The 56745-nt window shown below is 57.2% G+C and carries 57 protein-coding genes (1 of these 57 cut by a window edge); 52 read left to right on the top strand and 5 right to left on the bottom strand.

Going from position 1 to position 56745, the window contains the following annotated elements; all coding sequences use genetic code 11:
• The 42 genes from EE949_RS18865 to EE949_RS18655 all read left to right on the top strand — a co-directional run.
• On the top strand, positions 1-793 hold the final stretch of the coding sequence (locus EE949_RS18865; protein ID WP_122665678.1) for a TIGR00180 family glycosyltransferase. It extends 2096 nt beyond the left edge of the window; 793 of the gene's 2889 nt are visible here — the last part of the coding sequence; the start codon falls outside the window, past its left edge; it ends in the stop codon at positions 791-793.
• Positions 794-1102: 309 nt separating this feature from the next.
• Positions 1103-2029, top strand: coding sequence for a ketoacyl-ACP synthase III (locus tag EE949_RS18860; protein ID WP_122665677.1), 927 nt, complete (start codon positions 1103-1105; stop codon positions 2027-2029).
• A 409-nt stretch (positions 2030-2438) separates the two neighbouring features.
• Positions 2439-3287, top strand: coding sequence for a flagellin domain-containing protein (locus EE949_RS18855; protein WP_087273184.1), 849 nt, complete (start codon positions 2439-2441; stop codon positions 3285-3287).
• A gap of 71 nt (positions 3288-3358) precedes the next feature.
• A complete protein-coding gene (locus tag EE949_RS18850; RefSeq protein ID WP_122665676.1) occupies positions 3359-3736 on the top strand; it encodes a flagellar protein FlaG in 378 nt (125 codons plus the stop codon).
• Between the two features lie 81 nt (positions 3737-3817).
• Entirely contained in the window at positions 3818-5254 is a 1437-nt protein-coding gene (gene fliD / locus EE949_RS18845) for a flagellar filament capping protein FliD (protein WP_122665675.1), read from the top strand.
• Positions 5255-5370: 116 nt separating this feature from the next.
• Entirely contained in the window at positions 5371-5766 is a 396-nt protein-coding gene (gene fliS, locus EE949_RS18840; protein ID WP_122665674.1) for a flagellar export chaperone FliS, read from the top strand.
• A gap of 26 nt (positions 5767-5792) precedes the next feature.
• Complete coding sequence (locus tag EE949_RS18835) at positions 5793-6092, top strand: flagellar protein FliT (RefSeq protein WP_122665673.1); 300 nt, start codon at positions 5793-5795, stop codon at positions 6090-6092.
• Between the two features lie 162 nt (positions 6093-6254).
• The gene (gene fleQ, locus EE949_RS18830) at positions 6255-7733 is read left to right on the top strand and encodes a transcriptional regulator FleQ (protein WP_122665672.1); all 1479 of its coding nucleotides are present in this window, start codon (positions 6255-6257) and stop codon (positions 7731-7733) included.
• A gap of 125 nt (positions 7734-7858) precedes the next feature.
• Complete coding sequence (locus tag EE949_RS18825) at positions 7859-9076, top strand: ATP-binding protein (protein ID WP_122665671.1); 1218 nt, start codon at positions 7859-7861, stop codon at positions 9074-9076.
• Positions 9076-10497: a sigma-54-dependent transcriptional regulator gene (locus EE949_RS18820; protein ID WP_122665670.1), complete on the top strand. Its 1422-nt coding sequence runs from the start codon at positions 9076-9078 to the stop codon at positions 10495-10497. The genes EE949_RS18825 and EE949_RS18820 overlap by 1 nt, the downstream gene beginning before the upstream one ends.
• 253 nt (positions 10498-10750) lie before the next feature.
• Positions 10751-11077 (top strand): flagellar hook-basal body complex protein FliE, encoded by a 327-nt coding sequence (gene fliE / locus EE949_RS18815; RefSeq protein WP_027901002.1) that lies wholly within the window; start codon positions 10751-10753, stop codon positions 11075-11077.
• A 14-nt stretch (positions 11078-11091) separates the two neighbouring features.
• Positions 11092-12879, top strand: coding sequence for a flagellar basal-body MS-ring/collar protein FliF (fliF, locus tag EE949_RS18810; RefSeq protein ID WP_122665669.1), 1788 nt, complete (start codon positions 11092-11094; stop codon positions 12877-12879).
• Positions 12872-13888: a flagellar motor switch protein FliG gene (fliG, locus tag EE949_RS18805; protein WP_087273204.1), complete on the top strand. Its 1017-nt coding sequence runs from the start codon at positions 12872-12874 to the stop codon at positions 13886-13888. The genes fliF and fliG overlap by 8 nt, the downstream gene beginning before the upstream one ends.
• 123 nt (positions 13889-14011) lie before the next feature.
• A complete protein-coding gene (fliH, locus tag EE949_RS18800; RefSeq protein ID WP_122665668.1) occupies positions 14012-14827 on the top strand; it encodes a flagellar assembly protein FliH in 816 nt (271 codons plus the stop codon).
• Positions 14817-16175: a flagellar protein export ATPase FliI gene (gene fliI, locus EE949_RS18795; protein WP_122665667.1), complete on the top strand. Its 1359-nt coding sequence runs from the start codon at positions 14817-14819 to the stop codon at positions 16173-16175. Before fliH ends, fliI begins: the two co-directional genes overlap by 11 nt.
• A gap of 6 nt (positions 16176-16181) precedes the next feature.
• Complete coding sequence (fliJ, locus tag EE949_RS18790; RefSeq protein WP_122665666.1) at positions 16182-16631, top strand: flagellar export protein FliJ; 450 nt, start codon at positions 16182-16184, stop codon at positions 16629-16631.
• A gap of 129 nt (positions 16632-16760) precedes the next feature.
• Entirely contained in the window at positions 16761-17063 is a 303-nt protein-coding gene (locus EE949_RS18785; RefSeq protein ID WP_122665665.1) for an STAS domain-containing protein, read from the top strand.
• A gap of 8 nt (positions 17064-17071) precedes the next feature.
• A complete protein-coding gene (locus tag EE949_RS18780; protein ID WP_122665664.1) occupies positions 17072-18778 on the top strand; it encodes an ATP-binding SpoIIE family protein phosphatase in 1707 nt (568 codons plus the stop codon).
• Positions 18779-18862: 84 nt separating this feature from the next.
• Positions 18863-19177, top strand: coding sequence for an Hpt domain-containing protein (locus EE949_RS18775; RefSeq protein WP_122666114.1), 315 nt, complete (start codon positions 18863-18865; stop codon positions 19175-19177).
• An 83-nt stretch (positions 19178-19260) separates the two neighbouring features.
• Positions 19261-20637: a flagellar hook-length control protein FliK gene (locus tag EE949_RS18770; protein WP_122665663.1), complete on the top strand. Its 1377-nt coding sequence runs from the start codon at positions 19261-19263 to the stop codon at positions 20635-20637.
• A gap of 378 nt (positions 20638-21015) precedes the next feature.
• Positions 21016-21519, top strand: a complete 504-nt coding sequence (fliL, locus tag EE949_RS18765; protein ID WP_122665662.1) for a flagellar basal body-associated protein FliL — start codon at positions 21016-21018, stop codon at positions 21517-21519.
• 9 nt (positions 21520-21528) lie between these two features.
• Positions 21529-22497 carry a flagellar motor switch protein FliM gene (gene fliM, locus EE949_RS18760; RefSeq protein WP_122665661.1) on the top strand — a complete coding sequence of 323 codons (969 nt, stop codon included), beginning with the start codon at positions 21529-21531 and terminating at the stop codon, positions 22495-22497.
• A gap of 58 nt (positions 22498-22555) precedes the next feature.
• A complete protein-coding gene (gene fliN, locus EE949_RS18755) occupies positions 22556-23023 on the top strand; it encodes a flagellar motor switch protein FliN (protein ID WP_122665660.1) in 468 nt (155 codons plus the stop codon).
• An 8-nt stretch (positions 23024-23031) separates the two neighbouring features.
• A complete protein-coding gene (gene fliO / locus EE949_RS18750; protein ID WP_122666113.1) occupies positions 23032-23475 on the top strand; it encodes a flagellar biosynthetic protein FliO in 444 nt (147 codons plus the stop codon).
• The gene (fliP, locus tag EE949_RS18745; protein WP_122665659.1) at positions 23475-24221 is read left to right on the top strand and encodes a flagellar type III secretion system pore protein FliP; all 747 of its coding nucleotides are present in this window, start codon (positions 23475-23477) and stop codon (positions 24219-24221) included. The genes fliO and fliP overlap by 1 nt, the downstream gene beginning before the upstream one ends.
• Positions 24222-24246: 25 nt before the next feature.
• Positions 24247-24516 carry a flagellar biosynthetic protein FliQ gene (locus tag EE949_RS18740; protein WP_027897996.1) on the top strand — a complete coding sequence of 90 codons (270 nt, stop codon included), beginning with the start codon at positions 24247-24249 and terminating at the stop codon, positions 24514-24516.
• A gap of 13 nt (positions 24517-24529) precedes the next feature.
• A complete protein-coding gene (fliR, locus tag EE949_RS18735) occupies positions 24530-25306 on the top strand; it encodes a flagellar biosynthetic protein FliR (RefSeq protein ID WP_122665658.1) in 777 nt (258 codons plus the stop codon).
• 1 nt (position 25307) lies between these two features.
• A complete protein-coding gene (flhB, locus tag EE949_RS18730; RefSeq protein WP_122665657.1) occupies positions 25308-26444 on the top strand; it encodes a flagellar biosynthesis protein FlhB in 1137 nt (378 codons plus the stop codon).
• Between the two features lie 904 nt (positions 26445-27348).
• Positions 27349-29478, top strand: a complete 2130-nt coding sequence (flhA, locus tag EE949_RS18720) for a flagellar biosynthesis protein FlhA (RefSeq protein ID WP_122665656.1) — start codon at positions 27349-27351, stop codon at positions 29476-29478.
• 11 nt (positions 29479-29489) lie between these two features.
• On the top strand, positions 29490-30818 hold the full coding sequence (gene flhF / locus EE949_RS18715) for a flagellar biosynthesis protein FlhF (RefSeq protein ID WP_122665655.1): 1329 nt from the start codon (positions 29490-29492) through the stop codon (positions 30816-30818).
• A 115-nt stretch (positions 30819-30933) separates the two neighbouring features.
• A complete protein-coding gene (fleN, locus tag EE949_RS18710; RefSeq protein ID WP_087266807.1) occupies positions 30934-31767 on the top strand; it encodes a flagellar synthesis regulator FleN in 834 nt (277 codons plus the stop codon).
• Positions 31764-32504 carry an RNA polymerase sigma factor FliA gene (gene fliA, locus EE949_RS18705; RefSeq protein ID WP_027898771.1) on the top strand — a complete coding sequence of 247 codons (741 nt, stop codon included), beginning with the start codon at positions 31764-31766 and terminating at the stop codon, positions 32502-32504. The genes fleN and fliA overlap by 4 nt, the downstream gene beginning before the upstream one ends.
• 290 nt (positions 32505-32794) lie before the next feature.
• Positions 32795-33169, top strand: coding sequence for a chemotaxis response regulator CheY (locus tag EE949_RS18700; RefSeq protein ID WP_176469940.1), 375 nt, complete (start codon positions 32795-32797; stop codon positions 33167-33169).
• Positions 33170-33188: 19 nt separating this feature from the next.
• A complete protein-coding gene (locus EE949_RS18695; protein ID WP_122665654.1) occupies positions 33189-33977 on the top strand; it encodes a protein phosphatase CheZ in 789 nt (262 codons plus the stop codon).
• Positions 33978-34015: 38 nt separating this feature from the next.
• Positions 34016-36286 carry a chemotaxis protein CheA gene (locus tag EE949_RS18690; protein WP_122665653.1) on the top strand — a complete coding sequence of 757 codons (2271 nt, stop codon included), beginning with the start codon at positions 34016-34018 and terminating at the stop codon, positions 36284-36286.
• Positions 36287-36523: 237 nt separating this feature from the next.
• Positions 36524-37702 (top strand): protein-glutamate methylesterase/protein-glutamine glutaminase, encoded by a 1179-nt coding sequence (locus EE949_RS18685; RefSeq protein ID WP_122665652.1) that lies wholly within the window; start codon positions 36524-36526, stop codon positions 37700-37702.
• A complete protein-coding gene (locus EE949_RS18680) occupies positions 37702-38442 on the top strand; it encodes a flagellar motor protein (RefSeq protein WP_122665651.1) in 741 nt (246 codons plus the stop codon). The genes EE949_RS18685 and EE949_RS18680 overlap by 1 nt, the downstream gene beginning before the upstream one ends.
• Positions 38443-38448: 6 nt before the next feature.
• Complete coding sequence (motD, locus tag EE949_RS18675; RefSeq protein WP_122665650.1) at positions 38449-39336, top strand: flagellar motor protein MotD; 888 nt, start codon at positions 38449-38451, stop codon at positions 39334-39336.
• 44 nt (positions 39337-39380) lie between these two features.
• Positions 39381-40169: a ParA family protein gene (locus EE949_RS18670; protein WP_122665649.1), complete on the top strand. Its 789-nt coding sequence runs from the start codon at positions 39381-39383 to the stop codon at positions 40167-40169.
• Positions 40170-40283: 114 nt separating this feature from the next.
• Positions 40284-41174, top strand: coding sequence for a CheW domain-containing protein (locus tag EE949_RS18665; RefSeq protein ID WP_122665648.1), 891 nt, complete (start codon positions 40284-40286; stop codon positions 41172-41174).
• Positions 41175-41231: 57 nt separating this feature from the next.
• A complete protein-coding gene (locus EE949_RS18660; protein WP_087266835.1) occupies positions 41232-41711 on the top strand; it encodes a chemotaxis protein CheW in 480 nt (159 codons plus the stop codon).
• A complete protein-coding gene (locus EE949_RS18655) occupies positions 41712-42113 on the top strand; it encodes a DUF2802 domain-containing protein (RefSeq protein ID WP_122665647.1) in 402 nt (133 codons plus the stop codon).
• Between the two features lie 773 nt (positions 42114-42886).
• On the opposite strand, the gene EE949_RS18645 is transcribed toward EE949_RS18655, so the two are convergent.
• Both EE949_RS18645 and EE949_RS18640 read right to left on the bottom strand, forming a co-directional pair.
• Positions 42887-43210: an EscU/YscU/HrcU family type III secretion system export apparatus switch protein gene (locus EE949_RS18645; protein WP_122665645.1), complete on the bottom strand. Its 324-nt coding sequence runs from the start codon at positions 43208-43210 to the stop codon at positions 42887-42889.
• The gene (locus tag EE949_RS18640) at positions 43210-44874 is read right to left on the bottom strand and encodes a flagellar hook-length control protein FliK (RefSeq protein ID WP_122665644.1); all 1665 of its coding nucleotides are present in this window, start codon (positions 44872-44874) and stop codon (positions 43210-43212) included. The genes EE949_RS18645 and EE949_RS18640 overlap by 1 nt, the downstream gene beginning before the upstream one ends.
• A gap of 183 nt (positions 44875-45057) precedes the next feature.
• Between EE949_RS18640 and ccmA the strand changes: the two genes are divergently transcribed.
• The 10 genes from ccmA (at position 45058) to EE949_RS18590 (ending at position 52476) form a co-directional block, all read left to right on the top strand.
• Positions 45058-45699, top strand: coding sequence for a cytochrome c biogenesis heme-transporting ATPase CcmA (gene ccmA / locus EE949_RS18635; RefSeq protein WP_122665643.1), 642 nt, complete (start codon positions 45058-45060; stop codon positions 45697-45699).
• Positions 45696-46367: a heme exporter protein CcmB gene (gene ccmB / locus EE949_RS18630; protein WP_122666112.1), complete on the top strand. Its 672-nt coding sequence runs from the start codon at positions 45696-45698 to the stop codon at positions 46365-46367. Before ccmA ends, ccmB begins: the two co-directional genes overlap by 4 nt.
• Positions 46368-46449: 82 nt before the next feature.
• Entirely contained in the window at positions 46450-47247 is a 798-nt protein-coding gene (locus EE949_RS18625; RefSeq protein WP_122666111.1) for a heme ABC transporter permease, read from the top strand.
• Positions 47244-47420, top strand: a complete 177-nt coding sequence (ccmD, locus tag EE949_RS18620) for a heme exporter protein CcmD (protein WP_122665642.1) — start codon at positions 47244-47246, stop codon at positions 47418-47420. Before EE949_RS18625 ends, ccmD begins: the two co-directional genes overlap by 4 nt.
• Positions 47417-47881, top strand: a complete 465-nt coding sequence (gene ccmE, locus EE949_RS18615) for a cytochrome c maturation protein CcmE (protein WP_122665641.1) — start codon at positions 47417-47419, stop codon at positions 47879-47881. The genes ccmD and ccmE overlap by 4 nt, the downstream gene beginning before the upstream one ends.
• Before the next feature lie 3 nt (positions 47882-47884).
• Entirely contained in the window at positions 47885-49855 is a 1971-nt protein-coding gene (locus tag EE949_RS18610) for a heme lyase CcmF/NrfE family subunit (RefSeq protein WP_122665640.1), read from the top strand.
• A complete protein-coding gene (locus EE949_RS18605; protein ID WP_122665639.1) occupies positions 49852-50391 on the top strand; it encodes a DsbE family thiol:disulfide interchange protein in 540 nt (179 codons plus the stop codon). Before EE949_RS18610 ends, EE949_RS18605 begins: the two co-directional genes overlap by 4 nt.
• Positions 50388-50858, top strand: coding sequence for a cytochrome c-type biogenesis protein (locus tag EE949_RS18600; RefSeq protein ID WP_122665638.1), 471 nt, complete (start codon positions 50388-50390; stop codon positions 50856-50858). The genes EE949_RS18605 and EE949_RS18600 overlap by 4 nt, the downstream gene beginning before the upstream one ends.
• On the top strand, positions 50855-52060 hold the full coding sequence (gene ccmI, locus EE949_RS18595; RefSeq protein WP_122665637.1) for a c-type cytochrome biogenesis protein CcmI: 1206 nt from the start codon (positions 50855-50857) through the stop codon (positions 52058-52060). Before EE949_RS18600 ends, ccmI begins: the two co-directional genes overlap by 4 nt.
• Positions 52061-52071: 11 nt before the next feature.
• On the top strand, positions 52072-52476 hold the full coding sequence (locus EE949_RS18590) for a hypothetical protein (RefSeq protein ID WP_122665636.1): 405 nt from the start codon (positions 52072-52074) through the stop codon (positions 52474-52476).
• A gap of 364 nt (positions 52477-52840) precedes the next feature.
• On the opposite strand, the gene EE949_RS18585 is transcribed toward EE949_RS18590, so the two are convergent.
• The 3 genes from EE949_RS18585 to EE949_RS18575 all read right to left on the bottom strand — a co-directional run bounded on the left by EE949_RS18585 (position 52841) and on the right by EE949_RS18575 (position 56642).
• A complete protein-coding gene (locus EE949_RS18585; RefSeq protein WP_122665635.1) occupies positions 52841-53839 on the bottom strand; it encodes a sulfate ABC transporter substrate-binding protein in 999 nt (332 codons plus the stop codon).
• A 99-nt stretch (positions 53840-53938) separates the two neighbouring features.
• A complete protein-coding gene (locus tag EE949_RS18580; protein ID WP_122665634.1) occupies positions 53939-54772 on the bottom strand; it encodes an ion transporter in 834 nt (277 codons plus the stop codon).
• Between the two features lie 238 nt (positions 54773-55010).
• The gene (locus tag EE949_RS18575; protein WP_122665633.1) at positions 55011-56642 is read right to left on the bottom strand and encodes a methyl-accepting chemotaxis protein; all 1632 of its coding nucleotides are present in this window, start codon (positions 56640-56642) and stop codon (positions 55011-55013) included.
• Positions 56643-56745: the final 103 nt, after the last annotated feature.

Raw genomic sequence — 56745 nt, 5'->3', positions numbered from 1 at the left:
GGTCTCTATTCTGATCGAGAGCCGGGATAATCTGCCGGAACTGCAACGTTGCCTGCTGAGCATCTTGCAGCGCACCCGGTATCCACGTTATGAAGTGTTGATCTGCGATAACAACAGCAGCTCGGCACCGCTTTCGGCGTGGCTCGATCAGCAGGAGCAGGCATCCAGTCGCGTACGAGTGTTCCGCAGCGACGAGCGCGTCAGTTCTGCAGTCCTGAACAACCTGGTCAGTCAGCAGGCCGCGGGTGAGTACCTCGTTTTGCTGGATGCGCAAAGCCAGATCGTCAACGTGGGCTGGATTGAGTCACTGCTTAATCAGGCTCAGCGTCCGGAAGTCGGTGTGGTGGGGGGCAGGTTGATCGACCCTGCGGGCACCATCACTCAGGCGGGTTTGATTCTGGGGCTCAATGGCGGAGTCGCCTCGGCGTTTGTCGGCGAGCCGAAAAGCGCCAGGGGCTACATGCAGCGTCTGGTGGTCGAGCAAAATTACTCAGCGGTGTCTTCGGCTTGCCTGATGATCGGTAAAGAGCTCTACGATGCGTTAGGTGGCCTTGATGAGTCTGCATTCGCAGAGCATCTGAGCGATGTTGACCTGTGCCTAAAAGCAGGCCAGGCCGGCTATCTGACCGTCTGGACGCCACATGTCCAGGTGGTTCATGACGGAGCGCTGAACGCTACACGTGAAGCGCAAGAAGCTTTGAAAGACAAATGGTCGACGCAGTTCGCTCAGGACGAGGCGTACAACAGTCACCTGAGCCTGAGCGGTTCTGGCTTCGGTTTGAAAGCTTTCTAAGGCGCGTCCTCCTGCTGATCCGGTGCGCAGTGTGCCGGATCAGTGTCCGTTTCTCTCGTCGTTGCGTTGACTGATTCACGGTCAGGTCGATGATCCGACTTTCATCCCGCCACCACTCCTGCAGCCGCCTTTTCTAGTGACCTGCGGGTCATAAAGTGCATCTTCACTGTATCGTGTGACGGGGATTGCCATGCGGCCGACTTGCTTAACGTGCCCATCGCCCTGAAAATGCACACAAATAACCTCTTTTGGTAGTGCCCTGATTTCTGTGGGACGAATATTGACCTGTTTACTAATCGGGAAACCCTGATGATTGGCATAAAAAGCATAGCGAGTTATGTGCCCACCGCTGGCGTGGATAACTACGCTCAAGGTGCCAAGTTCGATAAGGATGAGGATTTCATTCTTGGCAAGATCGGCTCAACCTTCCTGCCACGTAAAGACGCGGCACAGGAAACTTCTGACCTGTGCGTCGAAGCGGTCAACAAGCTGCTGGCCAACAATCCGCAACTCAGCCGTGAAAGTATTGATGTCCTTATCGTCGTCACCCAGAACGGCGATGAGGAAGGTCTGCCGCACACCGCAGCCATCGTGCAGGACAAGCTGGGCTTGTCGACCAATGTCGCAGCTTTTGATATCTCCTTGGGTTGTTCGGGTTATGTCTACGGTATCTACGCGATCAAAGGCTTCATGGAGGCCGCTGGCCTGAAGAATGGCCTGTTGGTAACCGCCGACCCCTACTCGAAGATCGTTGACCCCGAGGATCGAAACACCACCATGTTGTTTGGCGATGCCGCCACGGCGACCTGGATGGGTGAAGATGCCATCTGGAAACTGGGCAAAGCCAAGTTCGGCACGGACGGTTCCGGCGCGCCGCATTTAAAGGTCAGCAACGGTGTGTTCTTTATGAACGGTCGCCAGGTTTTTAACTTTGCCCTGCTGAAAGTGCCCGCGCATTTGCACGAGTTGCTGTCGGAGTCCGGCTTGCAGCCTGATGACATCGATGCGTTCTGCATTCACCAAGGCAGTGCGGCCATTGTCGATGCGGTGGCTCGTCGCTTTGAAGACAAGCCTGAAAAGTTTCTCAAGGACATGGTCGAGACGGGCAATACTGTTTCCTCCAGCATTCCGCTGCTGCTTGAAAAGCATGTGCTGGATTCGACCTGGACCCGTGTTGCGTTGAGTGGTTTTGGTGTAGGCCTGTCCTGGGGCTCGGCGATTATTTATAAAGGCTGAGTCAGCCTGTAGAAGTAGCTCGCGAGTGCTGCGAGGTGATGAAGGCGCTTTACAGTCAGCCTGAACTGCGAGCGCTCATAGCGAGAGGGTTGTTTGAGCTTTGATAGTAGGGCGCTTATGGGGCAATCCCGTAGGCGCTTTTTTGATTAAAAGCTAAAGTCTTTTCTGTTGGTTGTTCTGATAAGCGGCTAAAGACGTCTGAAGCCGAACAAATTGTTGGCGTCATTTCCTTGTGTGTCTCGCGCTAAGCCCTTGTTTTACGAGGGGTGGCCGTCTGCTAGTAATTTTTTTCAAAAAAATCCTCAAGCAAGTTGCTACCGCGACGATAACTATTACGAAGGTTCTCTAGGCACACCCGGCGCTTGCAGGGGCCGGAAGCCCGCAGTACTCAACCAACGAGGAATTCATCATGGCTTTAACAGTAAACACCAACGTTGCATCCTTGAACGTTCAAAAGAACCTTGGCAAGGCATCCGACGCTCTTTCGGTTTCGATGACTCGTCTGTCCTCCGGCCTGAAAATCAACAGCGCTAAAGACGACGCCGCCGGCCTGCAGATCGCTACCCGTATCACTTCGCAGATCCGCGGTCAGACAATGGCGATCAAAAACGCCAACGACGGTATCTCGATCGCTCAGACTGCTGAAGGCGCTCTGCAAGAGTCGACCAACATTCTGCAGCGTATGCGTGAACTGGCTGTTCAGTCCCGTAACGACAGCAACAGCGCAGACGACCGTGACGCTCTGAACAAAGAATTCACTCAGATGAGTGAAGAGCTGACCCGTATCGCCAACAGCACCAACCTGAACGGCAAGAACCTGATTGACGGTACTGCCAGCACCATGACTTTCCAGGTTGGCTCTAACAGCGGCGACTCGAACCAGATCTCCCTGACTCTGAGCGCAAGCTTCGACGCCAGCACCCTGGGTGTCGGTTCGGCAATCACCATCGTCGGTTCCGACAGCGATACTGCAGAAACCAACTTCTCTGCTGCAATCGCTGCAATCGACTCGGCTCTGTCGACCATCAACGCCACTCGTGCTGACCTCGGTGCTGCACAAAACCGTCTGACCAGCACCATCTCCAACCTGCAGAACATCAACGAAAACGCCAGTGCTGCACTGGGTCGCGTACAAGATACCGACTTCGCTGCTGAAACTGCTCAGTTGACCAAGCAACAAACTCTGCAACAGGCTTCTACTTCGGTTCTGGCTCAGGCCAACCAGCTGCCTTCCGCTGTACTGAAACTGCTTCAGTAATATCGGCATGAGCTTTAGCGGGGGAGTGCGTTTCGTACTCTCTCGCTTTTTTACTTTCAGAGGTTTTGGTTATGGATATGAATGTAAAGCTGAACCTGTCTTATCCTGCCGCTCAACCGGCACCGCAGTCTGTGGTTGTGGATAAACCGGTAGAGAAAACTTCAGTTGCAGGTGTTTCTGCTTCGGCTGAAAGTAAAGGTTCGCAGCAACAGGGGCAAACGCCCGATGACGAGCGTGTCAAGGCTGCGGCGGAGGACATTCAAAAGTTCTTCCAGTCGGTCAAGCGCAATCTCGAATTCTCGGTTGACGAATCCTCTGGCAAGGTTGTTGTCAAAGTTATCGCAAGTACATCCGGTGAAGTGATTCGACAGATTCCCAATGAGGAAGTGTTGAAACTCGCGGACAGCCTGAGTGACGCAGGCAGTTTGTTGTTCCGCGCCGAAGTCTGATAACTGGCACGAAATTTGTTGCAGGTTTGTTGAGTCAATCATGGGTCAAAAGGCCGGCAACACTCTCGAAGGGAGATGCACATGGCAAGTCCAATTAGTTCAACGATCGGCGTGGGTTCAGGGCTGAACATTGGCGATATTGTCAAGGTTCTGGTCGATTCCGATAAGGCTGCCAAGCAAAATCAGATCGATAAGCAGACGGCTAAAACGACGGGTTCCTTGTCGGCAGTTGCCAAGATCAAATCCGCTTTGACTGCATTTCAGGACTCGATGAAGGCCCTGAATAGCACCACTGCACCCGCATTTCTGGGTTATGCCGCTACCTCGTCCGCTGAGACAGTGGTTAAAGCAACCGCGAACAACACAGCAGTCAACGGCACTTACACCATTGGTGTTTCCAAATTGGCAACGGCTTCCAAAGTCGCTACCGCTGCATTGACGGCCGCTCAGACCAGTGCCATTCCGAGTGGTGATATAACCATCAGTCAGAATGGCACTAATCATAAAGTGACTCTCGAAGCCGGCGGGACGTTGGAAGATGCCCGTAACGCGATCAACAAGCAGCTGCAGACTGCGGGCATCAGCGCCAACATCATTACCGACGGTGACGGTTCGCGTCTGGTATTCAGCTCAACGACCACCGGCAAGGGCAGTGATATTTCGGTTGTCGGCAGCGGCAACGTTGGCACGCTGCTGGATATCGATGGCACGAAAACCATGTCGGACACCGCCGTGGGCGGTGTCAAGGGTGCTGGGGCCATTTCTGCAGTGGCCGGAGATGCCGAATTTACAGTCGACGGTCTTGCGATCACCAGTAAAAGCAACACCGTTTCCGGCGCTATTTCCGGCTTGAGCTTTGATCTGTTGACTGCTGGTAGCAATGGCGCTCAGGTTTTTTCGACCATTACTGTTGCGACTAACACCGATGGTTTGAAGACTTCGCTCAATACCTTCATGACTTCGTACAACACGTTGGTCAACCTGGTAGGTACGCTGACTAAAGGCACCACTGACTCAGAAGGTTTGTTTGTACCCGCTGAGTTGACCGGTGATTCAACCGCAGCCGGCATGCTCTCCGCTATCCGCGATCAGATCGCTACCGCCACCACCAATAGCGGTCTTGGTTCGTTGGCGCAGCTGGGTATCACCACCCAGAGCAACGGTACCCTGTCCATGGACAGCGCCAAGTTCAATGCGGCGATGAACGACAAGAAGATGGCAGGCCAGGTGCAGTCGCTGTTCTCGGGCGATACCGGATTGTTGGCAAGGATTGGTAAAGCCATTGACCCCTACGCCGCGACCGGTGGGATTCTGGCAACCAAGACTACCCAGTTGACCAAAACCCAGAATGACCTGACCAATCAGCAGGAGGCACTGAATCGTCGAATCGCCTCGCTGACTGATTCGTTGACGAAAAAGTACAATGCCATGGACCTGGTTGTTGCTCAGCTCAAGGCAACTGCGTCGAGCATTACCTCGATCTTTGAGGCCATGAACGCTCAGAAAAACGCTTCGTAAGTAAATGAAGCATCAGAAACCCGACTTCGTGTCGGGTTTTTGCTTTAGGCTAAAGTTTTTTGACCGGGCGTCGATAGCTTGGTTATGTGCATCCCGGAGTTGCTACGAGGTTATCTATGAATCCCATGCTAGCGTTGCGTCAATACCAGAAGATCGGTTCTCAGGCACAGACCTCTGAAGCCAGTCCTCATCGCCTTGTGCAAATGTTGATGGAAGGCGGTCTTGACCGCATTGCCCAGGCTAAAGGCGCGATGGCGCGCAGGGATATTGCGAGCAAAGGCATCTTCATCAGTAAGGCCATCGGGATTGTCGGTGGTTTGCGCGAAGGTCTGGACCTGGATAAAGATCCAACTGACGCACTGAGGAATCAGGATAACCTCTACCACTTCATGATGAAGCGTCTGGCGGAAGCCAACGTCAAGAATGATCCGAAAATGCTCGACGAAGTCGCAGGCTTGCTGATTACGGTCAAAGAGGGCTGGGACGCAATTGCTGATCAACAAAATCAATAAGAAGCTGTTGTACTGAGGATATTCACATGAGTGCTGCACTCAAGCGTATCGAAGAGACTCGCGAAGCGCTGGTTGGTGCTTTGGCTGAGCGCGATTGGGAAACCATTGGCAAGCTGGACCTGGCGTGTCGTGCCTGTGTCGAAGATGTTATTAGCGAAGATATGCCGAATGAGCCAGAGTTGCGTAACAACCTGGAAGAGTTATTGACGGTGTATCGGCAGCTGATTGACACTGCAACGGGTGAACGTCAGGCAATTGTCGACGAAATGACGCAAATCAGCCAAGCCAAAAATGCAGCAAAGGTTTACCATCTGTTTGATTCGTGACCGGTTGGTCAAAATAAGCTTTACGCCATAAATTTGACTGTTTACGGTATTTTGACTTAACTAGCGATGTTTACTATTTTCTGGTTCTCGGTATAAGCAGTGGCCGGGATACCAAGCTGCCCCATGTATGGGCATTGAGTTGACTAGGGAAGTTGCTATTGCATGTGGCGTGAAATCAAGATTCTCCTGATCGATGACGACAGCCAGCGCCGCCGTGATTTGGCGGTAATTCTGAATTTTCTTGGCGAAGAAAATCTTTCCTGCTCAAGCCAGGATTGGCAGCAGGTTGTCGGTTCTCTAACGTCCACTCGCGAAGTACTTTGCGTGCTTGTCGGCACCGTGAGTGCGCCGGGCAGCCTTCAAGGACTGCTTAAGACCGTCGCAGCATGGGATGAGTTCCTTCCTGTTTTGCTTTTGGGAGAAAATTCTTCTTCCGCTGAGCTCCCTGAAGATTTGCGCCGCCGCGTGCTCTCCACGCTGGAGATGCCTCCTAGCTACAGCAAGCTGCTGGATTCACTGCACCGGGCTCAGGTTTACCGCGAAATGTATGATCAAGCGCGTGAGCGTGGTCGTCATCGCGAACCTAATCTGTTCCGTAGCCTGGTGGGCACCAGTCGCGCCATTCAGCATGTCCGGCAGATGATGCAGCAAGTTGCCGATACCGACGCCAGTGTGTTGATCCTTGGTGAGTCGGGGACAGGCAAGGAAGTGGTTGCGCGCAACCTGCACTATCACTCCAAGCGTCGCGATGCGCCGTTTGTACCGGTCAATTGCGGGGCGATACCGGCAGAGCTACTCGAAAGCGAACTGTTCGGTCACGAGAAGGGCGCCTTCACCGGGGCTATCACCAGCCGTGCCGGGCGTTTTGAGCTGGCTAATGGCGGTACGTTGTTCCTGGATGAGATCGGCGACATGCCTCTGCCCATGCAGGTCAAGTTGTTGCGGGTTCTTCAGGAGCGCACGTTTGAGCGCGTCGGCAGCAACAAGACGCAAAGCGTGGACGTCCGGATTATCGCTGCCACCCACAAAAATCTCGAAACCATGATCGAGATTGGCAGTTTTCGTGAAGACCTTTACTACCGCTTGAACGTCTTCCCGATCGAAATGGCCCCGTTGCGTGAGCGCGTCGAAGACATTCCGCTGCTGATGAATGAATTGATCTCGCGCATGGAGCACGAGAAGCGCGGTTCGATCCGTTTCAATTCTGCGGCCATCATGTCGCTGTGTCGTCACGGCTGGCCGGGTAACGTTCGTGAGCTGGCCAATCTGGTCGAGCGTATGGCGATCATGCATCCCTATGGTGTGATTGGTGTCGCTGAGCTGCCGAAGAAATTCCGCTACGTCGACGACGAAGACGAGCAGATGGTTGAAGGTATACGCAGCGATCTCGAAGAGCGTGTTGCAATCAACGGCCACACGCCTAACTTCGCCAATAGCGCTGTTCTGCCGCCAGAAGGCCTGGACCTGAAAGATTATCTGGGTGGATTGGAACAAGGTCTGATTCAGCAGGCGCTGGATGATGCAAGCGGTATCGTGGCTCGTGCAGCAGAACGCCTGAGGATCCGTCGTACAACACTCGTCGAGAAAATGCGCAAGTACGGCATGAGTCGCCGTGAGGGCGATGAACAGGCGGATGATTGACGCATACATCGCCTGAATAAAGCCAAGCCCCTGAATTATCAGGGGCTTTTTTTTCGGCACGAGGATTGCTAAGTCTCCTGGAACATACCGTTTTTACTGACGGTTCGCCACGCGAGAGATTATCCATGTCCCAGGCCGCTCAGCAGATGTCTTCCGACCTAGCACTCCAGGTGCCGCCGTCCCTCGAGCTGGAAAGTCGTCAAGGGCTTGAACAGGCGTTCCAGCTGTTCAACCAGATGTCGTCGCAGCTGACAGATTCCTACAGCTTGCTGGAAGCAAGGGTTACAGAGCTCAAAGGCGAGCTGGCGGTGGTCAGTGCGCAGCGTATGCAGGAGCTTGCAGAAAAGGAGCGACTGGCGTTCCGGTTGCAGAATCTGCTCGACCTGCTACCTGGCGGCGTGATCGTGATCGATGCCATGGGTGTCGTGCGTGAAGCCAACCCTGCCGCGGTGGATCTGCTTGGACAACCCTTGGTGGGCGAACTCTGGCGGCATGTCATCAGCCGCTGCTTTGCGCCGCGTGAAGACGACGGCCATGAAATATCTCTCAAGGATGGGCGTCGCCTGTCCATTTCTACGCGTTCGCTGGATGCAGAACCCGGTCAGCTGGTTCTGCTCAATGACCTGACCGAAACCCGTCGTTTGCAGGGGCAACTGGCGCGCCATGAGCGCCTGTCGTCGTTGGGCCGAATGGTTGCTTCATTGGCACATCAGATCCGCACGCCACTGTCTGCCGCGCTGATCTATGCCAGCCATTTGACGGAGCAGCAGTTGCCGGTGGAAACCCAGCAACGTTTTGCCGGGCGGCTCAAGGAGCGCCTGCATGAATTGGAGCATCAGGTTCGCGACATGCTGGTCTTTGCTCGTGGCGAGTTGCCGTTGACTGACCGCATCACTCCGACTGAGTTGTTCCAGGCGCTGCAGTCTGCGGCGCAAACGCATACTCAGGGGCTGTCGGTGCGTTGGCAGTGCGACGGTGTTGAGGGGCAGCTCTTGTGCAACCGCGACACGCTGGTCGGGGCATTGCTCAATCTGGTGGAGAATGGCGTGCAGGCCAGTACCGGGCGTACTCGTCTGAAAGTCCACGCCTACGCACGTGGTGATGTTTTGCGGATTTGCGTCAGCGATAACGGCAGTGGCATCGACGCTGCCGCTTTGGCTCGCATCGGTGAGCCTTTCTTTACCACCAAGACCACGGGCACCGGTCTGGGTCTGGCGGTGGTGACGGCGGTGACCCGTGCGCATCAGGGCGGTGTGCGCTATCAATCCCGCGTCGGGCGCGGTACCTGTGCAATTGTCACACTGCCACTGGTTCCCGCTGGCACTGCGAAGGGAACTTGCTGATGGGTATCAAGGTATTGCTGGTCGAGGATGACCGCTCATTGCGAGAGGCGCTGGGCGATACCCTTGAGTTGGCCGGGCATCTTTATCACGCCGTCGCTTGCGCCGAAGACGCGCTGCTGGCTGCTGCTGATGAGTCTTTCAGCCTGGTGATCAGCGACGTCAATATGCCGGGAATGGACGGGCACCAATTACTGGCACTGCTGCGCGAGCGTCATCCGCAGTTGCCGGTCCTGTTGATGACGGCTCATGGCGCAGTGGAGCGGGCGGTGGATGCCATGCGTCATGGCGCAGCCGATTATCTGGTCAAACCGTTTGAGCCCAGGGTTTTGCTGGGGCTGGTTGAGCGTCATGCGTTGGGGCGTTTGGGGCCTGCGGGAAATGAGGGCCCTGTTGCAGTCGAGCCGGCCAGCGCGCAGTTGCTCAATCTGGCCAGTCGTGTGGCAAAAAGCGATTCGACCGTGTTGATTTCCGGTGAGTCCGGGACGGGCAAAGAAGTGCTGGCGCGTTTTATCCATCAGCACTCGCCGCGCGCGGATAAGCCATTTATCGCAATCAACTGCGCTGCGATTCCAGACAATATGCTTGAAGCCACCTTGTTTGGTCACGAGAAGGGCTCTTTCACAGGCGCTATTGCGGCTCAGGCGGGCAAGTTTGAACAGGCAGACGGCGGGACTATTCTGCTCGATGAGATTTCCGAAATGCCGCTGGGGCTGCAGGCCAAACTGCTTCGTGTTCTGCAGGAGCGGGAAGTGGAGCGGGTCGGCGGCAAGAAGACCATTACTCTGGATATCCGGGTTGTAGCCACCACGAACCGTGATCTCGCCGGTGAAGTTGCGGCCGGTCGTTTCCGTGAGGATTTGTTTTACCGCCTCTCGGTGTTCCCGCTTGCGTGGCAACCTCTGCGTCAAAGGACTGCCGATATTTTGCCGCTTGCCGAGCGTCTCTTGGCCAAGCACGCCAATAAAATGAAGCACGCGCCTGTCCGGCTGTCCGCGCAGGCGCAAGCGTGTCTGGTGGGCTATGCCTGGCCGGGCAATGTACGCGAGCTTGATAACGCTGTGCAGCGTGCGTTGATTCTGCAGCAGGGTGGCGTCATTCAGGCTGACGATTTTTGCCTGACGGGCCCGGTGGTTTATGCCGCTGCGCCGACGGGGTCGGCCGCCGGTTCGCTGACGGCTGCTGTCTCGCCCGGCACCGGGACGGCGCCATTGGAGTTGGCAGGTGCTGATTCGGCTGGAGCGCTGGGCGACGACCTGCGACGTCGAGAGTTTCAGATGATCATTGATACGTTGCGGGCCGAACGTGGCCGCCGCAAAGAGGCTGCTGAGCGCCTGGGTATCAGCCCCCGTACCTTGCGCTACAAATTGGCGCAGATGCGTGATGCGGGGATGGATGTAGAAGGTTATTTGTTTGCGACCTGATGTTTTGCCGACCGCTGCCGATACTGTATCTCCAGACTGCGTGGATTTGTCGCAGATTAATAAATCAGTGACTTGGCTGGCCTCAACTGAGTCCCGTAAATACTGATTCAGAGCAAGGTTTGGCATAACTAACACATAGATTGATGTAGCTTGATGGCTAAATGCTGCTACGCAGCTGGCACTCTTGTTGCTTTGACATTAATGACCGCTGACTCGGTGTCAAAAATTTGCGGCCCTTATGAGAGAAACGTCCATGAGCCAAGGTGTTGAATTTAATCGCTTGATGTTGGACATGCGTTCCATGCAGATGGACGCCATGGCTGCGCCCAAGGCAGCAGCCACGCCGCAAATCGGCTCCAGCAGCTTCGCCGACATGCTTGGTCAGGCCGTTAACAAGGTCAATGACGTTCAGCAGGCTTCCAGTCAGCTGTCCAGCGCTTTCGAAATTGGCAAGAGCGGCGTCGACCTTACCGACGTGATGATCTCGTCGCAGAAAGCCAGCGTGTCTTTTCAGGCCTTGACCCAGGTTCGGAACAAACTGGTTCAGGCTTATCAAGACATCATGCAGATGCCGGTTTAAGGACGTATTGAGTCATGGCAGAAACACTCGCCGATAGCGTTCCGGCCAAGACAGGCGCTCCTTCAGGCAAACCGTTGTTCGGTCTGGCCTTTCTGGAAAACCTCTCCGAGATGACCATGCTGCGTCAGGTGGGCCTTATGGTCGGCCTGGCTGCCAGCGTCGCCATCGGCTTTGCCGTGGTGCTCTGGTCGCAGCAACCTGATTACCGTCCGCTTTACGGCAGCATGGCCGGGATGGACGCCAAGCAGGTCATGGATACGCTGACAACGGCCAATATTGCCTACACCGTCGAGCCAAATTCCGGCGCTTTGCTGGTCAAGGCCGATGATGTGCAGCGCGCCCGTATTCAACTGGCCTCTGCCGGTATCGCGCAGACTGATGCCAATGTCGGCTTCGAGATTCTCGATAAGGATCAGGGGCTGGGCACCAGCCAGTTCATGGAAGCCACGCGCTATCGCCGTGGCCTCGAAGGTGAGCTGGCGCGGACTATTTCTTCCCTGAACAACATCAAGGGTGCCCGCGTGCACCTGGCGATCCCGAAAAGCTCGGTGTTCGTTCGTGACGATCGCAAGCCGAGCGCTTCGATTCTGGTTGAGCTGTACCCAGGTCGTTCGCTTGAGCCAAGTCAGGTCATGGCAATCGTCAATCTAGTGGCGACCAGTGTTCCTGAGTTGACCAAGTCTCAGGTCACTGTGGTCGACCAGAAAGGCAATCTGCTTTCTGATCAGGCGGAAAACTCCGAACTGACCATGGCGGGCAAGCAATTCGACTACGCCCGTCGCATGGAAGGCATGCTGACTCAGCGCGTGCAGAACATTTTGCGTCCGGTGCTGGGCACTGATCGCTACAAGGCTGAAGTGTCGGCCGACGTGGATTTCAGTGCTGTTGAATCCACCGCAGAAAGCTTCAACCCTGATCAGCCTGCGTTGCGCAGTGAGCAGTCGGTCAACGAACAGCGCTCCAGCAGTTCTGGGCCTTCAGGTGTGCCGGGAGCATTGAGCAACCAGCCGCCAGGGCCAGCAACCGCGCCGCAGACCGCCGGCGGTGGTGCAGCGGGTGCTGCCGCAGCCATTGCTCCGGGCCAACCTTTGTTGGATGCCAACGGTCAGCAGATCATGGATCCAGCCACTGGTCAGCCAGCCTTGGCGCCATACCCGGCTGACAAGCGCGTGCAGTCGACCAAGAACTTTGAGCTGGACCGTTCCATCAGTCACACCAAGCAACAGCAGGGACGTTTGAATCGTCTGTCGGTTGCCGTGGTGGTTGATGATCAGGTCAAGATCAACCCGGCCAACGGCGAAACGACCCGTTCACCATGGAGTGCGGAAGATCTGAATCGCTTCACACGCCTGGTGCAGAACGCAGTCGGTTTTGATGCCAGCCGTGGCGACAGCGTCAGCGTGGTCAACGTGCCGTTCTCGGCGGAGCAGGGCGAGCTGATTCCGGATATTCCGTTCTACTCGCAGCAATGGTTCTGGGACATCGTCAAGCAGGCCATGGGTGTCATCTTCATTCTGGTTCTGGTGTTTGGTGTGCTGCGTCCGGTGTTGAACAACATCACCAATGGCAAGAGCAAAGAGCTCGCCGGTTTTGACGACGGTACGGGTGGTTTTGGTGGCATGGGTGGCGGTTCTGATGAGCTGTCCAATGACCGTGTCAGCCTGGGCGGCCCGCAAAGCATTCTGTTGCCTAGCCCGACCGAGGGTTATGACGCACAGCTGAATGCAATCAAGAGTTTGGTGGCTGAAGATCCGGGTCGTGTGGCCCAGGTTGTGAAAGAGTGGATTAACACTGATGAATGATCGAGCCGTCGTAGCCAAACTGAGCAAAGTCGAGAAAGCCGCCGTATTGCTGCTTTCCCTGGGTGAAACCGATGCTGCGCAGGTTCTGCGTCACATGGGCCCCAAGGAAGTTCAGCGCGTCGGCGTGGCGATGGCGCAGATGCGTAACGTGCATCGCGAGCAGGTCGAAGAGGTGATGACTGAGTTCGTCGAAATTGTCGGCGATCAGACTAGCCTGGGCGTCGGCTCGGATGGCTATATCCGCAAAATGCTGACTCAGGCATTGGGCGAGGACAAAGCGAACGGCTTGATCGACCGGATTCTGCTGGGTGGCAACACCAGCGGTCTGGACAGTCTGAAGTGGATGGAGCCACGCGCTGTGGCCGACGTTATCCGTTTCGAGCACCCGCAGATTCAAGCCATCGTGGTTGCTTACCTCGATGCTGATCAGGCGGGTGAAGTGCTCGGCCATTTCGATCACAAGGTACGGCTGGATATTATTCTGCGGGTGTCTTCGCTCAATACCGTGCAGCCAGCGGCCCTTAAAGAACTGAACCAGATTCTCGAGAAGCAGTTCTCCGGTAACGCCAACACGTCGCGTACTACCCTGGGTGGTATCAAGCGTGCTGCAGATATCATGAACTTCCTCGACAGCTCCATCGAAGGCGCGCTCATGGATTCGATCCGCGAGGTCGACGAAGATCTGTCGACGCAGATCGAAGACCTCATGTTTGTCTTCAACAACCTTTCGGACGTGGACGACCGTGGCATCCAGGCGCTGTTGCGCGAGGTTTCTTCGGACGTGCTGGTACTGGCCCTCAAGGGTTCCGACGAGGCGATCAAAGAGAAAATCTTCAAGAACATGTCCAAACGTGCCGCCGAACTGCTGCGCGACGATCTGGAAGCGAAGGGCCCGGTCCGCGTCAGCGACGTGGAAACCGCGCAGAAAGAAATCCTCACTATTGCTCGCCGTATGGCCGAAGCAGGGGAAATCGTTCTGGGTGGCAAGGGCGGCGAGGAAATGATCTAGTCTGTTGACGTTCCGTCGGAGAAACTGACCGGGGACGCGTTCCCCGGTGTCCACCGTCTGGCCTGGCAATTCTTACCTGCCATGCGCCTGCGCTGAAACAATACAGACTCTAAGGCACTATCCATGTCCAGCTCCAACAAAGAACCGGTCAGCGAGCTTATCCGCGCCAAGGACGTCGGCGGTTTTGACGTCTGGTCGCTGCCCAGTTTCGATCCCTATCAAGAGCCTGAACCCGAGCCCGAACCGGTCATTGAAGAGCCGGTTGATGCCATCGAAGAAGTCCCGCTGGAAGAAGTTCAGCCACTGACCCTCGAAGAGTTGGAGAGCATCCGTCAGGAGGCTTACAACGAAGGCTTTGCCACGGGCGAAAAAGAAGGCTTTCACAGCACTCAACTCAAGGTCCGCCAGGAAGCCGAGGTTGCGCTAAAGAGCAAGCTGGCGAGCCTTGAGCTATTGATGAGTCAGCTGTTCGACCCGATTGCCGAGCAGGACAAGCAGATCGAGCGCTCGGTCATTCATCTGGTCGAGCACATTGCCCGCAAGGTCATTCAGCGTGAGCTGACCACCGACTCTCGGCAGATCGGCAATGTATTGCGCGACGCGCTGAAGCTTTTGCCTATGGGCGCAAGCAATGTGCGGATTTTCATCAACCCGCAGGACTTTGACGTGGTCAAAGCCCTGCGTGAGCGTCATGAAGAAACGTGGCGCATTGTTGAAGATGAAACGCTGCAGGCCGGTGGTTGCCGGATCGAAACGGAACACAGTCGGATAGATGCGAGCATCGAAACCCGTCTTACCCTGGCCATTGCCAAAATGTATGACCAGATGCACGAGCAATCACTGCATCCGGCGAGCCCGGACCTCAGCCTGGAGCTGGAGGCCGAGCCGGTTGTGACTGGCGCTGTCAGTCCTGACGTCGAGAAGTCCGATGCGCCTTGATCGCACCAGTTTCGGCAAGCGCCTCGGGTCTTATGCCGAAAACGTCGAATTGCCCGCTCAGCCAGTCGTGGAAGGTCGCCTGCTGCGCATGGTCGGCCTGACGCTGGAGGCCGAGGGTTTGCGGGCGGCGATGGGCAGCCGGTGCGTGGTGATCAACGACGACAGCCACCACCCGGTGGAAGTTGAAGCCGAGGTGATGGGTTTTTCCGGCAGTAAAATCTTCTTGATGCCTGTAGGCAGTGTGGCTGGTCTTGCCCCTGGTGCCCGAGTGGTGCCTTTGGCAGATACCGGTCGCTTGCCTATGGGCATGAGCATGCTGGGGCGGGTGCTCGACGGTGCCGGTCGCGCCCTCGATGGCAAGGGCGCCATGAAGGCTGAAGACTGGGTGCCTATGGACGGTCCTACGATCAACCCGCTCAAGCGCAACCCCATCAGTCAGCCTCTGGACGTGGGCATTCGCAGCATCAACGGATTGTTGACGGTGGGGCGTGGTCAACGTCTCGGGCTGTTCGCTGGTACCGGCGTCGGTAAGAGTGTTCTGCTTGGCATGATGACGCGCTTCACCGAGGCAGACATCATTGTTGTCGGCCTGATCGGTGAGCGGGGTCGTGAGGTTAAGGAGTTCATCGAGCACAGCCTGGGTGAAGAAGGGCTCAAGCGTTCGGTGGTGGTTGCGTCTCCTGCGGACGACGCGCCTTTGATGCGTTTACGTGCTGCCATGTATTGCACGCGAATCGCCGAGTATTTCCGCGACAAGGGCAAAAACGTCCTGTTGCTGATGGATTCTCTGACGCGTTTTGCTCAGGCTCAACGGGAGATTGCCCTGGCGATTGGCGAGCCTCCTGCGACCAAGGGTTATCCGCCGTCGGTATTTGCCAAACTGCCCAAGCTTGTGGAGCGCGCCGGTAATGCCGAAGCGGGTGGTGGCTCGATCACAGCGTTTTATACCGTGTTGTCTGAGGGTGACGACCAGCAGGACCCCATTGCGGACTCTGCGCGTGGCGTACTGGACGGCCATATCGTGTTGTCCCGTCGCCTTGCTGAAGAAGGGCACTACCCGGCGATCGACATCGAGGCCTCTATCAGCCGGGTCATGCCCGCAGTGGTCACCCCTGATCACATGAATCAGGCGCAGCATTTCAAACAGTTGTGGTCACGCTATCAACAAAGTCGCGATTTGATCAGTGTCGGCGCTTATGTGGCGGGCGGTGATCGGGAAACTGACCTGGCGATCCATTTGCAGCCCGTGCTTGTGCGCTACCTGCGCCAAGGGCTCAATGAAAATGAAAGCATGGAAAACAGCAGTGCGCAGTTGGCGGCAGTGTTCAGCCCGGCCGCGGGTGGTTGATAGACCATGGCCATAAGTCGCGCAGCGCGCCTGGCGCCCGTGGTGGATATGGCCGAGAACGCGGAGCGCAAGGCTGCCCAGAGTCTGGGGCACTTTCAAGGGCAGGTGCGCGTGGCCGAAGGCAAGCTCAACGACCTTGAGCAGTTTCGCCTGGACTACCAGCAGCAATGGATCGACAAAGGCGCCCATGGCGTTTCCGGGCAATGGCTGATGGGTTATCAGCGCTTCCTTACTCAACTGGACACCGCTGTAGATCAGCAGCGTCGAAGCCTGGCCTGGCATCAGGACAACCTTGATAAAGCGCGCGGCACCTGGCAACAGGCGTACGCCCGGGTCGAGGGTTTGCGCAAACTGGTCCAGCGCTATATCGACGAAGCACGACAGCTGGAGGACAAGCGCGAGCAAAAACTACTGGATGAGCTTTCGCAGCGCCTGCCAAGGCATGCGCCGTTTTAACCGCAGAGTTCGTTCGGGTATACCGCAAATTATTGAACTGCAATGCAGCTCCCACAGAGAAAATTGCAGATATCACCAGCCAGTGCTAAACCTTGATTACGTGACGCACGCCTTACTCAGGAATTTTACATGCCGGTCACTTCTGAGCTTTCTCCTGACGGTCAGCAACTGACCATTTTCATTTCCGGGCGATTTGATTTTGCTTCCCATCAGGACTTCCGCGAGGCCTACGAAAATCTGGGCAGCGAGCTGCGTTATGTCGTTGATCTGCGTGGCACCAACTATCTGGACAGTTCGGCACTGGGGATGCTGCTGCTATTGCGTGATCACGCGGGTGGCGAGCGCTCACGCATTCGTCTGCTCAACTGCAGTGCTGATGTCATCACCATCCTGACCATTTCCAATTTCTCGAAGCTGTTCCAGATAGGTTGAGTGAGACCTTGCCATCCTCCAGCGAGTCCTTGTGCATCCTGATCGCTGACGACAACGCCAGTGATCGCCTGCTGTTGTCCACTATCGTGGCTCGCCAGGGCCATCGAGTACTGTGCGCTGCTAACGGTGCGGAGGCGGTCGCACTGTTTGAGGCTGATCGGCCGCAGATGATCCTGATGGACGCAATGATGCCGGTGATGGATGGCTTCGAAGCCGCCCGGCGCATCAAGGAGCTGGCCGGTGAGGCGCTGGTGCCGATTATCTTCCTTACGTCTCTGACGGAGGGGGCGGCGCTGGCTCGTTGCCTGGACGCCGGGGGCGACGACTTTATTGCGAAGCCTTACAACCAGACGGTCCTGAACGCCAAAATCAATGCCATGAATCGCCTGAGGTTGCTGCAGGAGACTGTTCTGCGGCAGCGCGATCTTATTTCCCGGCACCATGATTACCTGCTGAATGAGCAGCGAGTCGCCAAGGAAGTATTCGATCAGGTGGCACATTCCGGCTGCCTTGACGCGCCCAATATTCGCTATCTGCAGTCGCCTTACGCGTTGTTTAACGGTGACTTGCTGCTCGCTGCCTACACGCCAGCCGGGCATATGCACATGTTGCTGGGGGATTTCACCGGGCACGGTTTGCCCGCTGCGGTCGGTGCAATGCCGCTGGCAGAGGTGTTCTACGGTATGACGGCCAAGGGCTTCGGTCTGGCCGAAACCCTGCGTGAGATGAACGCCAAGCTCAAGCGCATCCTGCCAGTGGATATGTTCTGTTGCGCAACCCTGCTCTGTATCAACTTCCAGCAACAACAGTTTCAGGTCTGGAATGGCGGTCTGCCCGACGGTTATCTTCTAAGTGCTGCGACCGGAGAGTGCACCGCCCTGGTGTCCCGGCATCTGCCGCTTGGCGTGTTGGACTCAGCGTCGTTTGATGATCACACCGAGGTTCACCCCTTTGCTCCAGGGGATCGGGTCTTCCTGCTGTCCGACGGGGTGATCGACACCAGTGACAGCAAAGAACAGCTGTTCGGTGTGCAGCGGTTGCATGAAGTATTTGCTGCCAATCGCGAACCCCGGTTGCTGATTTCGGAAATTCAGCAGGCGCTGGATGCCTTCGGCGGTCAGGCCCGTGATGACGTCAGCATGGTGGAAATCATGGCTGTCGAGCAGGCTGATCTGGGCGCACAGGCCGTGACCTACTCAGACAGCGGCACCTCCACGCCGCTGGACTGGTCATCCACGTTCGAATTCAGGGCTGCGACCCTCAGGCGTTTCAATCCTTTGCCTTACTTGTTGCAGTTGCTGCTAGAGGTGCATGGCCTGCGCAGTCAGAGCGGTGCGCTGTACAGCGTGCTGACTGAGCTTTATAGCAATGCGCTGGAGCACGGCGTCTTAGGTCTGGATTCGGCCCTGAAAAGTAGCGCTTCAGGATTCGCCAGCTACTATCAGCAACGGGCGTCGCGTCTGGCTGCTCTGGACAGTGGCTATATCCGACTGCATTTCAACGTCACGCCCGAGGGTGAGGGTGGTCGTTTGAGTGTGCGGGTGGAAGACAGTGGTGAAGGTTTCAATGTTGATACAATTCTTGCATTGCCGCCAGTGGTCGATGAGCTGTACGGTCGCGGTCTTGCGCTGGTGCGGGAACTGAGTGAGAAGGCCTCGTGGTCTACGGACGGACGGACCGCACGCGTTGAATTCTGCTGGGGAGCCAAGGCATAGAGCCCCCGGATTCTTGATCATGGAGTGAGCAAGGTGTCGGTAGTTCATCTGGATTACAGCGTATTGATTACGTTGCAGGAAGTCATGGAAGACGAGTATCCGACTCTCCTTGATGTGTTTATCAAAGACGCTGAGTACCGTATTTCCCGTTTGCGCCAGCTTATGGGGGCGTCGGCGTTCGACCTGCAGGAGCTGAGCCTGATGGCTCACAGCTTCAAAGGCAGCAGCAGCAACATGGGCGCAATGCGCCTTGCCGACTTGTGTCGAGAGCTTGAAGATCGCAGCCGCCGCGACGAAAGTTCTGGTCTTGACGAGTTGCTGGCAGCGCTTGATCACGAATACAGCACGGTGCGCCGGTTATTCGACGCGGAGCGCCAGTTTTTTATCGCGCACCCTTGATTCAGCCTTGTTGTTATCCGGCCCATTGTCTGGCCCGTATCTTGCTATGTTCTCTGTAATCAGCTGTTTTTGCGGAGATCGACATGCCCCTTGCCACCAATGCTCTTCTTCAAGCCACCCCTGCGGCGGCGTCGAAGACCAGTTCAGCCAATAACACAGTCAAGCCGGCCGACAGTGGCAAAGACGACAACTCGAGCTTCTCCGACGTATACGCCAAGCAGGCTCAGGCCAAATCGGCTTCCGGCAATGATGCGCCGGTCAAAGCCAAACCTGCTGCTGAAAAGGACAAATCCGTAGCGGATAAGGGTGCTGCCGACAAGGGCGACACTGCCGTTTCAGAGTCGACGACTGTTGCCGATAGCGGCAATGCCTTGCCTGTCGAGCCGGTTGCCACTGAAGATCAGGCCCAATCGAGTGATGAGCAGGTCGATCCGGCGCTCGTGGCGTTGACGCCCGAGCCGACGGTTGACCCTGCTCTGGATCCTGCCTTGCAGGCACTGGCAAGCCAGGCCATCGCTCAGCCTGATGCCGATAAGTCAAAACTGGAAGCCGCTCCAGCCACGCCTGCTCAGATGGTGCAGGTCACCGACCCGGCGCAGGCGTCTTTTGACCCGAACGCCGATCCGCTCGACGACATGCCAGCGCTGCAGTTTGCTCTTGAGAGTGCGGCCGCCAAGGCGCAGCAGGCTCAACAGTCGCACAACGCGGCTGCTCAGGCTGGCAAGGGCGCGAAGGCCGATAATGCCGCGGCAGATCCATCACAGCTCGCCAATAACCTGGCAGCGCTGGATGACCAGCGGACCGTCTCCGATGACCCGAGTACCGAGAGTAGCGACAAGTCTTTTGATGGATTGCTGGACAGCGGCCTGAAGGATGTCAAAGGCGCTGCTGGCGATACGCGCGTGGATAACTTTGCCGACCGTCTTGCTGCTTTGAGTCAGGCTGCACAACAGCCTCGTGCGGCCGCGCCCGCGGTACCACTGATGAATCAGCCGCTGGCCATGCATCAAAGTGGCTGGAGCGAAGGCGTCGTAGAGCGTGTCATGTATTTGTCGAGCCAGAGTCTCAAGTCGGCTGATATCCAGTTGGAGCCTGCCGAGCTGGGACGCCTCGATATTCGTATCAATATGGCGCCGGATCAGCAGACTCAGGTGACCTTCATGAGTGCTCACGTGGGTGTGCGTGAGGCGTTGGAAAGCCAGATGTCACGTCTGCGTGAGTCCTTTTCCCAGCAAGGCATGGGGCAGGTGGATGTGAACGTGTCTGACCAGTCTCGCAATCAGCAGCACCAGGCTCAGCAGCAAGAGCAGGCAAATAATGCTCGTGGTGTTGGTAACGGTGGCTCGGGCGGGAATGGTCTGGATGGTTCAGTTGACGGTAACGATGCTGATGCGGGCCTGGCAGTGAGTCAGCCCGTTCAGCGCGTAGTCGGCACCAGTGAGATTGATTACTACGCTTGATGGTCGAGGGCTGTCGTCCAGCAAGCGCCTGAAATCTGATCGAGCAACGCGCAATCTTTCAGATTGAACGCTGCCTGGTAGATGCTCACCGAGGTTACCAGGCCAGCGATGGCGGAGTGTCAGACAAGCCGCTATCGCTGGCCTCCTAACCTCGCTGGGCTCAAATTCGATGTTTGCTTCGCGACTGCGCTGAGCCATGGACATCGCGCTATTTCCTGCAGCGCAACGGGTGCTGCAGTGTGCTGGAAATATATAAACCCTTGAAATATCCCGTCACTAAAACTCCCTTCCTGCTCATCCTCTCCCAACTCTGGCATAACACTTGCTCTCCCTCTGTCACGCATTAGCGAACCCCCCGAATAGTGACGGATTATTGGCATGGCGAAGAGCGACGAAGTTAAAGAACCTGGCTCAAAAGGCAAACTCAAGCTCATCATCGCTGCGGTTGTGGCTTTATTGCTGGCAGTTGGCCTTTCAGTAGGCGCGACATGGTTCTTCATGCATAGCTCCGAGCCTAAAGTGGATCCGGCAGCAGCTGCTGCGGCGGACCCCAATGCAAAGCATCCAGCTGTCTTTGAGGCGATGACCCCGGCGTTCGTGGTCAACTTCAACTCCAATGGTCGTCAGCGCTATATGCAAGTCAGCATCACCATGCTGGCGCGCAATCAGCCCGATCTGGATGCATTGAAAGTACACATGCCAGTCATTCGCAATAATCTGGTGATGCTCTTTGCAGGTATTCCCTTCGACCAGCTAGCCTCACCGATAGGTCAGGAAATGCTGCGTCAGAAAGCGACGGCCAGTGTTCAGGAAGTCGCTCAGAAAGAGCTGGGTAAAACCGTGATCGAGCAACTGCTTTTCACTAACTTCGTATTGCAGTAGGAACACGACATGGCCGTGCAAGACCTGCTGTCCCAGGATGAGATCGACGCGCTGTTGCATGGCGTGGACGACGGTCTGGTTGCAACCGAGAATGCTGCTGAGCCCGGCAGTATCAAAAGCTACGACCTGACCAGTCAGGATCGGATCGTGCGGGGTCGGATGCCGACCCTGGAAATGATCAACGAGCGATTCGCCCGTTATACCCGTATCAGCATGTTCAACCTGTTGCGTCGTTCTGCTGACGTGGCGGTGGGTGGCGTGCAGGTCATGAAGTTCGGCGAGTACGTGCACTCGCTGTACGTACCGACCAGTCTCAATCTGGTCAAGCTCAAGCCGTTGCGGGGCACCGGGCTGTTCATCCTTGATGCCAAACTGGTGTTCAAGCTGGTGGATAACTTCTTCGGCGGTGACGGTCGTCACGCCAAGATTGAAGGGCGTGAGTTCACGCCAACCGAACTGCGTGTGGTGCGCATGGTGCTGGACCAGGCTTTCATCGATATGAAAGAAGCCTGGCAGGCGATCATGGAAGTGAACTTCGAGTACATCAACTCCGAAGTGAACCCGGCCATGGCCAACATCGTTGGTCCAAGCGAAGCGGTTGTCGTCTCGACTTTCCATATCGAACTCGACGGTGGTGGCGGCGACCTGCACGTTACCCTGCCTTACTCGATGATCGAACCTATTCGGGAAATGCTCGATGCGGGCTTCCAGTCCGATCTGGATGACCAGGACGAGCGCTGGATCAACGCACTCAAGCAGGATGTGCTCGATGTCGCGGTACCCATGAGCGCGACGGTTGTCCGTCGACAGTTGCTGTTGCGCGACATCCTGCACATGCAGCCGGGCGACATTATCCCAGTAGAGATGCCTGACGAGATGGTGATGCGTGCCAATGGCGTGCCTTCATTCAAGGTCAAGCTGGGATCGCATCAAGGTAATCTGGCGCTGCAAGTCATCGAGCCGATAGACCGGCGTTGAGTTTTTCCACCGCCGAAAATTTTTGTGCAACTGAATCAATGTTCACCGAGGACAACCGATGGCTGATGAAAACGATATGACGTCTGATGATGATCAGGCGTTGGCCGATGAGTGGGCTGCTGCACTGGGTGAGTCCGGTGAAAGCGGTCAGGACGACATCGACGCTCTGCTCGCGGCAGACGCCGGTAATTCGGCGGCTTCCAGCCGTATGGCCATGGAAGAGTTCGGCAGTGTGCCCAAGAGCAATGCTCAGGTAACTCTGGATGGCCCGAACCTTGATGTGATTCTGGATATCCCGGTGTCTATTTCCATGGAAGTAGGCAGTACGGACATCAACATCCGCAACCTGCTGCAGCTTAACCAGGGTTCGGTGATCGAGCTGGATCGTCTGGCGGGTGAGCCGCTTGATGTGCTGGTCAATGGCACCTTGATCGCGCACGGCGAGGTGGTGGTGGTCAACGAAAAGTTCGGCATCCGCCTGACTGACGTGATCAGCCCGAGCGAACGTATCAAGAAGCTGCGCTAGTGAAGGTGATGAAAGCGGTCACCGTTTTGCTCGCCATGCCGCTGAGTGCTCTGGCGGCCGAGCCTGCAGTACAGGCGGCCGCTCCTCAGGCAAATGCTGCGTTGTCGTCAGGTATGGGTGGGCAGGTTGTGCAGCTGCTGTTCGGGTTGCTATTGGTGGTCGGCCTCATCTTTGCTTTGGCCTGGCTGATGCGTCGGGTTCAGCGCGGTGTGCCAGGCAATGCTCAGGTTATTGAGTTGGTCGGTTCGCGGGCCATTGGTCCCCGCGACCGTCTGGTACTTGTCCAGGTGGGTGAAGAGCAGATTCTGCTCGGCGTCACGCCTGGACGAATCACCCCGTTGCATGTGCTCAACCAGCCCGTGCAGGTGCCGGAGCGCCAGCCAGTGAACTCCGAGTTTGCACAACGTTTGATGGACTTGATGGGCAACAAGGTTCAGAAGGATAAGAAGTAATGCTGCGCATTCTGTTGACGCTTGTGCTGGTGCTGGCAGCGCCTTTGGCGTTCGCCGCCGATCCGTTGTCGATCCCGGCGATTACCCTGTCCAACGGTGCGGACGGCCAGCAGGAGTATTCGGTCAGCCTGCAAATTCTTCTGATCATGACGGCGCTGAGCTTCATTCCAGCGTTCGTCATGCTGATGACCAGCTTTACCCGAATCATCATTGTTTTCTCGATTTTGCGTCAGGCCCTTGGCCTCCAGCAGACGCCGTCCAACCAGATCCTGACTGGCATGGCGCTGTTTCTGACCATGTTCATCATGGCGCCGGTGTTTGATCGGGTGAATCAGGATGCTTTGCAGCCGTATCTGGCTGAAACGCTGACGGCGCAGGATGCAGTGGCTCGCGCACAAGTACCGATCAAGGATTTCATGCTGGCGCAAACCCGTACCAGCGATCTTGAGCTGTTCATGCGCCTGTCCAAGCGCACTGACATTGCCTCTCCGGATCAGGCGCCGCTGACGATTCTGGTCCCTGCTTTTGTTATTTCCGAACTCAAGACTGCCTTTCAGATCGGTTTCATGATCTTCATTCCGTTCCTGGTCATCGACCTGGTGGTCGCCAGCGTATTGATGGCGATGGGTATGATGATGCTGTCGCCGTTGATCATTTCCTTGCCGTTCAAAATCATGCTGTTTGTGCTGGTGGATGGCTGGGCGTTGATCGTCGGCACCCTGGCAGGCAGCTTTGGTGGTGTATGACCCGTCCTGATCAGGAGTCTGTGCGATGACGCCAGAAGTAGCTGTCGACCTGTTTCGTGAGGCGTTGTGGTTCACCACGTTACTGGTGGCGATTCTGGTAGTGCCCAGCTTGCTCTGCGGTTTGCTGGTTGCCATGTTTCAGGCCGCCACCCAGATCAACGAACAGACGCTGAGCTTTTTGCCGCGTCTGATCGTTATGCTGATCACATTGATCGTGGCCGGACCCTGGCTGCTCAAGGTGTTCATGGAGTACATCCTCGCGCTGTACACCAGTATCCCGACCGTGATCGGCTGATCTCGTGGAACCGATGCTGGCCCTGACCAACGGGCAGATCGGCACTTGGGTCGCGAGCTTCATGCTGCCCATGTTTCGAATTACTGCGCTATTGATGACTATGCCGATCATCGGTACAACGCTGGTGCCTGGCCGTGTGCGCCTTTATCTTGCGCTGGCTATTACTGTCGTTGTGGCGCCTGTTCTACCGCCTATGCCCGAGGTCAACGCGCTCGACCTGACGGCGCTGTTGCTGATTGGTGAGCAGATCATCATTGGTGCGGGGCTTGGGCTTTGCCTTCAGTTGTTCTTTCATTCGTTCGTTGTTGCCGGTCAGATCATTTCGACGCAAATGGGTATGGGCTTCGCCTCTATGGTGGACCCTACCAACGGCGTCTCATCGGCGGTCATCGGCCAATTTTTTACCATGCTGGTCACGCTGGTTTTTCTCGGTATGAACGGCCATCTCGTGGTGATCGAAACCCTGATCGAGAGCTTTACGACGTTGCCAGTGGGCGGTGGTTTACTGGTATCCAATTTCTGGGCGCTCGCCAACGGTCTGGGCTGGGTCATGGCCGCGGGTTTGAAACTGGTGCTGCCGGCGATTACCGCATTGCTGGTCGTCAACATCGCGTTTGGGGTCATGACTCGTGCAGCGCCGCAGTTAAACATCTTTTCCATTGGTTTCCCGCTGACGTTGGTCTTGGGTATGGTCATCCTGTGGATCAGCCTTGGCGACATTCTTAATCAGTACCAACCGCTGGCGACTCAGGCGCTGCAGACGTTCCGTGACATGGTGAGGGCTCGCTAACATGGCCGAGAACGAGAATGGTCAGGACAAAACAGAAGACCCCACGGAGAAAAAGGTCCGTGATTCTCGGGCGGAAGGCCAGATTGCTCGTTCCAAAGAGCTGAACACGCTCGCAATCATGATGGCGGGAGCGATAGGGCTTTTGGTTGAAGGTGCGGATATTGCGCAGGCGATGTCCTACATGATGACTTCGAACTTCACCATCACCCGTGAGGTGCTCATGGATGAGGGCTCCATGGGGCGGATGCTGCTTGCCACCGGTAAGCTTGCGCTGGTCGTCATGATGCCGTTTCTGCTGGTCATGTTAGCCGCGGCTGTTATCGGGCCTATCTCTTTGGGTGGATGGCTGTTCGCAACGAAATCATTGTTCCCCAAGTTCAGCCGAATGAATCCGTTGGCCGGACTCAAGCGCATGTTCTCTCCCAACGCGCTGATTGAATTGCTCAAGTCTTTTGCCAAATTCGTCATTGTGCTGATTGTTGCGCTTGTAGTGCTGAATATGGAGAAGGCCGCGCTGGTTTCCATCGCACATGAGCCCTTGGAGCAGGCCATCATCCACAGCCTGCAGGTGGTTGGCTGGAGTACGTTATGGATGGCCTGTGGGCTCATTTTCATTGCCGCAGTGGATGTGCCGTTCCAGTTGTGGGAAGCGCACAAGAAGCTTTTGATGACCAAGCAAGAGGTGCGCGACGAGCATAAAAACTCCGAAGGCAGTCCCGAGATCAAGCAGCGTATTCGCCAGCTTCAGCGCGAGGCGTCGCAACGTCGCATGATGGAGTCCGTTCCGCAGGCCGATGTGATCATCACCAACCCGACTCACTTTGCCGTCGCACTCAAATACGACCCCGAGCAGGGTGGGGCGCCTATGCTCGTGGCCAAGGGTGTCGATTTTGTCGCCCTGAAAATCCGCGAGATTGGCGCGCATCATCAGATTCTCATCCTTGAGTCTCCTGGTCTGGCGCGTTCGATTTATTACAGTACCGATCTTGATCAGGAAATTCCGGCCGGTTTGTACCTGGCAGTGGCTCAGGTGCTGGCGTACGTTTATCAGATTCGTCAGTACCATGCGGGGCAGGGCAAGCGCCCGGATCCGCTGGGCGATATCACCATTCCGCCGGATTTGCAGCGGGATTCTTGAGTTGAGGCAGTGATTCTTGGGTACATATCCGTTACCGCGTTAAGGGCTGATATTGGTTGCGCTTTTACAGCGCCTCACTTTTGAGAAGCGCAAAAGTAAGCAAAGCGCTCTTTCCCCATCACTTGGCACCTCGCTGTCGCTCGGTGTACCCGCCCGCAGATCCTGAACCGTGGGCCGCCGCAACGGGCCATCCATGGCCCAATGCGGCTAACCCGGCGTCCTGCCGGGTTGCCCACGCTTCAGAATCTGCGTTCGGCCAGCGTGATTTAATGGGGCGCCTCAGATCAAAATCAAAAGCGCGGCGGCCTGACAGCCGACCTGATTTGTGAACTTACCGATGTTCTGTAGGAGCTGCCGAAGGCTGCGATGCGGTGTGTCAGATGACGTATGCGTTGGCTGTGGTGACGTCTCGCGAACAAGTTCGCTCCTACCGGTCTGGTGAGCGCTCTCTGCTTGTGATCGGTTTTTGATCTGCTTTTGATTTTAGGCGCCCCGTTAAACCACGCCGGCCGGAATTCGACCTTGCTGCGTGGGGCAAACCGGCAGGGATGCCGGTTTAGCCGCCTCAGGCCATGGATGGCCGGTGGCGGCGGCCCCACGCAGCAAGGTCGGATTTCGGGTATGCCGAGCGCCAGCGAGGCACCGAGTGGTGGGGCAAGAGCGTTTTGCTTACTTTTGCGCCTCAAAAGTGAGGCGCTGTAAAAGCGCAACCAATATCCGCCGTTACCCAGCAACGGATATGTACACAAAAATCAGCACCCCCCTCCAAAAAAATCTCACACTTTCTTACAGACCCCGCCCGCTATTTCATCACCGATTCAACAGTTGGAAAGCTTCTTGCAATAGGTCATGTCAGGTCGCCATCGGCGTCAAAGTTTTGATTTAGCGTGCAGGTGAATAATCGGTGGATCGCTCTCAGTTAATTAGCAGCGCACGCAGTAACCTGGCTGGCCTCGGCCGTGGCCAGCTAGGCGTTCCGCTGTTGCTGTTGGTCATGATGGCAATGATGATGTTGCCCATCCCGCCGTTCCTGCTGGACGTATTCTTCACGTTCAACATCGCTCTTTCCATCGTCGTATTGCTGGTCTGCGTCTACGCGCTGCGTCCTCTGGATTTCTCGGTATTTCCAACCATCCTGCTGGTTGCCACGCTACTGCGACTGGCGCTTAACGTAGCGTCCACCCGCGTGGTGATGCTTCATGGTCAGGACGGTCACGCCGCTGCCGGTAAGGTGATTCAGGCCTTCGGTGAAGTGGTGATCGGCGGGAACTACGTCGTCGGTATCGTTGTGTTCGCCATTCTGATGATCATCAACTTCGTGGTAATCACCAAAGGTGCCGGTCGGATCTCTGAGGTAAGCGCCCGTTTTACCCTGGACGCCATGCCCGGCAAGCAAATGGCAATCGACGCCGATTTGAACGCCGGTCTGATCGATCAGCCTGAAGCCAAACGCCGCCGTCTTGAAGTCGCCCAGGAAGCCGAGTTTTACGGCTCCATGGACGGTGCGAGCAAGTTCGTTCGCGGTGACGCCATCGCCGGTCTGTTGATTCTGTTCATTAACCTCATTGGCGGCATGTTGGTGGGGATGCTGCAACACAACATGACATTCTCCGAAGCCGGCAAGATTTATACATTGCTGACCATCGGTGACGGTTTGGTGGCGCAGCTGCCGTCGCTGTTGCTCTCGACCGCCGCGGCCATCATGGTGACCCGTGCTTCCGGTTCGGAAGAAATGGGCAAGATGATCAACCGCCAGATGTTTACATCCTGGAAGGCTCTGGGTGTGTCGGGCGCGATCATGATTGTCATGGGGCTTGTGCCAGGTATGCCGCACTTCTCCTTCATCAGTTTGGGTCTGGTTGCCTGCGGTATCGGTTACCTGCTCTGGAAAAAAGAGAATCAGGTTAAAGTCCTGGCACTTGAAGAGGTCAAGCGTCAGCAGGAAATGTTGCCATCGCCGACCCGTGTTCAGGATTCCAAAGAGCTGGGCTGGGACGACGTGACGCCTATCGACATGATCGGTCTGGAAGTGGGCTATCGCCTGATTCCGCTGGTGGACCGTAATCAGGGTGGTCAGCTCCTGGCGCGAATCAAAGGCGTGCGTAAGAAGCTTTCTCAGGAGCTGGGCTTCCTGATGCCGACCGTGCATATTCGCGACAACCTGGACCTTGCGCCGAGCGCCTATCGTTTGACGCTGATGGGTGTCACGTTGGCAGAGGCGGAAATCTATCCGGACCGCGAACTGGCGATCAACCCGGGGCAGGTGTTTGGTTCGCTCAATGGTATTACCGCCAAGGACCCGGCGTTTGGCCTGGAAGCGGTCTGGATTGAAATCAGCCAGCGCAGTCAGGCTCAGTCGCTTGGATATACCGTGGTTGACGCCAGTACGGTGGTCGCGACCCACCTCAACCAGATTCTCTACAAGCACTCGCATGAGTTGATTGGCCATGAAGAAGTGCAGCAATTGATGCAATTGCTGGCTAAAGGCTCGCCTAAGCTGGCTGAAGAGCTGGTTCCAGGCATCCTTTCGTTGTCGGCGTTGCTCAAGGTGTTGCAGGCGTTGTTGTCTGAACAGGTACCGGTTCGGGATATCCGCACGATTGCCGAGGCTATCGCCAATAACGCTCAACGGAGTCAAGATACCGCCGCCTTGGTGGCTGCTGTCCGGGTCGGATTGAGCCGCGCAATCGTGCAAAGCATTGTAGGCATTGAGCCGGAGCTGCCAGTTATCACGCTGGAGCCAAGGTTGGAACAGATATTGCTCAATAGTCTGCAGAAGGCTGGTCAGGGTCAGGAAGAAGGCGTTCTTCTTGAGCCGAGCATGGCAGAGAAGCTTCAGCGTTCGCTGATCGATGCCGCCCAGCGTCAGGAGATGCAAGGCTTGCCAGTGATTCTGCTGGTAGCAGGCCCGGTCCGGGCAATGCTGTCACGGTTTGGACGACTGGCTGTACCGAATATGCACGTGTTGGCGTATCAGGAGATTCCTGACAACAAGCAAGTAACCATCGTAGCGACTGTCGGGCCTAACGGCTGAGGTAGTGAGTCATGCAAGTTAAGCGATTTTTCGCCGCCGATATGCGTCAAGCCATGAAACTGGTTCGTGATGAGCTGGGCGCTGAAGCGGCCATCATCGGCAACCGGCGAATTGCCGGTGGCGTGGAGCTGACTGCTGCCCTGGATTACAAGCTGTCCGCGCTGGCGCCACGCGTCCCTAATATCGAGCTTGAAGACGAGCTGCGTAAAACCCAGTCGCGTATCGTCTCTGCTCAGGCAGAACTGAACAATCGTAGTGACAGCGACGGCGCGACCAATCGCCAGTTGTTTGCCGGTTTGCCATTGAGCGCCGCTGACACTCACATCGAGCCGACGCTGGAAGAGCCGCCGCGTCCCTTTGTGCAGCCACAGGCCGCACCGGCTGCGCCAGCAGGTAATCAGCGCGGTTACGACTCGATGCGTTTTGAATTGAACGGCCTGCGCGAGCTGCTGGAAGTCCAGCTTGGCTCCCTGGCATGGAATCAGTTGCAAGGCAGCCGTCCGGCACAGGCCAATCTGTGGCGCCGTCTGCAACGTGTCGGCTTGTCCGGCCCGCTGTCGCGCGATCTGCTGGAAATGATCCCTGATATCGACGAGCCGCGTCAGGCCTGGCGCATGCTCCTGGCGCACTTGGCGCGCATGATCGAAGTGCCTGACGTGGAGCCGCTTGAAGAAGGTGGTGTGATCGCCATGGTTGGCCCTGCTGGCATGGGCAAAACCACGACGCTCGCCAAACTGGCGGCGCGCTACGTACTCAAGTACGGCGCACAGAATATCGCTTTGGTCAGCATGGACAGTTTCCGGATCGGTGCTCAGGAGCAGCTCAAGACATTGGGTCGCATCCTCAACGTGCCGGTGACTCATGTCGATCCTGGCCAGTCGCTGGCGCAGGCGCTTGATCCGCTGCTGCGCAAGCGTGTCGTGTTGATCGATACCGCGGGCCTGCAAGCCAGTGATCCGGCGTTGCGTATGCAGCTGGAAAGTCTGGCAGGGCGCGGAATCAAGTCTCGTAATTATCTGGTCCTGGCAACCACCAGCCAGAAACAGGTGCTCACTGCGGCTTATCACAGCTACAAACGCTGTGGTCTGTCGGGATGCATCCTGACCAAGCTGGACGAAACTGCCAGCCTGGGTGAAGTGCTCAGTCTTGCTATCAGTCATGAGCTGCCGGTGGCCTATCTGACTGATGGCCCACGAATTCCTGATGATCTTCACCTGCCTCGCAGGCACCAACTGGTGTCGCGTGCGGTCAATGTGCAGATGCAAGAAGAGCCAAGCGAAGAGGCCATGGCGGACATGTTCGCCGACCTTTACCACAACCCCAACAAACGGGTCGGTTAAGTGAAGCGAACTAATGGACGTTACCTGCATCGATGGTCTGCCCGGCATGGCTCTTCACTGAGCGTGTCGCCCGCAATCTGGCTACGGTCTACGCAAGACAAGGTAAAGAAATAACATGGGCAGCATGCATCCCGTACAGGTGATCGCGGTGACCGGCGGCAAGGGTGGCGTCGGTAAGACTAACGTGTCAGTGAATCTTTCGCTGGCCTTGGCCGAGCTCGGCCGGCGCGTCATGCTGCTGGACGCCGACCTTGGCCTGGCGAATGTCGATGTCCTTCTTGGCCTGACGCCTAAACGCACTCTTGCTGATGTGATCGAGGGGCGTTGTGAGCTTCGCGACGTCTTGTTGCAAGGTCCGGGCGGGATTCGAATCGTGCCTGCCGCTTCCGGCACCCAGAGCATGGTTCATCTGAGCCCGGCGCAACATGCCGGCCTGATCCAGGCGTTCAGCGATATTGGCGACAATCTGGATGTGCTGGTGATTGACACCGCCGCCGGGATTGGCGAGTCAGTGGTCAGCTTCGTCCGCGCTGCTCAGGAAGTGTTGCTGGTGGTCTGCGACGAGCCTACTTCGATCACTGACGCTTATGCGCTGATCAAGTTGTTGAATCGCGACTACGGCATGAACCGTTTCCGGGTGCTGGCCAACATGGCGCAGAGCCCGCAGGAAGGTCGCAACCTGTTTGCCAAGCTGACCAAGGTGACCGACCGTTTCCTTGATGTTGCCTTGCAATATGTTGGCGCCGTGCCTTACGACGAATGCGTGCGTAAGGCCGTCCAGAAGCAACGTGCCGTATACGAAGCTTTCCCACGCTCTAAATGCTCCCTGGCGTTCAAGGCTATTGCGCAGAAGGTCGATACCTGGCCACTGCCTGCCAACCCTCGCGGGCATCTGGAGTTCTTCGTCGAGCGACTGGTTTACCAGACAAGCGCAGGGCCTGTTCAATGACCGCGAGCGGCTACCAGATGTACAGCAAGGCTTCCAGAAACTCGCAATATGAGTTGATCGAGCGGTATGCTCCGCTGGTCAAGCGCATTGCTTACCACTTGCTGGCGCGTCTGCCTGCCAGTGTTCAGGTCGAAGACCTGATTCAGGCGGGCATGATCGGCTTGCTGGAAGTGTCCACCAAGTACGATTGCACCAAGGGCGCCAGTTTCGAGACTTATGCCGGGATTCGTATCCGTGGTGCGATGCTCGATGAAGTGCGCAAAGGGGACTGGGCGCCACGCTCGGTGCACCGCAATACGCGCATGGTCAGTGACGCAATTCGCTCAATTGAAGCTAAAACAGGTCGCGACGCTAAAGATCACGAGGTTGCGGCCGAACTCCAATTGAGTCTCGATGATTATTACGGGATTTTGAACGATACCTTGGGCAGTCGCCTCTTCAGTTTTGACGACCTGTTACAGGACGGCGAACATGAAGGACTGCATGAGGATGGCGCAAGCGGTTCGCTTGAGCCGTCACGCGACCTGGAGGATGAACGTTTCCAGGCTGCGTTGGCAGATGCAATTGCCAACTTGCCGGAGCGTGAACGTCTGGTTTTGGCGCTGTACTATGACGAGGAGCTGAACCTCAAGGAAATCGGTGAGGTCCTGGGGGTCAGTGAGTCGCGAGTCAGCCAGTTACACAGCCAGTGCGCCGCTCGTTTGCGGGGGCGTTTGGGAGAGTGGCGAGCGCGTTGACAGGCGGTATGCGTCCTTGGTGATGGCGTGTCGCGTGTGAGCAGGCTGTGCAAAGCGTTACGTGGGACAGTGGACAAGGCTGGAGCCGTACAGGCATTCGCTCCACGGACTGTAAAAGCAATAGCTTTGATGCAGCCCGTGGATTTGCTGTGCGGTTTCCATAGTTGTTGATGTACCAAGCCCGTCGTCGTTTTCGTACAGCCGATGTGAGCTGTGCCGGTATTGATTGAACAGCGCGTTCAGGTGCTGAACGCGTCAAAGACTGCTTGGAGGTCGAATTGGACAAGAACATGAAAATCCTCATCGTTGATGACTTCTCAACGATGCGGCGGATCATTAAAAACCTGCTGCGTGATCTGGGCTTCACCAACACGTCCGAAGCCGATGACGGGCTTACCGCGTTGCCGATGCTGGAAAGCGGTTCCTTTGACTTTCTGGTAACGGACTGGAACATGCCTGGCATGACGGGTATCGACCTGCTGCGTAAAGTGCGTGCCGATGAGCGCCTCAAGCACCTGCCGGTGTTGATGGTGACCGCAGAAGCCAAGCGCGACCAGATCATTGAAGCGGCTCAGGCCGGCGTCAATGGTTATGTCGTCAAGCCATTCACGGCTCAGGCGCTGAAAGAAAAGATCGACAAGATCTTCGAGCGCGTCAATAGCTGATGTATGCCGCGAGGGCTTTATGGAGAACAACGAAACGTCAATGGGCGAGTTTGAAGCGACCCTGAAGAAACACGCTAGCGAGCTGGTGACGAGCCTTGAAAAAGGCCGTTTCGGCGACGCGGTGCAATTGATCCACGAGCTCAATCAGGCTCGGGATCGCGGTCTCTATCAAGAGATCGGCAAGCTGACTCGCGAGCTGCACAGTGCGATCGTCAATTTTCAGATTGACCCGAACATGCCGCAAGCCGAGGAAGTGTCCCAGATTACGGATGCCACCGAACGCCTGTCGTATGTTGTCAGGCTCACGGAAAACGCAGCTAACCGCACCATGGATCTGGTCGAGGAAAGCACCCCGCTGATACACGGTCTGAACGACGAGGCCAAGGCCTTGAGTGCGGACTGGGGGCGTTTCATGCGCCGTGAAGTCGGCGCTGAAGAGTTTCGTGAACTGGCGCGGCGTGTCGATGGTTTCTTGACGCGCAGCGAACAGGATACCCATAAGGTTTCCTCCCACCTCAACGATATTCTGCTGGCTCAGGACTTCCAGGACCTTACTGGTCAAGTGATCAAGCGTGTCACGCAATTGGTCACTGAAGTGGAGAGCAATCTGCTCAAACTGGTGCTCATGGCCAGTCATGTAGACCGCTTTGCGGGCATCGAACATGACGATGAATCCATCCGCGCAGAAAAAGATCCACAAAAACATATCAAACAGGGTGAAGGTCCGCAGATTCATGCCGATAAACGGGAAGACGTTGTGTCCGGACAGGACGATGTAGACGATCTGCTATCGAGCCTGGGCTTCTAAGTCTGGTCTGTTGACGGTTAATTTTAGGGAGCACCCCAATGAGCTTCGGCGCCGATGAAGAGATCCTTCAGGATTTTCTGGTAGAGGCCGGCGAAATTCTGGAGCAGTTGTCTGAACAGTTGGTCGAGCTGGAAAGCCGACCGGATGACGCAGATCTGCTCAATGCAATTTTTCGCGGTTTTCACACTGTAAAAGGGGGCGCCGGCTTCCTCCAGCTCCATGAGCTGGTGGAGTGCTGCCACATCGCCGAAAACGTGTTCGACATCCTGCGTAAGGGTGAGCGTCGCGTTGATTCGGAATTGATGGACGTGGTCCTGGAAGCGCTGGATGCAGTCAACGCCATGTTCAGCCAGGTGCGCGAACGTAGCGAAGTGACTCCGGCCACACCGGAGCTGCTTGCGGCACTGGCGCGGCTGGCTGAGCCAGCATCGGCTGACGAAGCTCCTGCGGCTGAAGCCGTGGAAGTAGAAGAGGCACCTGTTGAAGCTGCCGCTGAGGCCGCTTCAGACGAGATCACCGATACCGAATTCGAGCACTTGCTTGATCAGCTCAATTCCGCGAAAGAACAGCCAGCGGCTGCTGCCGCGCCGTCCACTGGCGCAGCGGCATCCGATGAGATCACCGATTCGGAATTCGAATCGCTGCTCGATCAACTACACGGTAAAGGTCAGTTTGCAGCCGATAGCGCAGCGCCTGCTGCCGTTGCTCCAGCCGCAGCGCCTGCCGGCAAAGCTGAGAGCGGCGACATTACAGACGATGAATTCGAAGCGTTGCTCGACCAACTGCATGGCAAGGGTTCGTTCGATCCTTCCGCTGCAGCGGCTCCTGCTCCTGCTGCGGCGGCACCAGCTGCCAGCGCATCGGCTGGAAAAGGTGACGAAATCACCGATAACGAATTTGAAGCATTGCTTGACGAGTTGCATGGCAAAGGCAAGTTCGAGCCTGACGTAGCTGCGGCGGTTGCTGCACCTGCTGCGGCCGTATCTGCGCCCGCCAAGCCAGCAGCGCCGGCGGCCAAGCCTGCTCCGGCTGCAGCAGCCAAACCGGCAGCCGCACCAGCGCCCGCCAAGGCTGCTGCACCTGCTCCCGCGCCAGCCAAACCGGCTGCGCCACCGGCCGAGAAGCCGGTCGCCTCAGAAGCGGAAACCACCGTACGGGTTGATACCGCGCGCCTGGACGAGATCATGAACATGGTCGGCGAACTGGTGCTGGTGCGTAACCGTCTGGTGCGTCTGGGGCTCAACAGTGGCGACGAAGCCATGTCCAAGGCGGTTTCCAACCTTGATGTGGTGACAGCTGACTTGCAGACCGCGGTGATGAAGACCCGGATGCAGCCGATCAAGAAAGTGTTTGGTCGCTTCCCGCGACTCGTACGCGACCTGGCTCGTCAGCTCAAGAAAGAGATCAACCTGGAACTGGTCGGTGAAGAGACTGACCTGGACAAGAACCTCGTTGAGGCGCTTGCCGATCCGCTGGTCCACTTGGTGCGTAACGCAGTCGACCACGGTGTAGAAACCCCGGAAGAGCGCGAGGCGTCAGGTAAACCGCGTGGCGGACGTGTTGTTCTCTCTGCCGAGCAGGAAGGCGACCACATCCTGTTGTCGATCTCTGATGACGGCAAGGGAATGGACCCCAACGTCTTGCGTGCCATTGCGGTCAAGCGTGGCGTGATGGACAAGGACGCCGCTGATCGCCTGAGCGACACCGACTGCTACAACCTGATTTTTGCGCCAGGTTTCTCGACCAAAACCGAGATCTCCGACGTGTCGGGCCGTGGTGTGGGCATGGACGTGGTGAAAACCAAGATTGCCCAGCTCAACGGTACGATCAACATTTACTCGACCAAGGGTCAGGGTTCGAAGATCGTCATCAAGGTGCCGTTGACCCTGGCAATCATGCCGACCCTGATGGTGATGCTGGGCAATCAGGCCTTCGCATTCCCGCTGGTCAACGTCAACGAGATCTTCCACCTGGACCTCTCGACTACCAACGTCGTTGATGGCCAGGAAGTAGTGATCGTTCGTGATAAAGCGTTGCCGCTGTTCTACCTCAAGCGTTGGCTGGTCAGTTCGGCCGTCCACGAAGAGCAGCATGAAGGGCATGTGGTGATTCTTTCGGTGGGCACTCAGCGTATCGGCTTCGTTGTCGATCAGTTGGTGGGCCAGGAAGAAGTGGTCATCAAGCCGCTGGGTAAAATGTTGCAGGGGACACCTGGCATGTCTGGCGCCACCATCACCGGTGACGGTCGCATTGCCTTGATTCTCGATGTGCCGAGTATGCTCAAGCGGTACGCCGCACGGCGTATTTGATTCTGGTGTCACGGGCAGAGCACTGTCCGTGACACCTGGTCAGGCGGTGTCGAAAACGCTGCGAATGGATGCGAGGCAATAACAATGACGAGTCGCAGACGCAGCTGACAAATGAGCGTGTGTGCCTCGTGACCTTTTGAGGCCTGCTTCGATCGGTTTTCTGTCGTTGGGCGAAGCTCGCTTCGACGGCGCGTCGCAAAGCGCAGCAGTTTCCGTGCAGCCTGTAATGGAGTGTTTATGGTAGTCAAGGTATTGGTGGTGGATGACTCCGGTTTCTTCCGCCGCCGCGTCACGGAAATTCTTTCTTCAGACCCAAACATCAAGGTTGTCGGTACCGCGAGCAACGGCAAGGAAGCGATTGATCTGGTGCTGTCGCTCAAGCCTGACGTGATTACCATGGACTACGAAATGCCCATGATGGACGGCATCACTGCTGTTCGCCAAATCATGCAGCGCAGTCCAACCCCGGTGCTGATGTTCTCCTCACTGACCCACGAAGGTGCCCGCGTCACGCTGGATGCACTGGACGCCGGTGCGGTGGATTTCCTGCCCAAGAATTTCGAAGACATTTCGCGTAACCCGCAGAAGGTCAAGCAACTGCTGTGTGAAAAGGTCCACAGTATTTCACGCAGCAATCGTCGTGGTTTGAGCGGTTCGGCTCCGGTGGCAACGCCAGCCGCCGCCCCGGTTTCAGCTCCGTCTCATGCCCCGACTCATACACCCACCGCGGCGCCTGCCACCGGCAGAACATCCAGCCCGGCTCCAGCGCGTCCGGTAACCCCGCGTGCGGCACCTGCGCCAGCTCCGGCGGCCAGCAGTTCACATCCGCCATTGTCAGGCACGCCCAAGCGCAAGGCTTACAAGTTGGTCGCTATCGGCACCTCGACGGGTGGCCCGGTAGCTTTGCAGCGTGTGCTGACTCAGCTGCCTGCCAATTTTCCTGCGCCTATCGTGCTGATCCAGCACATGCCTGCAGCGTTCACCAAGGCATTCGCCGAGCGTCTGGACAAGCTGTGCAAGATCAGCGTCAAAGAAGCGGAGGATGGTGACATTCTGCGTCCTGGCCTCGCGCTGTTGGCCCCAGGTGGCAAGCAGATGATGATCGATGGTCGGGGAGCGGTGAAAATCCTGCCGGGCGACGAGCGTCTGAATTACAAGCCTTGCGTGGATATCACCTTCGGTTCGGCGGCCAAGTCCTATGGCGACAAGGTGCTGGCGGTCGTGCTTACCGGCATGGGCGCGGATGGTCGTGAAGGGGCGCGCCTGCTCAAGCAAGGTGGCAGCCACGTCTGGGCTCAGGACGAAGCGAGCTGCGTGATCTATGGCATGCCAATGGCAATTGTCAAAGCTGACCTGGCGGATGCGATTTACAGTCTGGACGATATCGGCCGGCACCTTGTTGAGGCATGTGTCTGATGGATGTTTTGAGTCTGATCGGTCTCATCCTCGCGTTCGTTGCAATTGTCGGCGGTAACTATCTGGAAGGTGGGCATCTGTCCGCCTTGCTCAATGGTCCTGCAGCATTGATCGTCATCGGCGGTACGCTCGCAGCATCGATGCTGCAGGCGCCCATGAGCGCTTTCAAGCGTGCCATTCAGATTGGTATCTGGATCCTGTTTCCGCCGCGTATTGATCTGGCCAGCGGTATCGACCGGGTCGTCAACTGGAGCATGACCGCGCGTAAAGAGGGGTTGCTGGGGCTTGAGTCGGTTGCCGATTCCGAGCCTGATACCTACGCTCGCAAAGGCTTGCAGTTATTGGTCGACGGTGCCGAGCCACAAGCCATTCGCAGCATCCTGGAAGTCGATTTTCTGACCCAGGAGCACCGTGATGTCCAGGCCGCCAAAGTGTTTGAAAGTATGGGCGGCTATGCGCCGACCATCGGCATCATCGGTGCGGTCATGGGCCTTATTCACGTCATGGGCAATCTGGCCGATCCGAGTCAGTTGGGCAGCGGTATTGCCGTGGCGTTCGTAGCCACTATTTATGGCGTGGCCTCGGCCAACCTGATTCTGTTGCCGGTTGCCAACAAGCTAAAAGGCATTGCCTTGCGCCAGTCGCGTTATCGCGAAATGCTCCTTGAAGGCCTGCTATCCATCGCCGAGGGTGAGAACCCGCGCTCCATTGAACTCAAGCTGCAAGGCTTCATGGAGTAATACGCCATGGCTCGACGTCGTCGACCCGAAGAGCACGAAAACCACGAGCGCTGGCTGGTGTCTTACGCGGACTTCATCACGCTGCTGTTTGCCTTTTTTGTCGTGATGTATTCGATTTCGTCTATCAACGAAGGCAAGTACAAGATCCTTTCCGAGGCCTTGGTCGGTGTATTCAACGACTCCGAACGCAGCATGAAGCTAATCCCCATCGGTGAGCAGCGTCCGTTGTCGGTCAAGCCTGCCGAACCGTTGGTCAAGGACAGCGAGCAAGTCGATGCCGGCATCGGCCAGGACACCACTGATCCGCTCAAGGAAATTGCCGACGATGTACGTGCGGGCTTCGGCGACCTGATCAAATCCAATCAGATGACGGTGCGCGGCAACGAACTGTGGATTGAAATCGAACTCAGCTCAGGCTTGCTGTTCGGTAGCGGTGACGCCATCCCCAGCGACAAGGCGTTCACGATCATTGAAAAAGTCGCGAAGATCATCAAACCGTTCGACAACCCGATTCACGTCGAAGGTTTCACCGATGACCAGCCGATCAGCACCTCGCAGTTCCCGACTAACTGGGAGCTCTCTTCGGCGCGCTCGTCGAGCATCGTGCGCATGCTCGCGATGGAAGGCCTTAACCCCGCCCGCATGGCTTCGGTAGGGTACGGCGAATTCCAGCCAGTGGCTTCCAATGCGACGGCCGAAGGGCGTGGTCGCAACCGTCGGGTGGTGCTGGTGATCTCCCGTAATCTGGACGTGCGCCGTAGTCTGACCGCTTCAGGTTCGGCCAATGCGCAACCGGATGCTGCCTTGCGCCGTGCTGGCACACAAACTGCACCTGCGCCTGTCAACCCGGCGGTTCGCAGCAATACCGTCAATTCTTCGTCACCCGTACGATAGTCGTTTCTCGGTATGGCCACGCCATTACGGGAGGAAGAGCACACATGAGAGTCTGGGCAGTAGCCAATCAAAAAGGTGGCGTGGGTAAAACCACTTCGACCATCGCGTTAGCGGGGCTGTTGGCCGATGCGGGCAAGCGTGTGGTTGTGGTCGATCTCGACCCCCATGGCTCGATGACCAGTTACTTCGGTCACGACCCCGACCTGCTTGAACACAGCGTCTTTGACCTGTTCCTGAACAAAGGCAACATTCCCGATGGCTTGCCCGGCCAACTGTTATTGCCGACCAGCGATCAGCGCATTTCATTGCTCCCTTCGAGCACTGCGCTGGCCACGCTTGAGCGCCAGTCACCCGGTCAGAGTGGTCTGGGGCTGGTGATCGCCAAAAGCCTGGCGCAGCTCTGGCAGGATTTCGACTATGCGTTGATCGACAGCCCGCCCTTGCTGGGTGTCTTGATGGTCAATGCATTGGCGGCGAGTCAACAACTGGTGATCCCGGTGCAGACTGAGTTCCTTGCTGTCAAAGGTCTTGAGCGCATGGTCAATACCCTGGCGATGATCAACCGCTCACGTAAAGTCCCGTTGCCCTACACCATCGTGCCCACCTTGTTTGACCGGCGCACACAGGCGTCCATGGGCACCCTTAAATTGTTGCGTGACAGCTTTCCCGAACATGTCTGGAAAGCTTATGTGCCCGTGGACACCCGTTTGCGCGATGCGAGCCGCAAGGGTGTCACGCCTTCTCAGTTCGACAACAAAAGCCGTGCGGTGCTGGCTTATCGGGCTTTGCTCAAGCATTTGCTGTCCGAGCAACTCGTGGCGCAGGTGGCCTGATATGAGCACGCAGTCTTTATTTTCGACAGGCACTCAGAACCATTCAAGTCGGGGCTTACATTGGCCGATAACTCATTCAAGCGGTAATCGCGTCAATCATTGTGTGGCACCTGTATGAACCTGAATCGGCCTGTAGAGATAGCAACACGACCGCAGTTGGCATTGCAGTCTTATCTGGATGCGCTGCTTCAGGACGCCACTGAGGATATGCCCGAAGTATTGCCGGACGAACCGAAGCTTGCGGAAGATGATTTTGAAGCAGCGGTGCGTGAAGAGCAGGAGCATGACAAGCGCATGCAGGCTCTGGCGACACCGATTGCTGTGGCCGTTGCTGCACCTGCGACTGTTGCTGTACCGGTTGCAGTCGCTGCGCCAGTGGTCGTGCCGGTTGTGGCCCCCGTGGTGGCGCGGGTTGAAGTTGAAGTGGTGCCGGAAGTCGTTCCGGTGCAAGAGGTTGAGTTAATCGAGCCGGTTGCCGAAGTACATCTCGCAACCGCCCAGCGCACACCGACACCGCCGCCTACCAGCGACGGCCGGCCTGCCTGGGCAGAGGAGCCCTTCGAATGCCTGCTGTTTGATGTTGCCGGTTTGACGCTGGCCGTACCGCTGGTGTGTCTGGGTTCGATTTATCCCTTGGCCGGACATGATTTGACGCCGCTGTTTGGTCAGCCGGAATGGTTCCTCGGAATCCTGCCGAGCCAGAGCGGCAACCTGAAAGTCCTGGATACCGCGCGCTGGATCATGCCGGATCGGTACCGCGATGATTTTCGTCAGGGCTTGCAGTATGTAATTTCGGTTCAGGGTTACGAATGGGGGTTGGCGGTGCATCAGGTCAGCCGCTCGTTGCGTCTTGACCCGAGCGAGATCAAATGGCGTACCCAGCGAGGGCAGCGTCCCTGGTTGGCGGGCACAGTGATAGAGCACATGTGCGCCTTGCTGGATGTTTCAGAGTTGGCCGAGCTGATTGCCAGTGGCGCGGTCAAGCAGATGCACAAAACCAAATAATCAAGAGGGGGCGTAGAGCACGTCTCCTGCACAGCACACACGCGAGGGGTTGGGGTTATGAAGAAGTCGTCCGCACAAGGTTCCGAAGATCCTATTCTGCAGTGGGTTACCTTCCGCCTGGATAATGAGTCTTACGGCATCAACGTGATGCAGGTCCAGGAAGTGCTGCGCTATACCGAGATCGCGCCAGTACCGGGTGCTCCAAGCTACGTGCTGGGGATCATCAACCTGCGCGGTAACGTTGTGACGGTGATCGACACTCGTCAGCGTTTCGGCCTGGCACCGGTTGAAGTCAGCGACAACACGCGTATCGTGATCATCGAAGCCGACAAGCAAGTGGTCGGGATTCTGGTCGACAGCGTTGCTGAAGTGGTTTATCTGCGTCAGTCTGAGGTGGAAACTGCACCTAACGTGGGTAACGACGAGTCCGCCAAGTTCATTCAGGGCGTGTGCAACAAGAACGGTGAGTTGTTGATCCTTGTTGAACTGGACAAGATGATGTCTGAAGAAGAGTGGTCCGAGCTGGAGAACATCTGATTGATTCTTGAGGTAGCTGTCATTTTCCTGGGGGTTCTCTGGGTAGTGACCCTGGGTTTGTTCATCACGTACACGAAGCGCCAGCGCCAGCTCGACCTGAAGAGGGAAGAGCTGGACGCTTTGCGTGATCAGCGCTTTCGGGAGCTGGCCAGGCGTGTGGATCATTTCCAGAGCGGTACCGTCAAGATGGGTGAGGCTTTGCACGAGTTGCGGGCAACTGTCGGGCCTCTGCCTGACAAACTCACTGCGTTGGAACAGCGCGACCCGTCGACGTTGTCTTTTGCTCAGGCAGCGCGCCTGGTCGGCATGGGCGCCAGCGTCGACGAACTCACCCAGGCCTGTGGTTTGACTCAGGCAGAGGCTCAGTTGATGAGCAAGTTGCATAGTCATAATCAGGGGTGATACCGGACGTTCCTCCATCTTGTGGGTCATATCCGTTTTTGCGGTGATGGCGGATATTGGTTGCGCTTTTACAGCGCCTCACTTTTGAAAGGAGCCCAAAAGTAAGCAAAAGGCTCTTGCCCCACCACTAGGCACCTCGCTTAGGCTCGGTGTACCCGCCCGCAGATCCTGAACCGTGGGCCGCCGCAACGGGCCATCCATGGCCCAATGCGGCTAACCCGGCGTCCTGCCGGGTTGCCCACGCTTCAGAATCTGCGTTCGGCCAGCGTGGTTTAACGGGGCGCCTCAGATCAAAATCAACAGCGCGGCGGCCTGACAGCCGACCTGATTGTGTGGGTTTGCCGGGCATCTGTAGGAGCTGCCGAAGGCTGCGAAGCGGTGTGTCAGACGAGACCTTTGTTGGCTTTGCTGACGTCTCGCGAACAAGTTCGCTCCTACCGGTCCGAGGCGCTATCGCCGTTTTCATTCTGCTTTTGATCTGCGTTTGATTTTGATCTTAGGCGCCCCGTTAAACCACGCCGGCCGGAATTCGATATTGCTGTGTGGGGCAAACCGGCAGGGATGCCGGTTTAGCCGCCTCAGGCCATGGATGGCCGGTGGCGGCGGCCCCACGCAGCAATGTCGAATTACGGGTATGCCGAGCGACAGCGAGGCACCCAGTGGTGGGGCAAGAGTGTTTTGCTTACTTTTGCGCTTCACAAAAGTGAGGCGCCGTAAGGGCGCAACCAATACCAGCCTTCACCCCAGCAACGGATATGTACGCAAAAGTAGCTTCACCACTTCGGCGTAATATCCCTCTCCACCGGCGGCGCATCCGGATCCTGACCCACCGGAAACTTGCCCTTCAAATGCCAGGCAAACGCAATGATCTCCGCAATGGTGCGATACAGCGGCTCCGGAATACTGTCGCCCAACTCCATGCGCGCCAGTAACTTGACCAGCTCGGCATTCTCATAGATAGGCACTTCATATTCCCGGGCGATAGCCAGAATGGCCTCGGCCAACTGATCGTCACCTTTGGCACTCAAGGTCGGCGTATGCGTGCCGTCGTACGTCAGTGCGATGGCCTGACGCGGATTTTGGTCAGCTTGGCTCATCAGGCGTTCTCGTCGATCCAGCGTTGTTGAAGGGTCGTGCGCGGGCCTTGAGGCGGCACGCCTTGACTGCAGGCCAAGTCACCCACCTCAAGGCCGGAGGCAATCAATCGATCGCGCAAGTAACCCAGTTCTTTGCTGATCAATGCCGCACTGTCAGCACGCTCTGCCCAGAGCTGGCTCGATAGCTTGCCGCGCAATAATTGCGCCTGGACCTGAAGTGCACCGAGAGGCGCCAGGTCAAAAGCCAGATCGATTTTCCAGAGTTTTTCCATGGCGTCTTTGGGCTCGCTGTCTTCCTTGTCCTTGCTGCTCTCCTTCTCAGGCGTGTCCTCGCGCTGCAGCTTGACTTGCATGGGCACGACTTCCTGGCCGTTGCGCATCGGGATTTCCATCTGCCAAGTGGTCAGTTGATTGCCCTCAGCAGTGGTTCGGGTCTGTTCCAGACTCGCCAACTGATGGCTTTGAACGCGTGAAACCGCCGCTGCCGCGAATTTCAGTAAAATTTCCAGATCATCTTCTTTACCGCCTTTCACTGCCCGCGAAGGCAGCGGGAAGTGGATCGGCAGTGGCGGCGGTGCGACCAGCCCCATGGTTCCCAGGGCGCTGCGCAACACGCCGGGCATCGTGCGGGTCAGCATGTTGGAGGCGGCGGCCGCGTCGTAGCTGGCATTGGCGGGCAAGCCGGGCAGCAACTGAGTGATGAGCTGCAGCAGGTTCGCCTTCATGTCCGGCATCGCCATGGGGTTGAGGCCGGCCAGTAATCTGGACTCCATGAACAGGCCGCTGGCGTTGATCGCTTGAGCCACGACACGCGGGTTGCTCATCTGTTCGATGTCCGGCAAGTCCGCCAGCAACTGCTGGATACTCGCCTGGAGCGGCGAGGCGGGGGCAGAGGTCGTCGGGCTTGCAGGTGAGAGATTGCGCAGCGCGTTAAGCAAAACGTCCAGCGAGCCTTGGCGGTTTTGTTGAGTGGTGAGTTGCTGGGTCACTGCCAATTGATCAAGGTTGTTCGGCAGTGGCACGAAATTGAGGCTCTGACTGCCTTGGACCTGAGCGCTCAGCAGTGCGCCCGGGCGCAACGGCTGAGGGCTTTCGATGCTGAGGCTGGTGCCAACCAATGCAGTATTGAGCAGGATCACGATCGAACGATAAAGCGCCGGCTGAGTACCGGGCTGAGTGCCCGGCAACGCCGGAGCATTGGGCACGCCGGTTTGTGGCGCACCCTGACCGGTCAACTGGCTGACTGCATTGGCGACCACCTGAGTGGTGAGCACCCGGGCCTGTAGCAAAGTGCCTTGCGGCAACTGATCGGTATCGATACTGGTTTGCAGATTATTCAACGCAGTATTGACCTGCTGCAAGGTCATGGTCAGCGCGTTAGGCGAAGCTTGAGACACTGAAAGCGTGGTGCCGGGCGTCAGGGGCAGGGGGCTGGTGACGCTGACGCTTGTCTGGCCGCCGTTGCTCAAGGCCAGTTTTATCAATAATTGAAAGTTCTGTTGCAACTGCTTGAGGGTTATCACCTCGGCCGCGACTGTCTCTCCCGGCTTTATAAGGTTTTCCAGCGGCTGAAGTAGCTGAAGCACCTGAGCCGGGGAAAGCCCTGCGCGGCCCAGAGCGGCAGCGGCTGTTGTCGGTTGGAGGCTGGTGATATCACCTGTCATGGAATAGCGACCTGTTGAAAATGCCCTCTCGTGGCGGGCGTGCCATGTATAATGCGCGCCCATCGTAGAGCGGTAGTTGCACAATGTAACGGCCGTTTTAAAGCTGACTTGAACAGCCATTTCTTCAGACCGCACGTTCTCTGCTGTGTTCTGATGCGACCTGCGCAGCACCGGGAACCCTGGATGACTCGTTCCATACCTTTTCTGCAAGCCTGCGACCTGGCGTGTGAGCGCGACTGGCGAATGCTTTTCGAGCACCTCGATGTGCAGGTTAACGCAGGTGACATGCTGCAGATCAGCGGTCCCAACGGCAGTGGCAAAACCAGCCTGTTGCGCCTGCTGTCGGGGCTCATGCAGCCGACCGCCGGACAGGTACTCGTTAACGGTTTGCCGTTAAGCGAGCAGCGTGTCGAACTGGCGCGCAATTTACTCTGGATCGGCCATGCTGCCGGCATCAAGGATTTGCTGACGCCGGTGGAAAATCTTGCCTGGCTGTGCGCCCTGCATCGTCCAGCCGAATCAGCGGCAATCTGGCAAGCACTCGAGGCTGTCGGGCTGCGGGGGTTTGAAGATGTACCGTGCCATACGTTATCGGCCGGGCAACAGCGTCGGGTCGCGTTGGCGCGTCTGTACCTGGAAAGCCCGCCAGTCTGGATCCTCGACGAGCCATTTACAGCGCTGGACAAACAAGGCGTCGCTCAACTGGAAGAGCATCTGGCCGGGCATTGCGAGCGGGGCGGCATGATTGTGTTGACCACCCACCACACCCTGAGTCGTACACCGCCCGGTTATCGCGATATTGATCTGGGGCAATGGGCCATATGAGTCATGTGTTTACCCTGCTGGTCGCACGCGAAGCACGTCTGTTGTTCAGACGTCCCGCCGAACTGGCCAACCCGCTGGTATTCTTTGCGATTGTCATCGCCTTGTTCCCGCTGGCCGTCGGCCCGGAGACGCAACTGTTGCAAACCTTGTCCCCAGGGTTAGTCTGGGTAGCGGCCCTGTTGTCAGTGCTGCTCTCGCTGGATGGTTTGTTTCGTAGCGATTTCGAGGACGGTTCGCTGGAACAGTGGGTCTTGTCCTCGCATTCACTGGCGCTACTGGTTCTGGCGAAAGTGCTGGCACATTGGATCTTTTCCGGTCTTGCGCTGGTATTGTTGGCGCCGCTGCTGGCGCTGATGCTCGGCCTGCCGACTCAATGCCTGCCCGTGTTGCTGTTGTCCCTGCTACTGGGCACGCCGGTATTGAGCCTGCTCGGTGCTGTGGGCGCGGCGTTGACGGTGGGTCTGAAGCGCGGCGGTCTGCTGCTGGCGCTGTTGATCCTGCCGTTGTACATCCCGGTATTGATCCTGGGAAGTGGCGCGTTGCAAGCAGCGCTGCAAGGTATGCCTGCGACCGGCTACCTGCTCTGGCTAGGCAGCCTGACCGCGCTTGCAGTGACCCTTACACCCTTTGCAATAGCCGCTGGCCTGAAGATCAGCGTCGGCGAATAAATGAGGTTTGTCTGAATGGCCGCTTTAGCCAGCAGCAAACCCGAGCGACACCGTAGAAGGCAGCTTGATGAAAGGCAGCGTAATGAAAGAAAACGCTAAAAGCGGGTTGAGTTGGGCGTGGTTCCACAAGCTCGGTTCTCCAAAATGGTTCTATGGCATCAGCGGGCGTCTGCTGCCGTGGTTGAGTATCGCCGCGGTGTTGCTGATCGGTATCGGCGTTGTCTGGGGGCTGGCCTTCGCGCCACCGGACTACCAGCAGGGCAACAGTTTCCGGATTATTTACATCCACGTTCCTGCCGCCATGCTCGCTCAATCCTGCTATGTGATGCTGGCGGTCTGCGGCGTCGTGGGCCTGGTGTGGAAAATGAAGCTTGCCGACGTCGCCTTGCAAAGTGCAGCGCCCATCGGCGCCTGGATGACGGCGTTGGCATTGGTCAGCGGGGCTATTTGGGGTAAGCCGACCTGGGGATCCTGGTGGGTCTGGGATGCGCGTCTTACCTCGATGCTGATTCTGCTGTTTCTATACTTCGGTCTGATTGCCCTGGGCAACGCCATCAGTAATCGTGACAGCGCCGCCAAGGCTTGCGCGGTGCTGGCAATCGTTGGCGTCATCAATATCCCGATTATCAAATATTCAGTTGAATGGTGGAACACCCTGCATCAGGGCGCGACGTTCAGCCTGACCGAAAAACCGGCCATGCCTGCCGAAATGTGGTTGCCGCTGCTGTTCACTGTGCTGGGGTTCTACTGCTTCTTTGGCGCCGTGGTTCTGCTGCGCATGCGCCTTGAAGTGCTCAAGCGTGAGGCCCGGGCCAGTTGGGTCAAGGCTGAGGTGCTCAAATCCCTCGGGCAGCCACCGGTAAACGGAGCGGCACAATGAAATTTGATTCATTCGGTGAATTTCTGGCCATGGGTCATCATGGCCTGTTCGTCTGGTCAGCCTACGGCATCAGTTTTGTGGTGCTGGCGATCAATGTGGCGCTGCCTTTGCTGGCACGTCGGCGTTACCTGCAACAAGAGGCGCGTCGCCTGCGCTGGGAGAACCAGAAGTGAATCCGCTGCGTAAAAAGCGTCTGTTGATCATCGTTGCGATTCTCGCAGGTGTCAGCATCGCCGTAACTCTGGCTTTGAGTGCCTTGAAAGAGAACATCAACCTGTTCTATACGCCGACCCAGATCGCCAATGGCGAAGCGCCGCTGGATACCCGTATTCGCGCTGGCGGCATGGTGGAAAAGGGCTCCCTGCAACGTTCTACCGATTCTCTGGACGTGAAGTTTGTCGTGACGGATTTCAACAAGGCCGTGACGATCACCTACCGTGGCATCCTCCCGGACCTGTTCCGCGAAGGGCAGGGCATCGTTGCCCTTGGCAAACTCAACGCAGACGGCGTGGTCGTCGCCGATGAAGTGCTGGCCAAGCACGATGAAAAGTACATGCCGCCGGAAGTCACCAAGGCGCTCAAGGAAAGCGGGCAGCCAGCACCGATCTCCTCAACACCATCCAGGCAGGGTTGAACCATGATTCCTGAACTCGGCCATCTGGCCATGATCCTGGCGCTTTGCTTCGCCGTCGTGCAGGCCAGCGTGCCATTGGTGGGCGCATGGCGCGGCGACCGCATGTGGATGAGCCTGGCGCAGCCCGCCGCGTGGGGGCAGTTCAGCTTTCTGGTCTTCGCTTTCGGTTGCCTGACCTATGCGTTCATGACCGATGATTTCTCCGTGGCTTATGTGGCTGAAAACTCCAACAGCGCTTTGCCCTGGTATTACAAGTTCAGCGCGGTGTGGGGTGCCCACGAAGGTTCGCTGCTGCTGTGGGCGTTGATTCTGGGTGCTTGGACTTTCGCTGTTTCGGTGTTCTCCCGTCAGTTGCCGCAAGTGATGCTGGCTCGTGTACTGGCCGTGATGGGCATGATCAGTGTCGGCTTCATGCTGTTTCTGATCCTTACGTCCAACCCGTTTTCGCGGATCCTGCCGCAAGTACCTGCCAACGGTCGCGACCTGAATCCGCTGCTTCAGGACATTGGCCTGATCGTCCACCCGCCGATGCTGTACATGGGCTACGTTGGTTTCTCGGTGGCCTTCGCATTCGCCATTGCTGCGTTGCTTGGCGGGCGTCTTGATGCGGCCTGGGCGCGCTGGTCACGTCCATGGACCATCGTCGCCTGGGCATTCCTGGGGATTGGCATCACGCTGGGTTCATGGTGGGCGTATTACGAACTTGGCTGGGGTGGCTGGTGGTTCTGGGACCCGGTGGAAAATGCCTCGTTCATGCCATGGCTGGTGGGCACTGCGCTGATCCATTCGCTGGCCGTAACCGAAAAACGTGGCGTGTTCAAAAGCTGGACGGTCCTGCTGGCCATCGCAGCGTTTTCCCTGAGCCTGCTGGGTACATTCCTGGTTCGCTCCGGGGTGCTGACCTCTGTGCATGCCTTCGCTTCCGATCCGGAGCGCGGCGTGTTCATCCTGATCTTCCTGCTGTTCGTGGTCGGTGGTTCGTTGACCCTGTTCGCCTTCCGCGCGCCCGTGGTCAAGAGCCATGTCGGCTTTGGCCTGTGGTCCCGGGAAACCCTGTTGCTGGGTAACAACCTGGTGCTGGTGGTGGCCGCTTCGATGATTCTGCTAGGCACCCTGTATCCGCTGGTACTCGATGCCATTAGTGGGGCGAAGATGTCGGTAGGCCCGCCGTATTTCAATGCGCTGTTCGTGCCGTTGATGGGCCTGCTCATGGCGGTCATGGCGATTGGCGTACTGGTGCGCTGGAAAGACACCCCGGTCAAATGGCTGGCCAGCATGCTTGCGCCGGTGCTGATCGGCAGCGCCGTACTGGCGGTGGTTGCCGGGTTCGCCATGGATGATTTCCATTGGGCCGTCATGGCCACCTTCATGCTGGCCGCCTGGGTGTTGCTGGCGGGTGTGCGTGACCTGCTCGACAAGACGCGTCATAAAGGTCTGATCAAAGGCTCTCGCAGCATGACCCGCAGTTACTGGGGCATGCAGCTTGCCCACATCGGCATCGCGGTGTGCGCGCTGGGCGTGGTGTTGTCGAGCCAGAACAGCGCTGAGCGGGATCTGCGTCTGTCGCCTGGCGAGTCCATGGAGTTGGGCGGTTACACGTTCGTGTTTGAAGGTGCCCGGCACTATCAAGGCCCTAACTTCACGTCTGATCGCGGCACCGTACGTGTGCTTGAGGACGGCAAGCAAGTGACCATCCTGCATCCGGAAAAGCGCCTGTACACCGTGCAGCAGTCGATGATGACCGAGGCGGGTATCGACGCCGGTTTCACTCGCGACCTGTACGTGGCCATGGGCGAACCGCTGGGTGATGGCGCCTGGGCAATACGTGTCCACGTCAAACCCTTCGTGCGCTGGATCTGGTTCGGTGGATTGATTACCGCGTTAGGGGGCGTACTGGCGGCGATGGACAAGCGTTATCGGGTCAAGGTCAAAAGCAAGGTGCGCGATGCACTGGGCCTGGAGGCTGCGGTATGAAGCGCTGGGTTCTTGCTATTCCATTGGTTATTTTCCTTGTGGGCGTGGTGTTTCTTCTTTACCCGGCCCTGTACAAAGATCCTTCAGAACTGCCGTCCGCATTGATCAACAAGCCGTTTCCGGAGTTTTCCCTGCGTGAAGTGCAGAGCGATAAAGTTCTGACTCGTGCCGACCTGCTGGGTAAGCCAGCGCTGGTCAACGTCTGGGGGACCTGGTGCGTGGCGTGCCGTGTTGAACATCCGGTGTTGAACAAGCTGGCGCAGCAGGGCGTGGTGATTTATGGCATCAACTACAAGGACGTCAACGCCGACGCCCTGAAGTGGCTCAAGGATTTCCACAACCCGTACCAACTGAACATTCGTGATGACGAAGGCAGCCTGGGTCTGAACCTTGGGGTTTACGGTGCTCCGGAAACCTTCCTGATCGACAGCAAAGGCATCATTCGTCACAAGTTCGTTGGTGTCGTGGATGAGACCGTGTGGCGTGAGCAACTGGCCGGTTTGTATCAGGGATTAATTGACGAGGCTAAACAATGAAGCGCCTGTTTGCCGCTTTTGTTTTAAGCCTCGGTCTTGCCAGCGTGGCGCATGCAGCGATCGACGCCTACGAGTTTCGTGACGACGCCGAGCGTGCGCGTTACGCCGAGTTGACCAAAGAGCTGCGCTGCCCCAAGTGCCAGAACCAGGACATTGCCGACTCCAATGCGCCCATCGCTGCTGACTTGCGCAAAGAGATTTTTCGCATGCTTGGCGAAGGGCGGACCAATCAGCAGATCATCGACTTCATGGTCGATCGTTACGGCGATTTCGTCCGCTACAAGCCTGCGCTGACTGCCAAAACCTGGCTGCTGTGGTTTGGCCCTGCCGTGCTTTTGGTGGGCGGCATGGTCGTGATTGGTGTGATTGTCGTGCGTCGTCGTGGCCAGAGCCGCGAGGAAAACGATGTGCTTTCCGACGAGGAGCGTCAGCGCCTCGCAAATCTGCTGGATAAAAACCGCGAATGATTGATTTCTGGCTAGCTGCCGGCCTGCTGTTGCTGGTGGCCATGAGTTTCCTGCTGATTCCTGTACTGCGTGGCCGTCGCGCGCAAAGCGAAGAAGACCGCACCGCGCTCAACGTTGCCCTGTATCAGGAGCGAGTTGCTGAACTGCAAGGCCAGCAGGAGGAGGGCGTGCTGTCCTCCGCGCAGATGGACAGTGGCCGTGCTGAAGCTGCTCGTGAGTTGCTGGCCGACACCGAGGGCGCTGAACCGCTGCGTACGTCCCGCCTGGGCAAGACCTTGCCTCTGCTCGCCGCATTGCTGGTACCGTTGATGGGTATTGGTCTGTATCTGCACTTTGGTGCCAGTGACAAGGTCGAGTTGACCCGCGAATTCGCGCAGCCACCCGGCTCGATTGCCGAGATGACCAACCGTCTGGAACGCGCCGTCAAAGCCCAACCGGACTCTGCTGAAGGCCTGTACTTTCTGGCTCGCACCTACATGGCTCAGGATCGCCCGGCTGATGCCGCTGCAATGTTCGAGCGTGCAGTTGCGCTGGCGGGTCGTCAGGCTGAGTTGCTCGGCCAGTGGGCGCAGGCGCTGTACTTCGCCGGTGGCAAGAAGTTCAGCCCGCAGGTGCAGGCACTGACTAACGAAGCGCTGCAGGCTGACCCGAAGGAAGTCACCAGCCTCGGCCTGTTGGGGATTGCTGCTTTTGAAAGCCAGCATTATCAGCAAGCGGTAGATTACTGGAAGCGTCTGTTGGCCGTGCTGCCGCCGCAAGATCCATCCCGGCAAGCGCTGGAAGGTGGTATCGCTCGGGCCAGTGAAAAACTTGGCGAAAGCGCTGCCGACACGGACCAGCCTGCTGCAGCTAGCAACAAGGCAGCATTGATCAAGGTGCGCGTGGATCTGGCCGCTGATCTCAAGGCTAAAGTAGCGCCGGGCGATAGCGTATTCATCTTTGCTCGCGCAGTCGGCGGGCCTCCTGCGCCTCTGGCGGTGAAACGGGTGACGGTCGCTGACTTGCCTGCTGAAGTCGCATTGGGCGATGCCGACGCCATGATGCCGCAACTGAAACTGTCGAACTTTCCGGAAGTCCAACTCGTGGCGCGGATATCCCGCGCAGGTCAGCCGACCACCGGCGAGTGGATCGGCCGCAGCAAGCCTCTGGCCAGTAACACTAAGGCCTTGCAGGCGCTGACCATCGACAGCCCAGATCAGTAGAGAGCACGCCTATGTATCGCGCAGCCGCACGTATTACCTTGTTGGGTCTGGTTATGGGCTTGAGCGCCTGTGCGGTTCAGCCCACCGGCCCGCGCAGTCAGGAGCCGATCCCGACGTTGCCGGGCAAGTCGCAGCCGGGTACACCGAGCACGCCAACACCCACGCCGGTCCCGAAAGCCCCCGCCGCAGGTCCAAAGACCTCCAGCAACTTCGCCCCGCCACCGGGGGGCAACAGCCACTGGGACGCACGCTTGGGTGTACATGTGCTGGACGATGAGACAGACACCTTCTACCGCCAGCGCACCTATTACCGCTGGAACAACGGCTGGACCTGGTCAACGAGCCGCAATGGTCCTTGGCAGGAAACCGATTCCAGTGGTGTTCCAGCTGGGTTGGGGAAACAGTTCGGGAATTGAGCTATCAAAACGGCTCCTGTAGGGAACGGATGCACAGTCCTTGCAGGGGCCGATCTGTGTCGAGGCGCAAGTGCAGGCAATAAATTCAGCGGCTGACTGACCGAATCGCGGGCAAGCGCGTTCTCATCAAACAACAGCAAAATACTGGATTGAAATGCATTTTCTGTAGGAGCTGCCGAAGGCTGCGAAGCATTTCTCCTGGTACACCGCGATCGCAGCCTTCGGCAGCTCCTACAGGTCCTATGTATGCTTCGCGACAGCGGTGTGTTGTGGACACAAGTCGCGCTCCTACCGTGCGGTTGTGTTTCTTCAGACAAAAAAACGGCGACCTCAAAGTCGCCGTTTTCAGTTCAATTCAGATAAATCACTTGCCCGGATAAATCTGATCAAACACCCCACCGTCATTGAAGTGGGTTTTCTGCACGGTGCGCCAGTCACCAAAGGTCTTCTCTACAGAGAGAAAGTCGACCTTCGGAAAGCGATCAGTGTATTTCGCCAATACCGCTGGGTCGCGTGGACGCAGGTAGTTGTTGGCGGCGATTTCCTGACCTTCCGGGGACCACAGGTATTTCAGGTATTCCTCAGCGGCCGCGCGGCTGTTCTTCTTGTCGACGACTTTATCGACAACGCTCACTGGCGGTTCGGCTTCTGCGGACACGCTCGGGTAGACCACTTCGAATTGATCACGGCCGAACTCGCGGGCGATCATTTCTGCTTCGTTTTCAAAGGTGATCAGTACGTCGCCGATCTGGTTGGTCATGAAGGTCGTGGTTGCGCCACGGCCGCCCGTGTCCAGAACCGGTACGTGTTTGAACAGGTTACCCACGAACTGCTTGGCAGCGGCTTCGTCACCGCCGTTTTTCAGGGTGTAGCCCCATGCCGAGAGGTAGGTGTAGCGGCCGTTACCCGAGGTTTTCGGGTTTGGCACGATGACTTCCACGCCGTCCTTGATCAGGTCGGGCCAGTCTTTCAACGCTTTTGGGTTACCTTTGCGGACGATGAACACGGTGGCCGAGGTGAACGGTGCGCTGTTGTTCGGCAGGCGGGTCACCCAGTTTTTGGGAACCAGCTCGCCATTGTCGGCCAGGGCATTGATGTCGGTGGCCATATTCATGGTGATGACGTCAGCAGGCAGTCCGTCGATGACCGAGCGCGCTTGTTTGCTGGAGCCACCAAATGACATCTGCACAGTGATGTTTTCTTTGTGCTCGGCTTGCCAGTGCTTCTGGAACGCAGCGTTGTAGTCCTTGTAGAAGTCACGCATGACGTCATACGACACGTTGAGCAAGGTCGGGGCGGCCTGAGCCGCGCTGCCGAAAGCCAGGCCAGCGGCCAGTAACGAAGCGGCGAAAAGTTTGTTCACTGCGCAATTCCTTTTTGTGGATGTACAGACATTGATGGCGTAATGCCCGCGACTATAGCCGGGCAGGCATACGCCCTTAAAGACTTAAAAGGCATTTGCTTATGCCTTATTTTCAACCCGCGGGAACAGCGCGTTGCCGCAACGCGAGCAAAACGCCGCGCCGTGTTCATGGCTGTTCTTGGCGCACACCGGGCAATCGTGTTTGAGCTGTTCGCCGCGCATGGCCGTAGCCAGCTCGGCAGTGAAGATCCCGGTGGGCACGGCGATGATCGAGTAACCGGTAATCATCACCAGTGCCGAGAGCATCTGCCCGACTGCAGTCTTGGGCACAATGTCGCCGTAGCCCACGGTGGTCAGGGTGACAATGGCCCAATAGATGCCTTTCGGAATGCTGGTGAAGCCATGCTCGGGACCTTCGATCACGTACATCAGTGTGCCAAACACCACCACCAGTGTAGAGACGCTGAGCAGAAACACGATGATCTTCTGTTTGCTGCCACGCAGTGCTGAAAGCAGGTAATTGGCCTGTTTTAGATAAGGGCTGAGTTTGAGCACACGGAAAATCCGCAGCATCCGGATTACCCGCACGATTAGCAGGTATTGGGCATCGCTGTAATAGATCGCGAGGATGCCAGGCACAATGGCCAACAGGTCCACCAGCCCGTAGAAGCTGAATGCGTATTTCATCGGCTGTGGCGAGCAATACAGACGCAGCAGGTATTCAACGATGAATACCGCAGTGAACGCCCATTCCGCGTATGCCAGCCAGTTTCCATAGTGGGTATGGACGGCGGGAATGCTGTCGAGAACGACGACAATCAGGCTGCAAAGGATGACCACCAGCAACGTTTTGTCAAAGCGCCTTCCGGCAGGGGTATCGGTCTGGAAGATGACAATGCGTAACTGTTCGCGGCGGCTGATGGTGCTGTCCATGGTGGATTCCGAATTGAAGATCGGAGCAGTCTACGCAGATTTTCAGGGGCCGGCCTGCACTCAGAGGTTGGCCATGGTCTCAAGCTCATGATGGACCTGTGGGACCGAATTTATTCGGGAAGGCGGTATTTCAGACGATACATAAACTGCGGATGTACCGTCCCTTTCGCGAATGAATTCGCTCCCACGGGAGATTGCACACAAACATGAAATCTCCCATAGGTGCATAAGCCCGTTACTAAACCCTGAACTGCCGCAACAGCCCGTTCAACTGCTCGCTCATCTCCCGCAAGTGCGCGCTCGCGCCGGTGGACTGCTCGGCTGCCATGGTGGTGCTTTGCGACAGTTGCGCCGCCTGAGTAACGTTCTGATTGATGTCTTCGACCACATGGGATTGCTGCAGTGTGGCGCTGGCAATCGATGCATTGAGGCTGTTGAGGTTGCGCAACGCCTGGCTGATCGACGTCAGACTTTGCCCGGCTTGATTGGCCTGCTCAATGGTCAACTGTGATGAGCGGCTGCTGTCGGCGATGACTTTGACCGCTGCATCAGAGTGCGTCTGCAGGCGTTCGATCATGCCCTGAATTTCGGCCGTCGACTTTTGGGTGCGTTGGGCGAGCAGGCGGACTTCATCGGCGACCACCGCAAAGCCGCGACCCTGTTCCCCGGCGCGCGCGGCCTCAATTGCGGCGTTCAGCGCCAGCAGGTTGGTTTGTTCAGCGATCGAGCTTATCACTTCGAGAACGCCACCAATCTGGGTGCTTTCCGAAGACAGCGTGCGAATGACTTCAACCGCCTGATTGATTGTCCCGGACAGGTGATCGATCTGACGCAGGCTGCTGTCGATATTGACCTGCCCTTGGTGCGCCTGGGATTCGGCATCACGCATCTCGTTGGCCGCGTGCTCGGCGTTCTTGGCAACGTCCTGCACGCCATAGGTCACCTCGTTGACGGCGGTGGCCACCAGCTCCATTTGCTGGGACTGTTGCTGGCTGCGAGCCTGAGCTTGTTCAGCGCTGATGCCCAGATCTGAGGACGCTTTTTCGAGGCCGTTGGCAGACGCTTGCAATTGGGTGACGACGCCGCGCAGCTTGGCGGTGAAGGCGTTGAAATGTCTGGCCAGTTGAGTGATTTCGTCGTTGCCCTCTGTTTCCAGGGTGCGCGTCAGATCACTTTCACCACTGGCAATGTTGGCCATGGCTTGTACGGAGTCACGAAGCGGACGGACGATGCTGCGCGCGATGAGGATCACCAACAGCGCCATGACTGCGATGATTGCCAGGCTGAACAGTGCTGCATTGATTGTCTGCTGCTGAAATTCTGCTTTTACGTCGTCGACGTACACACCTGAGCCCAGAATCCAGCCCCAAGGCGCGAACAGTTTAACGTAGGAGATTTTTCGCACTGGCTCACTGGCGCCTGGCTTGGGCCAGCGATACTGGATCATGCCTGCGCCTTTTTCCTTGGCCACGGCAACCATTTCGTTGAACACCGCGAAACCGTCCGGGTCCTTTATCGCCGACAAATCCTGACCGACCAGCTTGGCATTCATGGGGTGCATGATCATCACTGGACGCATATCGTTGATCCAGAAGTAATCGTCCTTGTTGTAGCGCATACCCCGAATAGCATCCAGCGCCTGTTTCTGCGCGGCATCGCGGGTTAGCGTGCCTGCGGTTTCAAGGCCTTGGTAATACTCAAGGATGCCGCTGGCGCTCTGCACCACATGCATGGTCTTTTCCGCCTTGGCGGCATAAAGATCCGTATGCACTTGTTTGAGCATGGCGGCTGCCAGGATAAACAGCATCAGTACGGAGACGACGAGGATCAGCCAGAGTCTTCGGCTGATGGATAAGCTGCGCATAGTCATGACCGGTTGCTCCGTTTTATTTTTTTATTGTTTCGAACGCTTTGCGCCATGGGTTCGCTGGGAAGGCGAGTCCTGAGCCGATGATAGCCTTTTGATGCTTGCC

Source organism: Pseudomonas viridiflava (assembly GCF_900602065.1).
GTDB lineage: Bacteria > Pseudomonadota > Gammaproteobacteria > Pseudomonadales > Pseudomonadaceae > Aquipseudomonas.
Note: the sequence above shows the minus strand (reverse complement) of the source record. Positions and strands in the feature narration are given on the sequence as shown.

What these genes read in the sequence shown, in the direction of transcription:
- EE949_RS18860 (WP_122665677.1), top strand. Translation starts at nt 1,103, where the DNA reads ATGATTGGCATAAAAAGCATAGCGAGTTATGTGCCCACCGCTGGCGTG.
- EE949_RS18855 (WP_087273184.1), top strand. Translation starts at nt 2,439, where the DNA reads ATGGCTTTAACAGTAAACACCAACGTTGCATCCTTGAACGTTCAAAAG.
- EE949_RS18850 (WP_122665676.1), top strand. Translation starts at nt 3,359, where the DNA reads ATGGATATGAATGTAAAGCTGAACCTGTCTTATCCTGCCGCTCAACCG.
- fliD (WP_122665675.1), top strand. Translation starts at nt 3,818, where the DNA reads ATGGCAAGTCCAATTAGTTCAACGATCGGCGTGGGTTCAGGGCTGAAC.
- fliS (WP_122665674.1), top strand. Translation starts at nt 5,371, where the DNA reads ATGAATCCCATGCTAGCGTTGCGTCAATACCAGAAGATCGGTTCTCAG.
- EE949_RS18835 (WP_122665673.1), top strand. Translation starts at nt 5,793, where the DNA reads ATGAGTGCTGCACTCAAGCGTATCGAAGAGACTCGCGAAGCGCTGGTT.
- fleQ (WP_122665672.1), top strand. Translation starts at nt 6,255, where the DNA reads ATGTGGCGTGAAATCAAGATTCTCCTGATCGATGACGACAGCCAGCGC.
- EE949_RS18825 (WP_122665671.1), top strand. Translation starts at nt 7,859, where the DNA reads ATGTCCCAGGCCGCTCAGCAGATGTCTTCCGACCTAGCACTCCAGGTG.
- EE949_RS18820 (WP_122665670.1), top strand. Translation starts at nt 9,076, where the DNA reads ATGGGTATCAAGGTATTGCTGGTCGAGGATGACCGCTCATTGCGAGAG.
- fliE (WP_027901002.1), top strand. Translation starts at nt 10,751, where the DNA reads ATGAGCCAAGGTGTTGAATTTAATCGCTTGATGTTGGACATGCGTTCC.
- fliF (WP_122665669.1), top strand. Translation starts at nt 11,092, where the DNA reads ATGGCAGAAACACTCGCCGATAGCGTTCCGGCCAAGACAGGCGCTCCT.
- fliG (WP_087273204.1), top strand. Translation starts at nt 12,872, where the DNA reads ATGAATGATCGAGCCGTCGTAGCCAAACTGAGCAAAGTCGAGAAAGCC.
- fliH (WP_122665668.1), top strand. Translation starts at nt 14,012, where the DNA reads ATGTCCAGCTCCAACAAAGAACCGGTCAGCGAGCTTATCCGCGCCAAG.
- fliI (WP_122665667.1), top strand. Translation starts at nt 14,817, where the DNA reads ATGCGCCTTGATCGCACCAGTTTCGGCAAGCGCCTCGGGTCTTATGCC.
- fliJ (WP_122665666.1), top strand. Translation starts at nt 16,182, where the DNA reads ATGGCCATAAGTCGCGCAGCGCGCCTGGCGCCCGTGGTGGATATGGCC.
- EE949_RS18785 (WP_122665665.1), top strand. Translation starts at nt 16,761, where the DNA reads ATGCCGGTCACTTCTGAGCTTTCTCCTGACGGTCAGCAACTGACCATT.
- EE949_RS18775 (WP_122666114.1), top strand. Translation starts at nt 18,863, where the DNA reads ATGGAAGACGAGTATCCGACTCTCCTTGATGTGTTTATCAAAGACGCT.
- EE949_RS18770 (WP_122665663.1), top strand. Translation starts at nt 19,261, where the DNA reads ATGCCCCTTGCCACCAATGCTCTTCTTCAAGCCACCCCTGCGGCGGCG.
- fliL (WP_122665662.1), top strand. Translation starts at nt 21,016, where the DNA reads ATGGCGAAGAGCGACGAAGTTAAAGAACCTGGCTCAAAAGGCAAACTC.
- fliM (WP_122665661.1), top strand. Translation starts at nt 21,529, where the DNA reads ATGGCCGTGCAAGACCTGCTGTCCCAGGATGAGATCGACGCGCTGTTG.
- fliN (WP_122665660.1), top strand. Translation starts at nt 22,556, where the DNA reads ATGGCTGATGAAAACGATATGACGTCTGATGATGATCAGGCGTTGGCC.
- fliO (WP_122666113.1), top strand. Translation starts at nt 23,032, where the DNA reads ATGAAAGCGGTCACCGTTTTGCTCGCCATGCCGCTGAGTGCTCTGGCG.
- fliP (WP_122665659.1), top strand. Translation starts at nt 23,475, where the DNA reads ATGCTGCGCATTCTGTTGACGCTTGTGCTGGTGCTGGCAGCGCCTTTG.
- EE949_RS18740 (WP_027897996.1), top strand. Translation starts at nt 24,247, where the DNA reads ATGACGCCAGAAGTAGCTGTCGACCTGTTTCGTGAGGCGTTGTGGTTC.
- fliR (WP_122665658.1), top strand. Translation starts at nt 24,530, where the DNA reads ATGCTGGCCCTGACCAACGGGCAGATCGGCACTTGGGTCGCGAGCTTC.
- flhB (WP_122665657.1), top strand. Translation starts at nt 25,308, where the DNA reads ATGGCCGAGAACGAGAATGGTCAGGACAAAACAGAAGACCCCACGGAG.
- flhF (WP_122665655.1), top strand. Translation starts at nt 29,490, where the DNA reads ATGCAAGTTAAGCGATTTTTCGCCGCCGATATGCGTCAAGCCATGAAA.
- fleN (WP_087266807.1), top strand. Translation starts at nt 30,934, where the DNA reads ATGGGCAGCATGCATCCCGTACAGGTGATCGCGGTGACCGGCGGCAAG.
- fliA (WP_027898771.1), top strand. Translation starts at nt 31,764, where the DNA reads ATGACCGCGAGCGGCTACCAGATGTACAGCAAGGCTTCCAGAAACTCG.
- EE949_RS18700 (WP_176469940.1), top strand. Translation starts at nt 32,795, where the DNA reads ATGAAAATCCTCATCGTTGATGACTTCTCAACGATGCGGCGGATCATT.
- EE949_RS18695 (WP_122665654.1), top strand. Translation starts at nt 33,189, where the DNA reads ATGGAGAACAACGAAACGTCAATGGGCGAGTTTGAAGCGACCCTGAAG.
- EE949_RS18690 (WP_122665653.1), top strand. Translation starts at nt 34,016, where the DNA reads ATGAGCTTCGGCGCCGATGAAGAGATCCTTCAGGATTTTCTGGTAGAG.
- EE949_RS18685 (WP_122665652.1), top strand. Translation starts at nt 36,524, where the DNA reads ATGGTAGTCAAGGTATTGGTGGTGGATGACTCCGGTTTCTTCCGCCGC.
- EE949_RS18680 (WP_122665651.1), top strand. Translation starts at nt 37,702, where the DNA reads ATGGATGTTTTGAGTCTGATCGGTCTCATCCTCGCGTTCGTTGCAATT.
- motD (WP_122665650.1), top strand. Translation starts at nt 38,449, where the DNA reads ATGGCTCGACGTCGTCGACCCGAAGAGCACGAAAACCACGAGCGCTGG.
- EE949_RS18670 (WP_122665649.1), top strand. Translation starts at nt 39,381, where the DNA reads ATGAGAGTCTGGGCAGTAGCCAATCAAAAAGGTGGCGTGGGTAAAACC.
- EE949_RS18665 (WP_122665648.1), top strand. Translation starts at nt 40,284, where the DNA reads ATGAACCTGAATCGGCCTGTAGAGATAGCAACACGACCGCAGTTGGCA.
- EE949_RS18660 (WP_087266835.1), top strand. Translation starts at nt 41,232, where the DNA reads ATGAAGAAGTCGTCCGCACAAGGTTCCGAAGATCCTATTCTGCAGTGG.
- EE949_RS18645 (WP_122665645.1), bottom strand. Translation starts at nt 43,210, where the DNA reads ATGAGCCAAGCTGACCAAAATCCGCGTCAGGCCATCGCACTGACGTAC.
- EE949_RS18640 (WP_122665644.1), bottom strand. Translation starts at nt 44,874, where the DNA reads ATGACAGGTGATATCACCAGCCTCCAACCGACAACAGCCGCTGCCGCT.
- ccmA (WP_122665643.1), top strand. Translation starts at nt 45,058, where the DNA reads ATGACTCGTTCCATACCTTTTCTGCAAGCCTGCGACCTGGCGTGTGAG.
- ccmB (WP_122666112.1), top strand. Translation starts at nt 45,696, where the DNA reads ATGAGTCATGTGTTTACCCTGCTGGTCGCACGCGAAGCACGTCTGTTG.
- EE949_RS18625 (WP_122666111.1), top strand. Translation starts at nt 46,450, where the DNA reads ATGAAAGAAAACGCTAAAAGCGGGTTGAGTTGGGCGTGGTTCCACAAG.
- ccmD (WP_122665642.1), top strand. Translation starts at nt 47,244, where the DNA reads ATGAAATTTGATTCATTCGGTGAATTTCTGGCCATGGGTCATCATGGC.
- EE949_RS18610 (WP_122665640.1), top strand. Translation starts at nt 47,885, where the DNA reads ATGATTCCTGAACTCGGCCATCTGGCCATGATCCTGGCGCTTTGCTTC.
- EE949_RS18605 (WP_122665639.1), top strand. Translation starts at nt 49,852, where the DNA reads ATGAAGCGCTGGGTTCTTGCTATTCCATTGGTTATTTTCCTTGTGGGC.
- EE949_RS18600 (WP_122665638.1), top strand. Translation starts at nt 50,388, where the DNA reads ATGAAGCGCCTGTTTGCCGCTTTTGTTTTAAGCCTCGGTCTTGCCAGC.
- ccmI (WP_122665637.1), top strand. Translation starts at nt 50,855, where the DNA reads ATGATTGATTTCTGGCTAGCTGCCGGCCTGCTGTTGCTGGTGGCCATG.
- EE949_RS18590 (WP_122665636.1), top strand. Translation starts at nt 52,072, where the DNA reads ATGTATCGCGCAGCCGCACGTATTACCTTGTTGGGTCTGGTTATGGGC.
- EE949_RS18580 (WP_122665634.1), bottom strand. Translation starts at nt 54,772, where the DNA reads ATGGACAGCACCATCAGCCGCCGCGAACAGTTACGCATTGTCATCTTC.
- EE949_RS18575 (WP_122665633.1), bottom strand. Translation starts at nt 56,642, where the DNA reads ATGACTATGCGCAGCTTATCCATCAGCCGAAGACTCTGGCTGATCCTC.